This is a genomic window from Nostoc sp. (genome assembly GCF_036917415.1).
Classification (GTDB): domain Bacteria; phylum Cyanobacteriota; class Cyanobacteriia; order Cyanobacteriales; family Nostocaceae; genus Nostoc.
The window spans coordinates 57,672-115,342 of record NZ_JBALDJ010000079.1; the positions used below are offsets into that span (position 1 = coordinate 57,672).

The window sequence follows — 57,671 nt, forward strand, 5'->3', positions numbered from 1 at the left end:
ATCAAAAATGCGACAAAAGCAGCTGTTTCTAAACCGGCACAGAATTGTTCTATATTAACGGCAGCTAACATTAGATAGAAGTTTTTACCTACTACTGCTAACGCAAAGAAAGCCAAGTTACCGACGGCTTGCATGATGGCGAATATCCAGAGCGATCGATTAACACCAATTTTGGTCATTATTGCTCCTGCTGCCAAAGTACCAACAATAGTGGCGAAAATTCCCAATGCACCAGGAAATGCTATGTCAGTTAGAGTGAAATGTAAGCCTTTATCTAACAAAAATGGAGTGGATACATTCTTCAGTAAAGAATCCCCCAACTTGTAGATCACAATGAATATCAGGATTAAAAGTCCTTGTAGCCAGCCATAACGCTGGAAAAATTCAATGAAGGGTAATTTGACGGCGGCGGATAAAGTCTGAGGTGGGCGATCGCGTAGGACTGGTTCTGGTGCAAAAATAGAAGTTACCAGTCCTACGAGCATTAACAGGGACATCAATAAGTAAACAGCTTGCCAAGGCATCCTAGCTGCCAAAAATAAGGTAACGTAACCGGTTACTAGAATGGCAATGCGATAACCCAATAAATAAATAGATGCTCCAGCACCTCTTTCTTCTACTTCCACTACATCAGTGCGGTAAGCATCAACTAAAATGTCTTGGCTGGCGCTCAAAAAGGCAACGGTAACAGCAGCAATTATTAAAGGTTGTAACCCTTGGGATGGGTGTTGTAAAGCCATTGCAGCTATACTTAACAGTAATGCTACTTGTGTAATTACCAGCCAACCTCGACGCCGCCCCAAAAAAGGCGGTACAAATCTATCTAGTAAAGGCGACCAGAGAAATTTTAAAGAATAGGGCAGCTTGACTAAACTAAAAGCGGCGATCGCTGCCAAGCTGATTCCTTCTTTGGTCAACCATGCTTGTAATGTCTGACTGGTTAAATACAACGGCAATCCTGATGAAAAGCCAAGAAATAACAAAGCTTTCATCTTCGGGCTGCCAAAAATTCGTAGCAGCGAATTATTTACTTGCACAATCCTAAAGATTCCTTTTTATTTAGTTGAATTGCAGTTATCTTGCCATAACTACTGTCTAATTTCGTGTAAGCACACAAACTTGCTAAGATTTACTTTATTTAAGATACATATCAGCAATACTCTAACAGTGTGATTATTCCTTAATTTTCCTTAATTGAATAAACCTGATGTGCCCTGATTTCTACCCCGTGGGCAGCGAGGCATTTTTCCCAACCTTCACGAGTGCCGATGTCGCTTTTGTCCTTGAGCAGCCCTAATTCCTGTTCTTGTTGGGTGAGTTTAGCAAATTCTTCGTAGCGTGGGTAGTTGCTGGTAACAAATGTTTCTTTACGGTGTAAAATCGGCGGATTTGCCCTATTTTCGTAGTCTCGATGAGTTATGAAGAGGGTTTTTAAATCAATACCGATACTGGCTTTTAATGCGGGATGCGGATCAGTGTCGAATTCCGGGTAAGACAGATAGGATATTTGCGGCTTATCAGTGTGATATTTGATTAATGTGGCTTCATCGACACGCCCAATGGTACGGCTAGCGCAACCTTCACAAATTCGGAGTATGGGGTCAAGTGCAGCAAGTGCCGAAATATGTACGTACAGCGCACCGCGCGTATGTTTACCAATTTTGCTTTTTTCGCACGCAGCTTGAATCACCCCAGATTTACCTAAGCTGAAAAGTTTTTGGTCGGCTACTTGACAAGCTTCCTCGTAGCTACTAAAAAAGGCTTTGATATCGTGACGCATTTCTGGGGCTAGTTTCTGCCATGCAAGACGTTTATCAAAATGAGTCAGGGCGAGATAAACTTGGATATCCAGAGAACGACGGTAAGCGATCGCATCCCATTCTTCCTCGTCAGTGGCTTGCAAAACTACACCAAAGGCGCGGCGAAAGTTACCAAATTCGCTCAGTAATTCCTGTTCATTTTCTAATTCGCCTTTTACAGGTAGTCTACCGCGTTTGGTAAAAAAAGCCATTAATGGTTGCAGTTGTTCTTGATAGTCTTCAAACCGCTTAACGGGGATGCGGACTCGCGGTGTAGAAGTTGCAGAAAAGAAGCGGATAGCTTTGTAACTTTCTTTTTCAGCTTCATCTCGAAAAATAAAGTAGACACCTAAAGCGATCGGTACTGCATCGGCATTTAAGGCTTCATCAATATAAGTTTTGAGTTCTTCTTGTTCGTAATACTTCTGAAAAGTATTGCGGCGCGTCACAATGCCATCATTGTAAGCAAGTTGAGTTTTGCTGGGAGCGTTAATCAGGATTTGAGCAGCGACAATTAAAACTTTGCCGGTGAGTTCCCAAGCTTGGCGAAGGCTTTGACGGCGTTCTTCTGAGTCTTCAATGACGTTGAGGACATAGCCCAAGTTGACCACATCGGCGGGAGTGCGTAGGACATCAGGATGGTAGTAAGGGTCCCAGCCTGCACTGGTGTAGCCTAAGTTTTTTACTCGCTGGACATCACCACCATAACCGCAACCGTAGTCAAAAAAAGTGGTGTCTGAATTCAGGATTGCCCATTCTATTGCCAATCGCACGGGGCGAGATAAATCAGTACGAGCGATCGCAGCTCTATGACGCTCGATTTCTAGCGCTTCAGGCATAATATTAGTTGTCAGTTAACAGTGAACAGTTAACAGTCAACTAATATCCTTTCAATTTTTAACGGCCAGTTCAATTAAATCTTCAATTTTCTTGATATTTGGATCGCCTGCTAAGTAACCAATACCGCGATGTAAATGTAAGCGGAATTGGGTAGCGAGGGTTTCTTTATCGGTGGAATAACCGTCATTGTAACAGCGTTGCTTGAGGGCGAGGAGGAGAATATCGGACATTTCGCCGCCAAAGACGCGCCAAGTCATTTCGACGTTGCTATCTTGGGGAATAGGGACGGGGGAGGGTGCGGTTACTTCTGCGAGGGAACGACAAAACGCCCAACGGCATAGGATATTCCATTGGTCGATTTTAGTGCTGCGCTTAAGTTTGGTAAGTTGGTCTTTGGCTGTTTGGGAGAGACGAATACGTTCTATTGGTGATTCCATAATTTTGAAACTACGATCGCTCAATCTTTTTACAATATCTACTACCAAAAATATCCTGGTTGTATGGTTGTTTGGCGGGTGGAGGAGTCGTATTTGAGCAGGTATTCACGAGCGATCGCTTCGTTTTCTCGCAGTGTTTCGACTTCTTTCTTTCCAATCTCAGTGTCGGTAGATAGCAGAATTACTTGATGGCTAGCGGATGGAAAGTAACGTTCAACTAAGTTACTGCGGTGGGAAGAGTCTAGTCTACCTAGTGGCGTATCGATTGCTACTGGTAGGCGGTGTCCAGAGACTTTGGCTAAACCCCAGAGGAATGCGATCGCAAGTAATTGTTTTTCGCCAGCAGAGAGGCGATGTTTAGGGACTGGTTTACCATTTAAATCGTAAAGCAAAAGGCTGAAAGTTTTGGTATCAATGGTGATCCGATGCACTAAATCTGATTTATGCAGAAGATAAAGAAAGCAATTTTTAACTTCTTCCTCTAATTTATTGAGTTTTCGCAGAGTTAATTTCTCCCGAAAAATCTTCAGTGTTTCTTGAACTTTTCCTGCTGAGGTAATAATATGTTCGCTATTTTTATGTTTAATATTTTCTACAGTATAATCACTTAATTCTTTTTTAGACTTAGCAATAAGAGTTTCTAATTCAGCTAAACGGCGGCGGATTGTTTCGTAATTTGCTTTAGCTTCAACAACTTGATTTTGTGCGGTTTCTAGTGCTTGACGCAGCTTTGTATAATCTTCGGGTGCTGCTGCTGTTTGTACTTGTCTTTCTAGAGTATGAATTTCTTCTTCTTTATTTTTGAGAATAGCTAATTTCTCTTTTGCAGAAAGTTTAGAATTTTGTAAATGATATATGAGATTATCTAGCTGACTGAAAGTTTCATCATCAGCTAATAGCCAAGGTGCTTCTGTCTGGATAGCCTTTGCATATAAACTATCTACATCTTGGATTAAAAATAATTGGATTTTTTCAACTTCTATCGGAGAAATTTCTACTTGATTTAGCCAAGTCAATAAGCGCTGATCTCGCTCAAGTAACAAATCTTTGGAGATTTGTACCTGTTGATGGCGAAATTCTTTTTCTCCCTGTGCTTGCACCTGAGTAAGCAAATTGGAAATTAATGCTAGGGGTAAAACATCAGCCGCCAATTCACATATTAATTGACGTACTTGTTCTATTTCCGCAGTTTTTGTATACTGTTGTAGTTCTAGTTGATTGCGTTCTGCTGCAATCTTTCCACCTTCAGAAATAAATTTATCAAAGGCTTCTTGCTGCTTTTGTTCTAACTCTTCTACCTGATTTTTAAGAGTTTCTAATTTCTCTACTGTTGTTTGATAATCTTCTTGCTGTTGAGTTAACCTAGTTTCAATTTCCTCTAGATTTGCTAAATCTTTACTATTACCAACTTCTTTAAGTTTACGGTTAACTAAGATATCTAAATCAACTGCTAAACGGTCTGCTAACTCTAGCCCTAAAAGTCCGCGAATAGCTTCAATTACAATTAATGGTGGTGATTCCTGTTCTGCAAGGTTTCTTACTTGTTCACCATCAAAGAGAAATAAATTAGAAATTCCTAATGGCAGCAGATTTTCTATATAATCATCCCAGGTATTCACTAAAGAATCCACAGGCCAAGTATCATCATCGCCTAAAATTCCTAAAGAATCTTTACCATCTTTAGGATTTTTTTCCCAAGTTCTAACAATCCGATATTGTACTGGTTTATCATCTTCGATGTGTTCAAAAACTAATTCAATCCGGGTTTTCTCAGTAGGGTTAGCTTTACTATTAACACATTGGTTCAAAAAATCATTATAACTCAAATTACCACGGGTAGAACATTGAGCGCGATGACCATAAAGTGCAAGGCGTATAGCATCCATCAGCGTAGTTTTTCCCCCACCATTCATCCCACCTAACAAAATAATTGGACGCGGATTTTCATCTTTTCTTGGGTCAAGATTGATTACTTGTCTTCCAGAGTAAGGGCCAAAGTTTTGTAGTACAAGTTCAAGAAATATCATTGATATTTAAGAATAAATATATGGCGAATGGAATTCATCCGGTATTGTCCCGTTATTTTTGTAGGGTGTGCATTGCCCACCCTACCATATTTTTTACTAGTCGAATTACAGTCACATTGTCAGAATATGCCTAGTTAAAATACTCATCACTTCTCCAGGGTTGGGACTAGGTAATAAAGGACTCCATTCATTAACTTGAGCAAAACCCAGCTTGTAAAGGGTCAAAATTGTGTTGTTAACACCTGTTTTAGAACCATAAATTACTACTTTTACAGACTCTCTCGTTGGTGTTGTTTCTCGATATTCGTTGGCAAAAACAAGCGGCGAGATGGTTGGAAAGGTATTTACCAAAAAGCTTTTAGTCATTGGAACTCACATATTTTTCTAGAGATATTTATGTCCCGTATACGGGACATAAATATCTTACACCTTTTGTCGCTTATACGGGACATTTACTTGGTTAAAAGCCTTTGACACAATCAAAAGCATGGGAAAAGCAGGAAAAGCGTTGAAACAGGTATTAGAGACACATGGCATTAGCCAAAATAAGTTAGCAGTGACAATGGGAACTGGACGCTCAAATGTTAATCGCTGGGTAAATGAGATAATGGACCCTGTAGCGGAGGGGGTGCTAGAAATTCGGGATGCACTCAAGAAAATTAATCCAGCCGCAGCAGAAGAGTTTATCAGGCTGTACTTGGGAGATGCTGACAAAGATGAACAGCAAACTTAAAGCTTCGTCTCTCTATTTTTAAATTTTATATTTGCCCAAGTCTCAGCCTCATCAGCAAATTGTGTAGCATTGGTTACGTCAGCTTCTTGTGTCGTTACGTCAGCTTGTACATTCGTGACGACAAAATCTGCTAAAGTTAGCTGCTTAACCTTTTCAATATCACCTTGTTCAACTGCTGTTTTCAAATCCCGTTTCAAATGAGCATTTTTCACCGCTTCATCTTTAGAATGCGAACTAGTAGTAAAGCATTTTTCTAATCTGTCATAAATTCCCACGCGCCGCGACATTTTACGAAATTGGCGTTCTGTGTCCAAAAGGTTCGCCATCAGTTCTAGGTGCATCGCGTCACCTTCACAAATTTCTTCTAACACAGCCCATTCATCGCTACCTAATAAGCTAAGGTCAGCGCCAGGACGGGGATCTTGAAATTCTTCACCAGTCACTTCTTGATAAATTCGGGGTAAACTATCATCAAATTCGTGTCTTTCTTCTAGCCAAATGCGACGAATTTCGCTCATTTCTTCTAGAGTAATTAGGGTGATGTCGCGCATATTTTCTGGCGCTGTTTGACGAATTTGCTTTTCAACTGTAAGCAACTTTCTTAACCAATCCTCCCGAGCTTCTTTAATAAACGGGCCAGGAATAGGTTCAATAGATGTCCCATCTTCTAGGTTACGTTCATAAAGTTGGACACCACCATTTCTGCGTCGAAAATCTCTTTTATCACGGCTTTCTTCAGAATCCAATTCTTTACGTAAATCAAGTAAAGGTTGCATCCACTCTTTCTCTTCGTCATTTTGAATCATCGCCGCCAGCGATTTATCTTGACTAACCAGCGTGCAAACCCAGCAACCAAAACGAGAGCTACCACAACTAGGGGTAGATGTATCGACAACTAAAGGACATTCATTATCAGCAGAAGCACCTTGATACATGGTAAATAAATCTTTATTGCTGTATCCCCAAGGGTTTTCCCACTGCATGAGATAAATCCAGACTTCATCATTTTGCCAGTCTTCAATAGGGCTATAAACCAAAGAATTTGGCAAGTTCATATTAGGACTGAGGCGATCGCGGACTCGTTGAGCTTCCAATTTTTTCATTCGGCTAGCACGTTTTGTGCTTTCAGCTTTGCGAGTCCCCAAAACAACGATCGCTTCTCCACTCGCTCGAATCACATCACGAATAAAACGGTTAGAGGGATTAATTTTGAGGCGTTCTGTACACCAACGAAATTTTCCTCGCGGTGCTGGATAACCTTTACCAATCAAACCTACCCAAAATGTCTCTTTAAAATCTGGCTGTAGCAAATGGGGTGCAAATGGTAATCCTTGTGTTTGGGCTTGAGATTTCATCTGTTTTAGAGAATTGCGTACCCAAGCAGCAACGATAGGATTTTCTACCAGTGTGTCTGTGGTGATAACGTATATTGTTTTAGTTCGCTTTACGTCGGGGAGTGCTGCGATCGCATTCCAAATCAATTGTAGTACGCATGAACTATCTTTACCCCCTGAGTAACCCACAACCCAAGGTATCTCATCTAAACAATATAATTCCTGAATTTCAGTGCTGAGAGCTTGGATATCTTCCACTAAATCTGCTACAGTACGCGTTTCCTGACCTTTATTCTCTGGTTGTTGTGCTGTAGCCATTTCTCTTTTCCCTATCCGAACAAGCATTTTCTTTAATTCTTTTATATGGGCGACCAATAAATGCCCCTCCCACCAAAATTTACTGGCACACAAACAAAGTCCGCCTACGCGGACTTTTTTGAGATTTTACCTGTATTATATATAACCGCTATAACTGAAAGTTGCAGTTATTTGTTGTTTGACGATCAGCTTTTTAAAATAGCATTTTTTAATAATTTTTAAAAAGTAAACATTCGTATTTAATACTTTAGACAATGTAAACTGCTTTGTATTCTCTAGTTTTTAAAAATTAACATGAAAGACTCTGACCCAACTGCTGACATCGCTAAAGAATACTTGGAACGAGAAAACAAGGAAAAACAGGTACTAGCTTTACTCCTAGAGAAGTTTTTAGGGAGAAAAGATCAGATTCTCGTTCAAAAAACCGAGATGGGTGGTACTGAAGCTTATGTCAGCTCCGTTACATTGGAATGGTTCGCAGGTCGTGTTCACTTCGCCTCTGGCTTACCTCTGTTTCAGAAAAAGTATAATCCTGAAACTGATAATGTCGAGATTGACGCAGATAGTATTGATGAAATTCAGCAACGTCCCCTTGATTGGTCACGTCAAGCACCGCTAGTCCAGTATTTAGCGGCTCGACAAAATCACAAATTTCCGCCGGTGCTGGTGGTGATTAATCAACCGTGGGTGGATAATCCCAAAGCTGCTGAGTGGGATAGCGAAGGATACGCCACAAAGTCTACGACTGATTTTATACCCCTAGATAAAGACAATAAGGTAGGTCTGCTAAATATTTCTGAGGATAATGTGACTATTTATGCGTTAGATGGTCAACATCGACTCATGGGGGTGCAGGGATTGATGGAGTTAATTAAAACTCGCAAACTCCAGCGCTATAAAAAAGATAAAGGTGCTGATGACAGTTTTATTACAGTAAATGATTTGATTGACAAGTACCAAGTAGACCTTGCTTACTTGCAAAATTTACCCAAGGAAAAAATTGGTATTGAGTTCATCTGTGCGGTAGCGGCTGGGGAAACTCGCACCCAAGCGAGGCGGAGGGTGAGATCGATTTTTGTTCATGTGAACCTGATGGCTGCACCGTTGACTAAAGGTCAGTTAACACAGTTGAATGAGGATGATGGTTTTGCGATCGTCGCTAGAAAAATTGCAGTTACACATCCCCTATTAGAACAACGACAAGAGCGCAATCCCCGTGTTAATTGGAATAGTTCAACGGTGGCCTCCAATTCTACAGTTTTAACTACTTTGCAAGCTCTGCAAGATATGTCTGAGCGATATTTGGCTCAAAAGTTCCCCCACTGGAAACCCTTGGAGAAAGGTCTAATTCCCATGCGTCCAGAGGATGAAGAACTTGAGCAGGGAATTGAGGAATTCAGCAAGCTATTTGATTTTTTAGCTAGTCTTTCCAGTTATAAAATTTTAGAACACGAGGATACACCAGCTTTACGGCGGTTCAGCTTTGAGAAGGATGGAGGTGAAGGAAATATGCTTTTCCGTCCAGTTGCTCAAGTTGCATTAGCGCAAGCTATCGGAATTTTGGTTTTTAAAAAAGGTTTTTCTCTGGCAGATATTTTTAAGAAACTGCGGAAGTTTGACCAGCAAGGCGGATTTAGTGGTATGGAATATCCCCAATCTCTCTGGTATGGGGTTTTGTATGACCAAAATAAAAAGCGGGTGCAGGTTTCTGGACGGGATTTGGCGGCGAAGTTATTGGTTTATATCCTGGGTGGAATTCAGGAACAGATGGAACGTGCTGAACTGCGTAAGGCTTTAGCGGATGCTAGGACTGTGGAAGATAAAACTATAAGTTTTGATGGTCAGTTTGTTGAACCCAAGGAGGTAGGACTACCACATATTTTGAACTAGCAGAATTAGATAGGTATTTTGCACTGTGGTTTTTACCGATGCTACAGTCCATAAGGGTTGCATATCATGTTTGCTAACATCTACTAATTTATATTAGGTATTTATATGACTCAACCAATTGAGGATAGTAATAATAGTATTTCTCCTCAGATGAAAGCTCAGTTTAGCTCCTTTATTGAGCCATTCTTCTCACAATATCATCGCGATCGCTGCTATCCAGGACTTCTTTTTAGGCAGGGAAAGCGCACTATGCTGCAAATTAATGTACCAGCAAGTGACTTTTCTGGTCTTCTACAAGCTAAACCATCCACTGGAAATGATCCTGATTCTGGTAAAAATCGCCCAGTGGTTAAAGGTCATGCTGATGAAATTAAAAAATATATTATTGACCGTTCCCGAAAAGAAAAACCTTGGATTGTAGGAACTCTGACTGCTAATATAGCTCCAAAAGACATAACAATTCTTGAATTTGGTAGAGGTATTTGTCTAGTTGTGATTCGTCGTGGGGTCAAGTTAGATATAACTGATGGTCAACATCGTAAACTTGCAATTCACGAATTAATAGAAAGTACTGAAAGTCACTTAATTAGTGATGATGATTTTGCAATTACTCTAGTTTTAGAGGGTGATTTTCACCAGTGTCAGGCAGATTTCAGAGACATGGCTCAAACAAAACAACTAGATAAATCATTATTATTATCATTTGGTGAATTCTCTGGTCGAGTTGGTATTACTAAAGAATTAATAAAACGAGTACCAATGTTTCAGGGGAAGACAGAGAAGATTAAATCAAGTCCTGCAACTAAAGATAGGCTGATCTACACAACTAATTTTATAGCTAGGTTTGTCAGTTGTGTTTTTACTAACGATCCAAGTAATCAGCTTCGAGATTATGATGTTTATCAAGCATCTGATGCTTTGGTTATTTGTCTTAATCGATTTTTCTCAGAATGCAGTAACACTGAATATATAGCTGATACAACTGTTGAATAACTAACAATAGATGAAGTTGCTGCATTTAAAGAAGACTGTATTCTAGGTGTAAGTGTGGGGCTGGAAGTTTTAGGGCGTTTATTGCACTACATATACGATCCAGAAAACAATTCTTTTAATGAAGAAAAAATTTTACAACTAGCACAACTAGATTGGTCAAGGGAAAATCAACTTTGGAAGGATAATGTAGTTAGAATAGATCCCAAACCTAAAAACCCAGATAAGCCTTATAAGTTATCTACTGCTGCAAATGCTGTAATGGATGCAGTCAAGATAGTAAAAATACGGCTGGAATGGATATAAATCATTACTTATAAGCAGCACTTAAAAATCAAGATAGGAATTTGGTGAGATCGAATTCCTCATCTTGTTGCTCTGTATTAGTTCGCTCATAATTGAGAAATAATAAAATTCGCTCTGCATAATCTACTGATCCGCGCAATTCATTTTGCAATATTTCTAATCCACCATTAGCGTACTCTTCAAAAATACTATTACGTTGCCTTTCATATTCTTCTTCGTTAAGAGATAGTGTTTTTATATCTTGAGTTTCATTAATTGCTAATAATTTGATTAAAATATCATTTCCCATTGAGGCAAAATACTCTATCCTGATTGGCGATGGTTCTCTTTTAGAAATCTCTCCCAAAGCCACCCGCTTTTTATGCTTTGCACCTAAAGCTGCTGCAAACACAATCACATCAGCAAAAGTATTAAAAGGGCCTGTTCCACCATCTGAAGATGTTAAACCTTTCACCAACTCAGCCTTATCTTTAGCAACCCTGATTCTGCCAGTTTCAGCCATGATATTAATATCTACATTGTTGCCATCTTAACCGACAGGCAAAAGCGATGCTTACGTCTACGCACTTTTTAGGTATTATTTTATGATAGTATGCAGGCGATCGCTAAACAAACAAAATCTCGATAGTGAAATGGGCCTTTCTCAGATACACGTACCTTAGCATCTGCTATATTGACACCACACAACCCCCTGCGTAAGTAGCTTTTTAATGTCGAAGCCAAATTTAAGGCAATATCATTATGGAGAATAGTACCCCCAGTCATGGCGAAAACTTCACCATTGATATATTCGTATTTAATATCTTGGTGTTCTTCCCATTCCAAGTATTCCTGGGGAGTCATATACTTTCCGTCTGGACTCGCAACCATAACTTCATCCTTTAAACATTACATTCAACCGCGATAATTTCAGTATATTCATATTCGTTCGGACTTTGTTTCACCAAAGGGTATCTTTCTCCACCCAACTCAATATAATCTTGTTCGCAATCCGGCTTAGATGAATAATACGTAAGCACATATTCTCTACCGATTCTGTCTGCCATTTCGGCTTCTACTTCACCCCGCCACTGAGTTTTAGTAACTAAAACTATCAATTGATTCGCTAATTGAGGAATTGTCTTCGCAATATGTCGCCGCGAATTCTCATCCAAACTACCAAACGGTGAATCCATGACAATTGGGAAAGTACTACTATCGGGAATCATCATCATTTTTCGCTTCTCACTCCATTCCCGCACTTTGTCAATGATGCTGGCTATAAAGGATAAACTGAGAATTTGATTTTCACCAGTAGAAGCTGCAACAAGTGCTTCCACACCTGTAGTATTTTCTACTAATGTCAGTTCATACTTGTCGCTAATTTTAGGAATGTATGGAGTAACAGAAATTTCTGTGAATATCTCTTGTACTCGCTTTTCTAGTTGCAGACGAAATTGTTGTTCTTGACGATTTCTAACTTCCGTTAACCGTTCAATTGCATCTTGAGTGGCGTTAATCCGTCGCTGTACTAAAGTTTGCTTGTCTTCATTCAGCTTTTGTTTGGCGATTTGTTTGTTTAAACCTTCAATTTCAGTTGTGAGTTGAGCAATTTGCTGCTGATTTGCACCCTGTTCTCGATTTAATTCATCAATTTTACTTTCAATTTCATCTAAGCGTTTTTGTAAACTGCTAATTTCTTCATTAGCATCTTTTCGCAACCGTTCTTGAATATTGTCTAAATCGCCTTCAATTTGAGATATGCTTTGCCTTAACTGATTAATCCTAGTTTGTTCTCTATCAACTTCTTCCCAGAATCCTACAGCTTGCTTATCAATTTCATCTACTTGTGTGCTCATCCGAATTGCAGTTTCTTCTACCGCTGAAGAACCTGCTTTATTTAACCAGATACTCACATGAGTATGAAAGTGATTACCCTCGTGTAATTCTGTGCCACAAATACATCGTTGAGAATTGAGTAAATCATTGACAAATTCACGCGAAATTCCTGATGTTAACTCGCCGCGTTGCTTCAAATCATTGATAATTCCTCGAAACTGTGCTGTCGTTTCTGACAGTAAAACGGTATAACCACGTGCAGAAATAACTTTTTTCAGCGCTTCCTTTGTTTTTTTATATTCTTCTTGATTCGCTGTTTTCTGCGATTCTAAATTCTGCCATCTTTCTTGCAATTCTTTAGCAGCACTCAATTCTCGCAAACGGTTACTTGTCTCTTTTTTAAAAGTTTGCTGATATTCTAACTCTTCTTTAATTTCAGTTTGCCGTTTGCTAATGCGTTCACGTTCTCGCTCTATTTTTTCTTGCTGTCGCAATAGCTGTTTAGTTTCAGAATCACCAATAGCTTTTAACTCATTTTCTAGAGTTTTTTTAGCATCTCCCAAATGTCTGATGGAACGGTTGATTACTTCCACACCCAAGAAGATTTTTGTAGCTTCAGCAATTTCAGCTTTTTTATCAGAACGGACTATTTCTTCAATTCGTTCGCCGTCAAAGAAAAAATATTGATGTAATGTAGCGGGTAAAATTTGATTAATTATATCGTCTGGTTGTTGAATTGGTATATTCCATTTGCCATCATCCGCACCAACCCACATGGTTAGTTGAGTTTTGCCAGCGTCAAAATCACCTTCGTTTTTATAACCCCGACAGGCGCGTTTAACTCGATAGCGTTTACCTTCATGTTCCCAGCCAATTTCTACCCAACATTCTACAGCTTGACCTTTTTGAGTTTCTGCGATCGCACGCTTATTCACCAACTGCTCTATTGATGCAAATGCCGCACTAAATTTATCATACAATACCCATGTAAAGGCATTCAGTAAGCTAGTTTTACCAGAGCCATTATTCCCATGAATAATCGTCGTGTTGTGAACATCTCCCCCAGCCAGGATCATCTCTGGTGTCGTACCATAAAAGGAGCGAAAGTTGCAGAGCTTGATTGAAGTCAGCTTCATCGCACCTCTTCCTTAATGATGTCCAAAATATTATCATTTATATGGCTGTTAATCTTCTTATCTAGCCTGCCTTTTTCTAGCTTCCATACCCGCTCAATAATTCGCCGTACCTCCGGCGGAGCGCTGCTTATTGGCTCCTGCACATCATCGATATTCGCCTCTTGTGACATCTTGGTTTTTTCAATATAATTTATCTATATTTTAACTTTCTCTGGCGCTGGAATAGCCTCAGTAAAGCCACTGTTGACGTTATGCTTAAAATCCTAATTTTCTTTTAAAGAACACTTTATTTTTTACTCAGTTTCTGTTATATTTATGTTAATTAGCATTTACTTTATAATGGGATATAAGTAACTATAAAAATTTTACTTACATCCCATTATGATCGAGTTAATAATTTTATTATTTCATACTTAATGCTTCTTTTTTCAAAACTCAAAAAATTTTACAATTGCTCATCAAATATCTAATAAACCATAGCGCTTTTGTAAATCAAGTAACTTCATTCTTGCTTCCCCTGCGTTATCAGCTAAATCAGCAAACTCCACAAAGCGACGCAATTCCTTTTTCAATAGATTACGCTCAACTTCTATAGTTTCTCTATCTAAATCTGGTGGCAAAACAATCATGTCAAATATTGTCGCGCGTTCTTTAGCCGGATGAGGACGTAAAACTCGCCCCCGTCTCTGGATAAATTGGCGAGGATTACCAGAACTTGATAAAATCACCGCAGTTTGAATTGCTGGAATATCGACACCTTCATCTAAACAACGAATTGCGACTAAACCTTGCAACTCTCCATTTTCAAATTGATGACGCAAAATTTCTCGTTCTTGTAAAGTTGTTTGTGCTGTATAGGTACTTACCTTGTACCCCAAATCCACTCCGAGAATTTTAGCAACAGCTTTAAGTTGGCGTAACGATGAACGTTGTCCCGCATCTTGGGAACCATCACTGCAATAAAAAAGAGTGTGAGTAGTTTCGCGGCGAGTTAGCATTAATTCATGCAAGGCGGTTAATTTATTTTCCGCAGCACCAATTAATCTTGCTCTTTGCATCAATAACGGCTTTAAATCTTCATTGTCTTCAAAGTTTCCCACTTGTCCATTTTCTCGATCTCGATAAAGTAGCGATCGCCCAATTCTTTTAGTTAGCTTTAAATAAGCAATACTTTCGGCTTCAGTTAACTCCACCAACACCGGATAATAGAGATAATGTACCAAAGCACCTTGAGCGATCGCATCCCTCAAAGTAAACTCTGGCTGGAGAACTGGGCCGAAATAATCAAATAGAGATTGCGTACCAAAATCATCAAAATACCTCTCCGGTGTGGCAGATAAAGCCAGTCTCAACCCAACACTGCGCGGCAAACTTTCTTCTAACTTGGGTGCGCCTAAATTATGCGCCTCATCCCCAATAATTAAAGTTTTGGCAGGAAAATATTTGAGTTGAGACCCAAACCCATCTCCAATTAAAGTAGAGTTGGTAGTAATCACAGTAACAAACCGTTGAGAACCAGAACGCAGATTATAAATTTGCGTAGAAAGTTGACTTTGCCAAGTGCGTAAATTCTCAAAAGCTAAAATGGGTTGCAAATTAAATTTTTCACATTCTCGCGCCCATTGGGTAACGAGATGACGATAAGGACATACTACCAACAGAACTTGTAAATTAATCTGTTGGTAGAGTTCACAAGCGATCGCTAGTGCGGTAATCGTTTTACCACTACCAGTAGCCATTTTCAGCGTCCCTCTGCCATTGTTGGTAAACCAGCTAGCGATCGCTTGTTGCTGATATTGCCGTAATTGCAGAGACACAGGCATTCTTGGGCATCCTGGTAATGGTTGCGTGTAATAACTGCCCTTACTTTCCCTTACAAACGGTAATTTCAACCGGAAAGTGGGCAGTTGCTGCACTGGATTTTTCGTCAGGTACATATTTATTTAGTCATTGGTCATTGGTACTTATCTTTCCCATTCCCCATTCCCTACTCCCCACTCCCCATTACTCAGTTGTAACCACGCCATACACCAATGAGAGAACCCTGCACCTGTACTTGCACAGCCATGACTTCAATGGGATTGTACTTAGGATTTGCTGGTTTAAGGGTAACGCGATCGCCTTGGCGATAAAAACGTTTTAATGTGGTACCGAATCCATCTACTCTAGCGGCGACGATGGTGCCATTTTTCAAATGATTAGGTTCTGCTACTGGACGCAGAAATACCACATCGCCATCAGTAATTAAATCTTCAATCATGCTATCGCCAGCTACCCGCAAAGCGTAAGTTTGGGGAGGTAAATCGAAATTAGAAAAGTCTAAATGATCTACAGCATCAGTAAACGGTTCTATTAAACCACCAGCAGCGATCGTGCCCAAAATTGGTACACCTTGCTTCACAGGACGCAAAATCCGAATCGTTCGCGCTTGTCCTTCAGTCCATTCTATATATCCTTTAGTGCGTAAATGTTCTAAACGGCTTTGAATTGGTGCTGGTGACTTCAAGTTCATCGCTTGCATCATTTGCCGAATAGAAGGCGAATGCTGGTGCGATCGGATGTATTCTGCCAACCATTCGTAAAGTTCTTGTTGAGCTTCCGTTAGACGTTCCATAAATTTGCAGGAAGTAATTATAAATCTCTCTAGAACATTAGTACTACAAAAAACTCCCCATAACAAGAGAAAAGTAAAAATATGAAAGGCAAAAGCAAAATTATTTTCTTCTCTTTTGCCTTTTGACAAATAAGAATATTACAGCTTACAGGTTAGAGCTTACAGGTTATAAGGAAGAAAAGATACCCTATCCCCTGTGCCCTATTTTCTTACTCTGCCCCTAAAAGACTTGCAAGTAATGCCTTTTGCGCGTGGAGACGATTTTCTGCCTGTTCCCAAACTCGTGATTGGGAACCTTCAATAACTGCCTCAGTAATTTCTTGACCGCGATGGGCTGGTAAGCAGTGTAAAACAATTGCCTCTGGATCGGCAAGACTTAATAGCTGCTCTGAAATTTGATAAGGCTGGAAAATTGGCATTCGGTTGTCTGCTTCTGTCTCCTGCCCCATACTCGCCCAAACATCAGTGTAAAGTACAGCAGCTCCCTTAGCAGCTAATTCTGGATCGTGAGTCAGAAGGACTTCAGTTTTGTTATTAGCGATCGCTCTTGCTTCCTCTACAATTCTAGAATCTGGCTCATATCCACCAGGAGTAGCAATTCTGACATTTATCCCCACCAAAGCACAGCCCAACATCAGAGAATTAGCGACATTATTTCCATCACCCACGTAGGTTAAAGTTAACCCAGCAAGAGTACCAAAGCCTTCTTGAATCGTCAATAAATCCGCTAATATCTGACAGGGATGTTCTGCATCAGTCAGCGCATTAATCACCGGAATCTTGGCATAGTGAGCAAAGGTTTCTAAATCCTGCTGGGCAAAAGTGCGAATTGCCAAAATATCCAGATATCGATCTAACACCCGCGCTGTATCCTGCAAAGGTTCCCCACGACTAACTTGAGTGACATTAGGGTTGAGATCGATTACCTGTCCACCAAGTTGGTACATCGCCACAGTAAAACTTACCCGTGTACGAGTTGAAGCTTTGGAGAACAACAACCCCAAAACTTTATTACACTGCAACTTCAACTGTTGTGATTTAAGTTGAGTTGCCAATTGCAGGAGTTCTTGAAGTTCCGTAGAACTGATGTCCGCTAGACTTAATAAATCTCGTCCGAGCAATGCTGCCATGCTTGTAATCTGTAAAAAATAATTATATATTTCTGTTCCTTTATTCAGCCGTGCCAAGAAAATATAGTTTTAGAACTGACCAGATATTTTTGCGTTCAGCCCAGGATTTGAGTTAGCTTTTGCTATGAATATTAATTTATCAACTTTATCAACGATCGGAATCACTGATTTTTTCTGGTTGATCAGAATGGCAACGCCAGAAAAACTATCTAGGCGTTCACAAGCAGCGATATTGCTAAAATTTCCGGTCTTTTAGCCTTATTTCTGGAGAGATAGATATTTTTTGGAATTTACAGCTAGACAAATAGATGGATTATGGTACAATAATAAATCGTGGTTACTATTTAAAAGTCATCGTCAAACTTGCCAGCATAGCACAGTGGTAGTGCATCCGACTTGTAATCGGAAGGTCGCGAGTTCAAATCCCGCTGCTGGCTTTTGTTGAAAGAGAACAATTTTCCTCGCTAGGACTTGCTTGTGGTTTTTTGTCTTATTGCGACTACCACGATTGACGATATTAATCTTGTGGTAAATTAACCTAAATCATGGTTAATAACAGAACATAATTAGTTCAAATTTAGCTCGGATATTGTAAATTAAATGGACGATTGAAGTGAGTTAGCAAATGTGTTGATGATTTTGCAAATATGAAAATTTTTAAAGATGGAAGATTACACTTGGAAGAGACGATCCAACTGATCGTTAGGTACTTACACAAACCCTCTTGAAAAGTTTTTCAGGAGGGTTTTTTTAATTTATTTAGAGCGATGATCGCGCAAGCTCATTGCATTGGTTAATTCAAAGCATCAGCGATCTTAATACCAAGGTGCTGCAATGCTTTTTCTTTCACAAATTCAGCAGCACTACGAGCCGATTCTGCCAAAATAGTATCGGTGTTTGGAGTCAGCTTCAGCGCTCCTCCCAGGTATCCCAAAGTTTTGCAATAATTATCAGTCAGGTTGGTAGATGCTAGTCTCTTTACAGTTTGATAATCGCCACTCTGAAAAGCTGTTAGCGCTTTGTGGTGTAAATCGTTTTCTGGTTTTCCTAGTATTTCAAGAATTGCGTTCACAGCTTTCTCAACTTTTTCTTGTGTTAGTTCTGTAGATACAGTTGCTTGCATATTTATCTCCTTTTATTCATGAATTCGCAAGTTGTCGGTAGCGTTCTTGAACTTCCCGAATCGAAAACAAAGTTTCAAACTTCAACCCTGCTGACTGGTACAACTCACCTCCCCCTTGTTCTCTGTCTACCAGTGAAATTACTTGATTGACGGTATAACCTGCATCTTTAAGACGTTCAACTGCTTTGAGAGCAGATTGCCCAGTTGTTACTACATCTTCCAAAACTACTACTTTTGCGCCCTCTCGTAAACTGGGGCCTTCTATATAAGCTTTTGTTCCATAACCCTTGGCTTCCTTGCGAATAATCAGCGCTGGTATTGGGCGGTTTTCATAAACTGAAACTATACTTACTGCTGTCACAATTGGGTCAGCCCCCATTGTTAAACCACCTACAGCCTGTGTATCTACAGGTAATAAAGGAAATAATAACCGTCCAACTGCCAAAGCGCCTTGAGGATGAAGTGTTACCTGTGTTTTATTGACGTAATAAGAACTACGCAGCCCAGAAGAGAGGAGAAAATCACCCTCTTGATAAGCAAGTTGGCAAAATAAATCTAGTAGCTTATGGCGCAAAGTGGTCAAATCAGAAGTGGTTGCCCAAATATCTGAGTGGGTAAGAGTTTCAGTAGGATACGTCATTACAAAACATTAAAAGTTGTGCTACACCAAAGGTTGAACTCATCAGAGTTCTGAACTTCAGCATAAATTAAGATTCGCCCAAAGCAAAAGTTGAGGAGTCAGAAACGTGCGTATAAAATTTAAAACCTTTGGCGGTTTATTGGTACTACTTGCTGCTGGTATTGCTTTTCCCTCTATTGCATCTGCCCAAACGGCAACACCCAATACTGAAACTACAAATGATGTATTTGAACGAGCTTATTTTCGTCACGATCGCAATTTCTACGAAAATGGCAGCCTCAAGCGTCAGCTAGACTCATTTCTCGGATCTGGTTCTAGTTTCGGTGGTTCCTTCCCAGAAAATGAAATTGCCCGCGATGCCGAGTTGGTTAATACTTTATATCATGATGCCCTGACTCAGCAAGTTGGCAACGATCCTTATATTCGTACTCCTGATTTACCAAATCCTTATGACACATCGCTAATGATGTCTCCTCGCTATAGCAACAAACTTAAAGTCGGAACTGAATTCCGGTTTGAAACTTTACCATCTCGGTAAGATTGGGGAGTGGGGAGTCAACAAGGGAATAGGGTACAGATTATTCCCTATCACCTGTCACCTCTCCCCTAATCCCAATTCCCTTCTATTAGTAGTTTTTGATGATTCAGTGCGCCCTGCTGGAATCGAACCAGCCTGAAGACGAATTATGAGTTCGTTGCCTCCCCAATCGGCCAAAGGCGCTTGTTTTGTAAGGTTGTGGGTTGCTACAAGTTAATTACTTCAACTCTTAAGTCAACCTCATTTGCTAATTTTGGAGTGAGAAAAATACCTCACGCACTGAGTTTAGCCAATTCAATGAATATAGCACAAATTTACCACGTGTGAATACTGGACAATAGTTTACTAGATTTTTATACTACATAATTTGATCATAGATATAGTGCAAACTAATATTGATTGAGTTCCTTTAAGGATTGAGGTCAAAAGCTTCACTATTCTTAAATAGACTAGCATTCTATTGTGATAGCTTGTCAGCGATGAAAATAAATTCTACTGTACTTCTTACTTTGATTTTGTTAATTCTAATGATGGGAGCAGGTTCTGTGAGCGCTTTTTTGGGCTTTGAACTCGGGAGTTCAGCACTTAAAGGCGTGACTACACCAGATGGGCGTCCTACAACCAAATTTGCCAGCAATAAGGCAAATAGCTCTCAACAGGGAGGGCTGGTGCTATTAAAAGAGGAAGAAATTCTGAAAATTGTCAAGGCGCGAATTGAGGGTAAGACCAAAGCCGCTAAATCGGAAAAGCCAGAAGAAGATGATGAAGAAACCAATAGCAGCAAGCAGAAGCCAGAGGAAAAACCCCCAGAAGTAGTTGAAGAAAAGCCCCTATCAGGTTTTCCGGTTACAGCCCAAAGTCAGGGTGTAACAATGACTGTGCAATCTGCTCGCTACTCTGGCGGTGATTTACTACTGAAAGTGAAAATGCAGAACAAAGGTAAGGATTCTGTGCGCTTCTTGTATAGTTTTTTAGATGTTACCGATGACAAAGGACGAACCCTGAGTGCAAGTACAGAGGGTTTACCAACAGAATTGCCTGTAAATGGGCCAGCATTTTCAGGTACAGTGAGCATTCCTACAGCTTTACTTGATGATGTCAAGAAAATATCACTTGCTCTCACTGATTATCCCGCTCAACAATTGAAGCTAGAGGCATTGAATATTCCTGTAGAAAGGTAGGAGAGGACTGGGGACTGGGGACTGGGGACTGGGGACTGAATTTTTCCCAATACCCAATCCCCGATACCTATTCCCCAATCTCCCTAAATGGAGGACGTGAGTTTTACACGAGCTTTGGCGGTGAGTGGTTTTCCTAATTTAAGTTTGATAGAAGTAGCGCTGCGGTTGTTGTCAGTGTTACTACTGATTGCCATAAATGCCTTTTTTGTAACGGCGGAGTTTTCGATGGTGAGCGTGCGGCGATCGCGTATTCACCAACTAGTTAAGGCTGGGGATATTCCAGCGATCGCTGTAGAAATGTTACAACGCAGTATTGACCGACTGCTATCTACCACCCAATTAGGCATTACCCTCTCTAGTTTGGCACTGGGATGGATTGGTGAAAGTACGATAGTCGTGCTGGTGAATGCCTGGTTAAGATCCTGGCCTTTACCCAGTGGGATGGCTACCTTCCTCGCCCATTCCCTGTCAATTCCTATCGCCTTTTTCTTGATCGCCTATTTGCAAATTGTGGTCGGAGAACTATGTCCCAAATCCTTAGCCATGCTGTACTCAGAACAGCTAGCGAGGTTTTTGGGGCCTCCGGTAAAAGCGATCGTGCGTTTTTTTGGCCCCTTCATCTGGATTCTTAACCAATCAACTCGTTGCTTTTTACGGATTTTTGGTATCCAATACACAGGTCAAGGCTGGCGACCGCCTGTGACTCCCGAAGAATTGCAACTGATTATCTCTACAGAATGGGGATCTACTGGTTTACAGCGTGCAGAGCGAGAACTTCTCAATAATGTCTTTGAGTTTGGGGATGTCATGGCCCAAGATGTGATGATCCCCCGCACCAGTATTATCACACTACCAAAAGATGCTACCTTCCAGACATTACTCAGGGAAATGGCTTCTACTGGTTACTCTCGCTATCCCGTGATTGGTGAATCTTTGGACGATGTTCGCGGTATTGTTTATTTTAAAGATTTAGCACAACCTTTGGCTGTAGGAAAGCTCAGTTTAGAGACACAGATCCAACCTTGGATGCGTCCCACCCGGTTTGTTCCAGAACACACGCCCTTAAGTGAACTTTTGCCCATGATGCAGCAAGAGAAACCCGCTATGGTTATGGTAGTCAATGAATTTGGCTCTACTGTGGGACTAGTGACAATTAAAGATGTGATTGCCGAAATTATTGGCGATCCCAGCGAACCTGAAAGCAGTGAAGACTTACTGATTCAGATGTTAGATGAGCAAAAATTTTTGGTGCAAGCACAAATCAACCTTGAAGACCTCAACGAAGTTTTGCATCTCAATTTGCCCCTGACCAGAGAATACCAAACACTAGGGGGTTTTTTGCTGTATGAGTTACAGAAAATTCCGGCCATTGGCGAAACCTTTTGTTATCAAAATCTCGAATTCACTGTGGTATCGATTGTTGGCCCACGCCTACATCAAATTCAACTGCGACGGTTAGAGGAAGAGGGGAGAGCAGAGGAGCAGGGGAGTAGGGGAGATGAGGAGACAAGGGGGAATTATTGAACAAGTCTCTACCTTGTCTCTTCTCAATGCCCTGTTTGGCCAATGCCTCTACTATGCATACACCAGTGGATCGACAAGTCCTAATTCGGCAAAAGCTGCTAGCCGTAAGCGACAAGAATCACACACACCGCAGGCGACATCTCCACCAGTATAGCAAGACCAAGTTAGTTCCCAAGGAACTCCCAATTGGTTCCCCAATTGGATGATTTCAGTTTTTTTCAAGTTGATTAAGGGTGCAACAATATTAATTGGTCGTCCCTCACGCCCTTGTTTGGTTCCCAGGCGAAAAACTTCTTGCATTGCTTGGATATAGTCGGGGCGACAATCAGGATATCCTGAGTAATCCAGGGCATTAACGCCGATATAGACACGCTCTGCGGCGATCGCTTCGGCGTAACTAAGAGCAAAGCTTAAAAAGATGGTATTACGAGCTGGAACGTATGTTACAGGAATATTTTCAGACATTTCATCCAGCGATCGCTCCTGGGGTAAATCAATGGCATTATCGGTAAGGGCTGAACCGCCCCATTGTCGTAAGTCAAAGTTAACTACCTGATGTTTTGCGATCGCAGCTTTTTGAGCGACACTGAGCGCTGACTGTAACTCTCGTCGATGTCGCTGTTGGTAATCAAAGGAAATAGCATGACATTCACAGCCATCAGTTTGAGCTTTGTACAGAATTGTGGAAGAGTCCAATCCTCCAGATAACAGAATTACAGCTTTCATCTTGGTTGCAAATTTTGGATTTCAAATCAATGCATCAAACCTTAACAAGATGCCAGAAAGCAATGCCAAGGAGAATTTATACTTAGGTCTTATTGAAAGTTTTAAAGTTAATAAAAATACATATATTTTTCTAGAAAGTGTAAAATCCAAAGCAAACTCGAAATATCTATACAAAAGATATTTGGATTACGGGAACTGATCGCAAACTTTGAAATTCTTCATAAACATAGGCTCTATGTTACCATCTGGATGGTTTTAGACGGATCGTAACCGGCTTTCGAGTATAAACGCCAACGGCCGTAGCGTCTCTAAATTTGGTGGTTGAGGAGAGAATAATAGTGCAAAATAGCATGTCAGTGGCAGAACCGAATCCATATACACAGCGCAACCAGCCACGACCAATCCGCATAGGCGTGATTGGAGTGGGTAACATGGGACAACACCACGCTCGCGTGCTGAGTTCAATGAAAGATGTTGAACTAGTCGGAGTGGCAGATATTAACGTCGAGCGAGGATTAGAAACTGCCAGCAAGTACAAGGTGCGTTTTTTTGAAGATTACTGCGATCTGCTACCCCTTGTGGAAGCAGTTTGTGTAGCTGTTCCCACCCGTCTGCACTATGCCGTGGGCATCAACTGTCTGTTAGCGGGAATTCATGTTTTGATTGAAAAACCGATCGCAGCCAGTATTTCTGAGGCAGAGTCTTTAGTAAATGCCGCAGCTGAGTCTGGGTGTATCCTGCAAGTAGGTCATATTGAGCGTTTTAACCCAGCTTTTAAAGAACTGAGCCAAGTTCTAAAAACAGAGGAATTACTGGCGCTAGAAGCCCACAGAATGAGTCCTTACTCAGATCGAGCAAACGATGTTTCAGTTGTGCTGGATTTAATGATCCATGACATCGACCTACTTTTGGAATTAGCTGCTTCCCCAGTAACGAAATTGACTGCTAGCGGTACTCGCTCCCTAGACTCTGGTTATTTAGATTACGTAACTGCCACCTTGGGGTTTGCCAATGGTATTGTTGCTACTCTGACTGCCAGTAAAGTCACCCACCGCAAAATTCGCCGGATTGTCGCCCATTGCAAAAATTCATTTACTGAGGCAGATTTTCTCAAGAATGAAATTTTGATTCACCGACAAACGGCTGCCAATTCTCTCACCGATCACCGACAAGTACTTTATAGACAAGATGGTGTAATTGAAAAAGTTTACACTAGCAATATTCAACCACTGAGTGCAGAATTAGAACATTTTGTCAACTGTGTACACGGCGGCAATCAACCCTCAGTAGGTGGTGAACAAGCTCTCAAAGCCCTGAGACTCGCAAGTTTAATTGAGCAGATGGCGCTGGAAGATCGAGTTTGGAATCCCTTAGACTGGCAATCGGAACCAAGGGTACAATCTTTGACCCCCACAGTCTAGAAGAACAGGGGGATGAGGGAGACAAGGTGAAATTTTCTCCCTTCTCTCTCCGTGCTACCCCACAGCCCCAACTTCAGCAGAAAACCTACAGTATGTTTTTAAATTTGCCATCAAATCTTTAGATCCTTCCTAGTCCCTTTAAAAAGCAGGCTAAGGGGGATCTAAAAAATTAGAAAACAAAACCTACTGGTCTGTCCCATTAATTTTGGGAGTTTTGTAGTCAGCGATAAATCGTTCAATCTCAAGGGCTAGAGCTACTTACGAACTTTTATAACTCTCAACATTAATGAAACAGACCCATAGCTTCCACTTGTCTTGCTCTGTTTTTCAGTTCTAATGTCAATTTTTAGTATAGCCAAATTACCTTGACTCTAGCAAGCGAGGATAATTACCCTTTAAAAAAGCTAAAGCTGAATTTATTAACAAGACTAGTCCAGCAATTTCAGGAATTGACTCAATGCTTGAATGGATAACTAATACTATCAACTATTTTGGCTATTGGGGAATCGCCCTACTAATGTTTTTAGAGAACCTTTTCCCCCCCATTCCTTCAGAATTGATTATGCCACTGGCTGGATTTACAGCAAGTCCATATCAACCAGGAGGGGCAAAGCTGAATATTATTGGTGTGTTTTTCGCAGGACTTTTGGGTTCTGTATTGGGCGCACTTATTTGGTACTATCCGGGTAAGTTTTTGGGTGAAATCCGTTTGAAAGCTTGGGCTGACAAGTATGGCAAATGGCTGGCTATATCCAGTAAAGACATCACTAAAGCCAAAGAGTGGTTTGACCGACAAGGTAGAACAGCAGTATTAATTGGTCGTCTTGTGCCAGGAATCCGCACCTTGATTTCTGTTCCTGCAGGTATTAGCAATATGCCTTTGCTACCATTTTTGTTTTACACAACATTAGGTAGCGCTGCTTGGGTGGGTTTGTTAACATACTCAGGATACATATTGGGTAGTCAGTATGAACTTGTGGACAAGTACCTTGCTCCTGTATCCAAAATCGTACTTGGCGGTTTGGTTCTAGCATTTGTTTTCTGGATATTCAAGCGCCAGTTAAGACGCACTAGAAGATAAAACACGGACGCTTTTGGTTTGAAAACAGTGAAAGCAGGGGTTACATCTGGCTAAAATTCGCCTACACTATGCCAAATAATACTAGATGTACGTTGGCAAAGCCCACCAGAGGTATCGCCGGAATTAATTTTTGGCGTATTTCTAGCTACACTTGACGCAACCTAGAATTTCTGGTTGCTCGCATTTTTGTAAGATGAGCATGACAACTTTTTACAGTTAAGTTTGAACTAGGAGCTTTCATGACAGACCAACCTTCCGCCGCTACCCCCATCAATGCCGCTGCTATACCCATGAATAGGCAGCCGTTAGCATCGACTCCCATAAATGCTGTTAATAATAATCCTCCTATTAGCAAGACAGGTGGTGTTCCAGGGAAAACCATTCTCAGTGTTGATTTAGGCAGAACTTCCACAAAAACTTGTGTGAGTCGTGAACCAGGCAGTGTGGTGTTCGTACCTGCCAACGTCAAGCAGATGTCGATAGAACAAGTACGCGGTGGTGTTTTTGAAGCCAGAGCTACTGACCCCTTAATGGATTTGTGGCTGGAGTATCAAGGAAATGGATATGCTGTTGGTCAACTGGCAGCCGATTTTGGCGCGAATTTAGGAGTTGGACAATCTAAGGTAGAAGCTGCACTGGTAAAAGTATTAGCAAGTGCTGGCTACTTCAAACTCAGAGACGATATCTCAGTTGTACTGGGTCTGCCTTTTCTTTCCTTAGAGCAATTTGAAAAGGAAAAAGCACAGCTAATTAGCCAAGTCGGTGGCCCTCATGTGTTGAATTTCCGAGGCGAATCTGTGTCGCTGAACGTCAGTAAGGTATGGGTAATGCCAGAAGGTTACGGCAGCTTGCTGTGGTCTGAAGCTCAACCCAAGAAAAACCCTGGCAGTCCTGATTTTACAAAAATATCGGTGGCGATCGTCGATATTGGACATCAAACCGTCGATCTTTTGATGGTAGATAACTTCCGTTTTGCCAGAGGTGCTTCTAAGAGTGAAGACTTCGGGATGAATAAGTTTTATGAATTGGTGTCTGCCGAAATCGAGGGAGCAGATAGTCAATCTCTCGCGCTGATTTCTGCTGTTAACAAACCCAGAGGTGAACGCTATTACCGTCCTAAAGGCGCTAGCAAGCCCACCAACCTAGACGATTTTCTTCCCAACCTCACGGAGATGTTTTCTCGCGAAATCTGTAGCCGTGTGCTAGCCTGGTTGCCAGAACGCGTCACCGATGTGATTCTGACTGGCGGGGGTGGTGAGTTCTTCTGGGACGACGTTCAACGTCTGCTCAAGGAAGCAAAGATTAATGCTCATTTAGCAGCACCTTCCCGACAGGCGAATGCTTTGGGGCAGTATATTTATGGAGAGGCACAATTATCCTCCAATCGCGCTGCTAGGGCATAAAGCTGATGTTCCAATGGTCAAAAAAGGTAGTTAAATCCGTCACGTTCAACCCAGAGCTTGCTGATGAAAGCTTGTTAGCGCAAGTAGAAAGTTATTTGGAAAAACAACCAGACAAGACTTTCAGCGACCTCTGTAAAGAAGCCTTGTGGCAATCTTTATGTGTACCGGAATCTGTACAACCTGCTCCACAAACAGCAGCAACAACACCGGTTGAACAACAACTCGGTGAACTGCAACGTCAAGTGGCTGGACTTGAGGAACGTTTTTTTGCCAAGGGATCTAATCGTTTGGAGGCGATGGAACATCATCTACTGCAACTTTCTCAACAAGTTGCACAACTGGCGCTCATAGTCAATGATCGATCGTTCATTCCGTCTCCAAGTCAATTAGAAGTAGTAAATAATACTTCTTATACTGTTGCTACCCCTCCTCAAGAGGTTGACCCCGTAATCAGTCGCCTTAGTCAGTTTCTCGATGATTTTTAAGGAAAAATCAGGTTTGTGAGCAGTTTTTGCTCATGTTAACAATCCTTAATAGTTAATACTATTAAGGATTGTTAATGTTTATATATAGAAATATTGAGATTATTGAGATTTGTGTATCTATAAATATGAGCTTGACAAACAAAGTTTGGACGTGGTGAAGTTTTTGGAGTTAGGTAAGGCTTTGGGTATTACTCCTTGTGAATTGTTGGGAAAACTAGAACAAGTAACTTAAACAGCAAATTTTACCCAATAGTAACTGTGAGCAATAACCTAAAAATACCGGATTTTGATGCCAATCCGATCGTGTCAGAAGCTGAAAATATCGCAAAACTTCGTTCTGGGATGTTCTGGAATGATTCTGTAAAAACAGTTTTCTCCATCTGTTGTAATTCGCCTGAATTATTTCCATATTTAAAAGTATGCAATTCTCGCTTAGATTACATTACTAAGTGGTTAAATAAGTATTTTGGCGGTTATAATAATCGAGCCTCAAAGCGAACTAGTAAGAAAATAGGCACCGTTTCTGACAAAATTATTGACACGATTCTTTCGGCTCGTTTACCTACTCTCAGCACTGATGGTATTAATCACATAAAGTATGCTCATCGTCTTTCTATGTCGGCAGAAAACATATTAGGTCTTCTTTTAGAAGAATATCTTGCCGAAAAATTATCATTTTATGGTTGGTACTGTGCTTGGGGTGAAACTATAAATAAGGTTGATTTTTGCACCAAGAAAGGTGAGCTATTACAAGTTAAAAACCGTAGTAATTCTGAAAATAGTTCGAGTAGTAGTGTCCGCAAAGGAACTATCATTCGGAAATGGCATAAAGTCAATGCTCAAAATGGAGCTTACTATTGGAAAGAACTGAATCAATTAATAGGATGCTCTAATCTTTCTGAAGAAGACTTTGCTACCTTTGTTAGACAAACTATCGCTGAAAATCCCGCAGCATTGTATGTAGAAGATAGTAAATACTGGCAACAAGTTCAGTCATAAGAGTCCTCAAATAATTAACAAGCTAGGAATTTAGTGATTAAATAGCGAAAGCTGTTCAAAGACTGGTATCCCTTTAGGTTTCTCCTGTCTAATTAAACTATGTAAATAGTCACCAATAGCTTGAGCTAAAAGTACAGGTACAGCATTACCTATCTGTCGGTACTTAGAGGCTGTCGAACCATAGAAAATCCATGAGTCTGGAAAGGTTTGAATCCTGGCACACTCTCGAACACTTAGAGGACGCAGTTCCTCTGGATGACACATATCTGTAGCCTTTTGGTAAGGACTTGTAGTAACAGTAGGAGATGGTTTATCCCAACATAACCTTCTGTAAAACCCTACTTTGCCACCTCCAGATTTGTAAGCTCCTCCCATTGCTTCTTTTATCAAGTCGTTAGGTAAATCTCTCCAATTTTGACCACTTTTTAAAAGCTTTAAATATTGAAGACGGTTTTTTGAGTAGGAAGTATACTCTGGTTGTGGATCTTCTAAGTTTATGAGGGCATCTTTAAGAGTGCGCCATTGAGGTAATAAATAGCCATCTTTACTATGAGTAGGCAAAGGGAATGTCGCTGATTCACCATCTCTTGAGCCAATAAAGATTACTCGCGCTCTGTTTTGCGGAACACCGTAATCTGCTGCTTCCATTACTTTATAAATAACTTGATAACCAAGGCGCTTCATTTCTTCTAGAACAATCTCAAGAGCGCTCCCTTGCATTTCATTTAGTTCCAGAGGAGCATAACCCGTTCCTCGTTCCAGATGAGGTCTATGACGAATAGGAGCCGAGAGTAAACCTTTAACATTCTCCATGACAAAAAAGCGTGGCTGCACTTGTTCAACAATACGTATAAAGTCCATAAACAAGCTGCCACGCGGGTCCATAACTGAACCACGTTTTCCTGCTGTGCTGAAGGGTTGACAAGGAGGACCCCCAGTTACTAAATCTACTTCTCCAATGCGTAGGGGTCTACCAAGGTTAATAACATATCCCCCTTCTTCCAAAAGATTTTGAGGAGTGATGTTCTGTATATCTCTTGCTACGGCACTATTTAGGTGAGGTCGGTTGAAAGCTATAGTCTTGGCGACATCAGGATCTTTCTCAACAACACTTACCACCTGAAAACCTGCCTGTTCTATCCCAATATCCAGTCCACCTGCTCCTGTAAATAAACTAATTGATATTGCCCGATTGTCTATCACTGCTTTTGTCCTTACAGCCTTGATAAAATATACGACTTGCTGGAACCCTCAAGTCTGCTTAACGCTAACGATAGATACCTGCAATTCTAATAGTGTAAGCCTTTTGAAACAGTATGTTACAAAGGCGCTATCCTCTTTTAAATGTGGTAGGCGTAAACGTGCCGTTAGACATTACACCTCTACAATGCACAAATTTACTCCCTTTTGTGTTAAATATTATTAGTACATATTATTACTAGATTCTTTTTTTACTTTATACACTGTATAAATGCTAGAATCCTCAAGTAGACAGTTAGGATACTTAGATGCCAGTTGTAGCTAACTCAATCAAGTTTGGTACAGACGGCTGGCGGGGCGTTATTGGTGACGAGTTCACCTTTGAACGCCTAGCCCTGGTCGCGCCAGTCGCCGCAAAAGTATTATATGATACATATTTTTCTCAGGTGGGTAGCCGGACAATAATTGTCGGTTACGACCGCCGATTCATGGCCGAAGACTTTGCTCGTGCTGTTGCTGATACTGTCACCGCTGTCGGCTTTGATGTGCTATTGAGCGAGAGCTATGCCCCAACCCCAGCTTATAGTTGGGCAGCAAAACAACTCAACGCTTTAGGGGCGCTGGTAATTACAGCTAGTCATAATCCTGGGGCATATTTGGGCTTAAAAGTCAAGGGTTATTTTGGTGGGTCAGTGCCGCCAGAAGTCACAAAAGAGATAGAAGCGCAGTTGTCGGTGGGAGTACCACTAGCAGCTACCCCAGGCAAGCAAGAGAAATTCGATCCTTGGCCCAGTTATACCCAAGCGCTAGAAGGTAAAGTTGATATTGCCAAAATTCAGCAGGCGATCGCATCTGGCAAACTAACGTTATTTGCCGATGTCATGCATGGCGCTGCTGCTAGTGGATTGGCGAGACTACTAGGCGATCGGGTCAAAGAAATCAACAGCGATCGCGATCCCCTATTTGGTGGCGGTGCGCCGGAACCATTGCCTAAATACCTTTCAAAGCTATTTGAAGTCATCAAGACTCACCGAGAAACCGAGAAATCAGGTTTAACAGTGGGGTTGGTATTTGATGGAGACTGCGATCGCATTGCAGCAGTAGATGGAGAAGCAAACTTTCTAAGTTCCCAAGTATTAATCCCAATATTAATCAACCATTTAACCCTGCGACGCGGTTTTACTGGAGAAATAGTCAAAACTGTTAGTGGTTCCGATTTGATGCCCCTTGTAGCAGCATTACATAACCTGTCAGTCTTTGAGACAGCAGTTGGTTATAAATACATCGCTGACAGAATGTTAGTAGCAAAAGTATTGCTGGGCGGCGAAGAGTCGGGAGGAATTGGCTATGGCAGCCATATTCCCGAACGTGATGCCCTGCTGTCAGCCTTGTACGTTCTAGAGGCGATTGTAGAATCTGGTTTGGATTTAGGTGAATATTATCGCCACTTGCAGAAACAAACAGGGTTTACCTCAGCATACGATCGCATTGACTTGCCCTTAGCAAGTATGGAAGTGCGATCGCGTCTTTTGCAACAACTGCAAACCCAACCCTTAACGGAAATTGCAGGGTTAGCAGTAATTGATTGCCAAACAATTGACGGCTACAAGTACCGCCTTGCTGATAAAAGCTGGTTAATGATTCGCTTTAGCGGTACTGAGCCAGTTTTACGCCTGTACTGCGAAGCCCCGACAATTGAACAAGTGCATCAAACTCTTGCTTGGGCGAAACAGTGGGCAGAGTAAAATTCATAATTAGTCATTAGTCATTTGTCCTTTGTCCTTGGTAAATGACTAATGACCAATGACAAATGACTAATGACCAATGACAAATGACTAAATTACTTGTAGTAGCCACAGGAAATCCTGGTAAGTTACGGGAAATGCAAGCTTACCTGGAAAATTCTGGTTGGGAATTAACCCTCAAGCCTGAAGAGTTGGAAATTGAAGAGACGGGTGAAACTTTTGCCGCTAATGCTTGTCTGAAAGCATCACAAATTGCTAAAGCTACAGGAAACTGGGCAATTGCGGATGATTCTGGTTTACAAGTAGATGCCTTAAATGGCGCACCAGGGGTGTATTCTGCACGTTACGCCAAAACCGACTCAGAACGCATTGCTAGGGTATTGAGAGAATTAGGCAACGAGATAAATCGGCAAGCTCAATTTGTTTGTGCAGTAGCGATCGCTCGTCCTGATGGTGCGATCGTATTACAATCTGAAGGTATTTGTCGCGGCGAAATTCTCCACGCACCTCGTGGTAATAGTGGTTTCGGCTACGACCCAATTTTTTATGTGCAAGAGTTGCAATTGACTTTTGCGGAGATGACACGGGAACTGAAGAGGTCAATTAGCCATCGAGGCAAGGCTTTTACAGCTTTACTTCCGCAACTAGAGAGAGTTAAGAATTAGGAGAGACGCGATTAATCGCGTCTGTACAAGAGTTAGGAGAGACGCGATTAATCGCGTCTGTACAAGAGTTAGGATTTATGAATTCTGCTAAATCTTCATTCATTAGTCCTGACTCACGACTCATAACTTTTTTAAACTGCTTCTGTGTTCTTTTCGCCGGTGCGAATCCGAATCACTTGCTCAACAGGCGAGATGAAAATTTTACCATCGCCGATTTCACCAGTGCGGGCAGCAGCAATAATTTTGTCTACCACCATATCAACCTGATTGTCGTCAACTACGATTTCCACTTTGAGTTTTTGGAGAAACTCAACGGTGTACTCAGAACCACGATACCGTTCAGTTTGACCTTTCTGCCGTCCGAACCCCCGGACTTCAGAAACAGTCATGCCAACAATACCAGCGTTAACTAAGGCAATTTTCACCTCATCTAGCTTAAATGGGCGGATAATAGCTTCTACTTTTTTCATCTTCTTGACTCCTGACTTCTACTAGCTTCGTTTATATATCTAACCAGATCCGCTGTCTGAAGCTGTAACTAGCAGTGCTTTTCCTAAAAAATATGTAATAATTACAACTTTTTTAAAGTATAAGTGCTTTACTTGAGGTTTTATGACATGAGAAGCGGCAAGGATTTATTAATTGGATAATCTTTGAGGTTCTAACATAAAGAAGTTGTTGTCAATTTAGCATTTTATGTAGCTTTTATTACCTAAAAATAGATCGTTTCTGCGATTTAGCAGATTTGTTCGGATATTTAGAGAGCGATTGCAGACAAATTGCACGGTAGCCCGAAAGTCTGCTACTGCTGCTGAGTGTGGGAATGTCAACTAACGTTTCTGATGTTCAAACAAGGGACGCACAACGAAATACCCAGCACTAAAGGCAGTCAGCATGATTAACAAGATAGTAATAATTAACCACCAGCCATTGAGTTCTTTGACATCTGGCTCAGTAGTGGAATAATAACTTACTTGTTGCTCTTCTATAAAAACTGGTTCTGGTATCGGGAAATTCATTTCCATTACAGGTGTAGAAAAGTCTTGGCGGCGGCTTTTTTCACATGGTGTTTTGGGCACAACCGATGGACGCGAACGAGAAACCTGCTGAGGTGGACGTGCTTGTGTTACTGGCTGTTTGGCAGCATTTTTAACGTCACCAGAAGCTTGGTTAGCTTGGTGATAACTAGGTGTAGTATGGGAGTCCACAAAATTTTGCAAACGAGAAAAAGACTCAACGACTTTGGTAATTTCTTGACGTAATAGTTGATTTTCTTGTGCTAGTTGCTGATTTTGAATGGTGAGTGCATTTAGCCTCGCCTGTACTGCTTGTAACTCTGTTGACAATTCCCTGTATACAGATAGTGGTACAGAGGGAGGGTAGGCTTGAGTAGTCGGTGTTGGCGAATTCCTGTGAACAGAACCTATGGTTGTTCGCATTGGGGGCTTGGTATTAAAAATCAAAGTAATTAGATCGTACAGAGATGCTAACAGAGATAGTCATCCCTGAAACTATGCCCAAGAATAATAGAAAAATACCGAAAGGGCAAAGATTTTTTATTTGGGCATTGGGGATGAAGTACTGAGAAAACTTTTCTCTAGTCCCCATCCCCAATGCCCAGTCTCCAATCCCTAATCCCTAGTATCTAGTCCCTAGTCCCCACAATGGGAAGAAGTGTCCCACAGGGCCTTGCCCTTCGCCAATATCTAGGGCGTAAGTGAGTGCGGTAGTCACATATTCCTTTGCCTGTTGCACTGCCTGCCACAAATCTTTTCCTTTAGCTAGATTAGCAGCGATCGCAGCCGATAGTGTACAACCAGTACCGTGGGTATTTTTTGTCTCTACTTGCTGGCAAGTCAAAACTTCCAACTTGTCCCCATCAAACCAGATATCAACGCCACGCAAATCTCCCTGCATACCTCCGCCTTTAACTAAAACAACCTTCGTCTTTAAAGTCTTGTGAATAATTTCAGCAGCGGCTTGCATATCCTCTAAAGAATTAATTTGTAAACCGCTCAAAATTTGGGCTTCATAGCGATTGGGCGTAATCATAACCGCTTTGGGAATCAGGGCATGGCACAGAGTCTTTACAGCATCATCATCAATCAATTGTGCTCCCGTACGTGACACCATTACTGGATCGACTACTAAATTATTGATTTGTAAAGCTTCCACTTGCTGGGCAACAGCAAAGATAATTTCCTGATTGAGCAACATTCCTGTTTTGGCAGCTTGTACGCCAATATCCTCAACTACTGCCTGAATTTGCGCCACAACAGCCTCTGTTGGCATAGCATCAACCCTCTTCACTCCTAGAGTGTTTTGCGCCGTGACGCAGGTTATAGCACTAGTACCGTGGACACAGTGAAAAGCAAAGGTACGTAAATCAGCTTGAATTCCTGCACCGCCACCGCTATCTGAACCAGCAATGGTTAAAGCAACAGGTATTCTGGAGTTTATTTCAGTGTTCATATTATAGCCGTAGCCACATAGGTTAGGACAGTGTTGATTGCTCAAAGCTTTAAAGCAACTGGGTTTTTACTCAGCACGGGCTAAACGCCCCGCTTCCGCTAACAGCACTCAGCACTCAGCACTTTGCTATATAAAGATTAAGTAAGTTGGTGTCATCAAACCAAACTATCTCAAAGATTGATGAACTAGGCTAAAATCCTCTTCCCTCTTGCCCGATTTCAACGACTGACTCCACTAGACACTTCCATAGTTTTTTTGCTTTTGTTGTAAAAAAATTTACCATATTCCGGGCATTCACTGATATCAAGTGCTATTTGTAAAGGTTAGTTTTAATTAAGTTCACAACGCTCAGTTACACCGCTTAAAACAGGTTCAACTAAGTTGTTACATTAGTCCCCTTAAGTTAAAGGGTCAACCTAACTAAAGTTTCAACCAATTTAACTTCGATCGCTTTAACTTTAAATCCCAAATTATCAGCCAAGGGTGAATTTTACCATGCAGATTTGGCAACCTCCTGACCTAAAACAACGTATAAAGTCCAGAGGAATTACTATGCCAAATACGATCGTTTTATTGAAAAAAGCAGATGTTAAAGCTGGTTTGCAAAGAGCAGCGATGTCTACGATGGGCTACGCCCATGCAGCTGCTAAAGATGAAGACACGATTCAATTCAACTTTATCCAGTCTTCCTAAGAGGATATCTGATGACAAGTCTGGAGTAGAAGCATCTATGCGTTAATCGTCCAATTACTCTCAACAAAACTCTGATGATTGACGGTATTGATATTCCTAGTTTAACTGTCAACGGTTGACAGGAAAAAAATTTTTCAGGTTTACAACAGCGTTTCTACAATCGATGCAATTTTAAGTCGCGATCGGACAACTGTGACTGTTTTTAACAGTGTAGATAAATGACTCGTTCAAATAACTACTTAGCAACTGAAGAAAGTTGCTGAGATTGTACTACCAATTTCCCCTACATATATTCGGAGTAAACAAATGGCTGGCAATACATATTACGTTTCTGCAACAGGTAGTGATAAAAATAATGGCTTAGACGAAAAATCTGCATTTCTCAGCTTGGGTAGAGCCGTGTATGAGATGAAAGCAGGCGACACGCTCTATGTCATGAATGGAAATTATCAAATGAAAGGGGTTACGCTTTTAAACTTGAATGGCTCACCAGATAACTGGACAACAATAAAAGCTTATCCAGGGGCTACGCCGACGATAACAACAACGGGAAGTGGCATTAATATATTGAGTTCATCCTATGTACGGATTGAAGGACTTGATATAAAAGGCAATCGGGAAAACGTCACTCTCGAATATGCCTTGCAAGAGAAGAATAACCTTAATAATCCCTTGACCAATAGTAATGGAATTGCTGTTAATGCATCGAAAAACGACGCTGGTGTAATAACTGGTACTAATCCTCATCATATTGTCATTACTGGTAACACAATCCATGACTTTCCAGGTGGAGGCATAGCATTCAGTAATTCAGACTATATAACTGTTGAGAAAAACATTGTGTCTGGAAACGCTTGGTATTCACCTCACGGCAATCAGGGAATAACCTCCCTCAACAGTTTTAATTTTGATAACAATACCACTGACTACAGAATGATTTTTCGAGACAACATTGTCTACGATAACCAAAGTTTAATTCCGTGGAAAAATGGAGGCACTGACAAAATCACTGAGGGACATGGGATTATGCTTGATACCACCAATACCAGCAAAGATAATGTGGCTTATACAGGTAAGGCATTAATTGCAAATAACATTACTTACAACAATGGAGGTGCAGGCATTAATGTTTTCAAAGCCACCAATGTTGATGTTATCAATAACACGGCTTACAAGAATGCCCAGGTTCTTCCAGAATCTGGAGAGATTGGTGTTACTTACTCGGAAAATGTACGTGTCTACAACAATATTTTATATGCAAGCGACAATCAAAATGCTAATAGAGTTAAGTATGACACAAATGTAATTTTCGATCGCAATCTTGTTTATAACTCGAACCTATTCCAAGCTTCAGATGATTTAAACGCTACAGGGTTACAAAATCTTTTGGGTCAAGATCCTCAATTTGTTGATGCAGACAATGGGAATTTTGCACTCAAACCTGGAAGTGTTGCGATCGATGGTGGTTCCAATGCCTTCAATAGCATCACTAAGAGGACTCCTCAGGATGGTGATGGTAATGGCAGTACAGTCATTGATATTGGTGCATACGAAGCTCCCCGCAACTCTACCAAAACCCCAGAAATTCAAGTTCTCAATGGCAATATTGACATTATAGATGGCAACACCGCCATTAACTTTGGCGAGACTCTTGTTGGTGAACCCTTGACTAAAACCTTTACCATCAAGAACACCGGTATAGCTGTACTCAAGCTGAGTAATCTTAAACTTCCTGACGGATTTAGTTTGGTTGGAACTCTTCCAACGAGTGTGGCTGTTAATGCTTCCACCACCATATCCGTGGCACTCAATCCCACTGCACCCGGCCTCTATAGTGGCAGCCTCAGTTTAAACAACAACGACATTAATGAAAGCCGCTTTGACTTTGCCATTAGTGGCACAGTTTATACCCCGGAAATTCAAGTTCTCAATGACAATGTTGACATTACAGATGGCAACACCACCGCCATTAACTTTGGTCAAACGACAGTTGGTGACACCTTAACCAAAACCTTTACCATCAAGAACATCGGTACAGGCGCACTCAAGCTGAGTAATCTTAAACTTCCCGACGGATTTAGTTTGGTTGGAACTCTTCCAACGAGTGTGGCTGTTAATGCTTCTACTACCATATCGGTGGCACTCAACCCCACTACAGCTGGTACTTATAGTGGCAGCTTCAGTTTAAACAACAACGATATTGATGAAAGCCCCTTTAACTTTGCCATCAGTGGCACAGCTAGACCCGCTCCTGCCCCGGAAACCCAAGTTCTCAATGGTACTAACTCCAATGACACCTTTACTATCCAACGAGGCGATGGCAAGTACAGCATCACCGACTTTGGTGGTGTAGGTACTAACTCAAACCCTTCGGCTGCCGTAATTGCCAAAGTAGATACCTTGCAATTTATTGGGACTGAATTGACTGCAAGAAATCTGCAATTAACTCAAAATGGCAATAATTTAGAAGTTACCTTTGAAAATGTGGGTAATACCAAAGTCACTCTGCAAAACTTTAAGTTAGAAAACCTAGAGAACTTAGCCGCATCGACAACAAGACCTGCCATTGGCAATATCATCTTTGACGGAGAAGACAGTGTTACCAAAAGCTTTGATGTGATTAGTGCCAACTCCACTCAAACGTATATTTCCACCGCAAACTGCGTCACGTTCCTCAATGACTTGAACAATAACATTAGCGGTTTTTACAATTCCAACGATGTGATTAATGGTCAAGGGGGTAATGATACTATCAATGGCAGCGGTGGTGACGACTTGCTGCGGGGTGGTACTGGCAACGATCTTCTGATTGGTGGACAGGGCAACGATACTCTTGTGGGTGGTGTCGGTGCTGACTCTTTCCTCTACGACACCAATTCTATCTTTAATAGTGCTGTTGTGGGTATTGATACTATCGCTGACTTCAATCACTCTCAAGGTGATAAGATTGTCCTCGATCAGACTACCTTTAGTGCTATTACTTCTGATGTGGGAACGGGTTTTAGTAACGCCAGTGATTTTCAAATCACCAGTTTAGGGGCACTTAGCAATGCTGTAATTGTTTACGACCGTATGACTGGGCAGTTATTTTACAATCAAAATGGTAGCGCTGCTGGTTTCGGCAGTGGTGGTCAATTTGCACAACTTACTGGTGCGCCCTCTCTTACTGCCTCTGATTTCATCATTCAAGCATAGCTGGGTCGGGTCAACTGAATGCAAGTGTAATCCAAACATGAATCGAGTTTTAAGGCGGCTTTCAATTAGATAGACCACACCCATAGGGGCATAACATCTGGTGAAAAAGAATGTAGAGATGTAGCACGGCTATGTCTCCACAAGGGTTTTGGATAACGTATATTTAATTTATAGAGATGTTGAATAAATGGTAGTCAAGTAAAAGCCATTCCAAAAAACATCTTTCTAATAAAAACGTCGTTGCCCATGAATAATATTACTACTAGCAATCTAACTTTTTGACCAGAAATAGCCGTCTTATTTGGAACTTATAGTTTTAATATAACTACTGCTGTGGTTGCGATCGCAAGTTTTGTAATAGTCCCTGCAAAAACTTACCCCATTCTGCTGCCAAAGGGACTTCTGTAAACGGAACCCGCACTGAGTTAGTAGATTCATAAAATAGAAATTCTAATTCTATAGAACGACCTCTTTCAGGTGGATTGTTTACATCTACTGATTTTTCATCTACTAAAAGCTGGATTTGTTTGATATCAAGCAAGGAGAATGTTTCTAGTTTAATCGGCCCTTGAGGCGTGGGTTTTCCCCAAGTTATATTATTGCCTTTTTGACCCAATACAGCATAAATATCATACTTAGCCCGTTCAAATTGCTCTGCCCAGACGCGATAAGCTTCGACTTTTTGATACTCCTTCGAGCCTTGCCAAGCTAACCAGAAAAACATTCCTAACAGAGGCAACCACAAAAGACCACGTTCCATCGTTAAAAAAATCCTGATTCCTGAATAAAACTTGTAACTAAAAGTGCAAAATCTACCAACAAGTGATGCAAATAAGTTATGGTAGTGAGCAAACTGGCAAAAAGCGGTGATGAGTTAATATGAGAAAACTTATATTATTGTGCTTGTTTGTCATTGGGCTGGGATCTGCCATATTTGGTTTCCTGAATTTCCAGGGATTGGCAGCTAAAGGAGAGTTTGAGACGATTTTGCTTGATTTTCGGGAAGATATTCCATCACTTGTAGTGGAACAGGATTTGCAAGCGATCGCCAAACAATACAACGTTACACCCCAATTAGACAACAAGTTTTCCAAAAAAGATAATGTGTATATTATCAAGGGCGATCGCCAACGGCTCCAAGAACTGAAAAAATCTCAGTTTGCCCAAGCGACAGAATTCATTGAACCAAACTATATCTACAGCAAGATTCCACAACCAGGTAAAATCGCTTGGCTAGGAGAATTTTTGCGACCCCAAGAAGATGAAGAAGCAAGTCCTTCATTAACTGGCCCTAATGACCAATATTACAGCAAGCAGTGGAACTTGCACAAAATCGGTGTTGAAGGCGCATGGAGTCAAACCAAAGGCAGTGGCATTACAGTCGCAGTGATTGACACTGGAATTACCAAGGTTCGCGACTTGTATGAGACAAAATTCGTCAAGGGCTATGATTTTGTTAACGACCGAGAAGAAGCCACAGACGATAATGGTCACGGTACCCATGTTGCTGGAACTATTGCTCAAGCCACAAATAACAAATATGGCGTCGCTGGAATTGCCTACGAAGCCAGTCTGATGCCGTTGAAGGTACTCAGTTCTTATGGCGGTGGTACCGTTGCCGATATTGCCGAAGCGATTAAATTTGCTGCTGATAAAGGCGCAGATGTGATTAATATGAGCTTGGGTGGTGGCGGTGAAAGCAAGTTGATGAAAGATGCGATCGAGTATGCCCATAGAAAAGGTGTAGTTATTGTTGCCGCAGCCGGTAATGAAAACACCAATGGAGCAAGCTATCCAGCCCGCTATCCCTATGTCATCGGCGTTTCGGCAATTGGTCCAGATGGCGAAAAAGCGCCCTATTCTAACTTTGGTGCCGGGGTAGATATATCTGCTCCTGGTGGTAGTGAAGCTGGTAAGATTCTCCAAGAAACCATCGATGAAAAGGGCGAAGGCGTATTTCTGGGTTTTCAGGGTACAAGCATGGCTTCTCCCCACGTTGCTGGTGTTGCAGCATTAATCAAAGCTGCTGGCATCCAAGAACCAGATGAAGTTTTAAAAGTCCTCAAGCAGTCCGCACGAGTTATTCAGGATGATGGTTTGAACTATTATGGCGCTGGACAGCTCAATGCAGAAGCAGCGGTCAAACTAGCCTTTAGCGGGCAAATCAGTTTCCCAGATTTCTTTCGGTGGTTACGGGATAACGGCTATCTTAACCCCGGCTTTTGGATTGATGGTGGTGCGGTAGCACTGTTACCCAAGGTTTTAATGGTAGTTGGTTCCTATCTGCTGGCTTGGTTTTTACGCGTTTACTTCCCCTTCACTTGGAGTTGGTCTTTATCCAGTGGACTAATTGCCGGCAGTTCTGGGTTATTCTTCCTCAAGGGAATCTATATTTTTGATCTTCCCCAATGGCCTTTTCGGGTTTTGGGCAGTTCAATTCCCGAATTAGGAAATACCCTCCAGGGAACTGATGCATTAAATCCTCTATTTGCCAGTGTACTGATTCCCATTGTGTTGATGGCATTGCTGCTGGGACATCCTAGTTGGAAATGGTTCGCCATTGGTTCAACTTTAGGTGTAGCAGCAAGCCTAACTATAAGTGCGTTTTTCGAGCCGACAGTTTGGGGATTAGGAAGTGGTAACTTAGCACGCCTCTTTCTCATTGCTAATGCCCTAATCTGTTATGGATTGGCTCGTTTAGCATTGAAAAACGAAGAAAAGATAGCATAAATCGGAATTGGACTTTGGACAAAAGTATTAATACTGATGATCGTTAGTGTCTGGGCTATGGTTGTGGTTAGATAGCGTCGGCGCAGCCCAACCCAGGCATCGCTATCTTTGGCGCTCTTCGTATATTACAAAATGAAGTGCGGAAAGTGGGATAACAACTGAACAAAGAAAAGTGATATGACAACTGAAAATGGTAAATCAAATGATGAAGCCCAAATTCGCACGATAATCGAGGAGCGCATCAAAGCAGTCCACGACAAGGACATCAATGCGCTTTTGTCCAATCACGCACCTGATATTCTGTCGTTTGATATCATCAATCCACTGCAATATATCGGAGCAGATACGGTCAAAGAACGCGCCCAGAAGTGGGTTTCTTCGTTTCAAGGCTCAATCGGCTATCAGATTCGAGACCTGAACATCACGACGGGCGAAACGGTGGCTTTCTGCCATTACCTCTATTGTGTTAGTGGAACGCTGACAGATGGAGGGAAAGTCGAAATGTGGGTGCGGGCGACTGTTTGCTTGCGTGAGATTAACGGCAAGTGGATGATTGTGCATGAGCACCAATCAGTGCCTTTCGACCCGGAGACAGGCAAAGCCTCGCTTAATCTTAAGCCGTAGGACTTCGTAAATCATAAGACACGCCTAACAAGTCGTTGGAAGCAAGCGCGAATTTGTCCAAAGTCCAAATCGGGAATGGGACATAAATATAACTCCTCATTCCTAACTTTTTCATTCCTAACTCCCTCACTCCCTCAGCACTGTTTATGAGCATTACACTTACAGGTACAATCGAACGCCGTGATATTGGCACAGGCGCATGGGCGTTAGTCACAGAAGAGGGTGTTACTTACGAAATCCTCAGAGGGGCTGACAAAGACTTACTCAAAGCTGGACAAAAAGCAAAAGTTAAAGGACAGGTACGTGAAGATATCATGACTACTGCCATGATTGGCCCTGTGCTGGAGGTCAAGTCTTTTGAGGTAATTAGTTCTGATTAGCTGTAGAATTCAAAACTTCTTGCAGACGACTTCTAAACTCCCCTTTGGGATGACCTCCTTTTACCTCACCAACAATCTGAAATTCCCCCTCTGGAGAATTGCAGATGATGTAAGTAGGCCATCCCATTTCTGATTTATCGGGATATTGAGTCAATAAAATCTTGCGATACTTGCGATAAGCAGTCGTATCTTGCATTTTTACATCAATAAATTCTAAACCCAGTTCTTCAGCCACCTTTTTGTCATAAAAAGACATTTTGTGGCAAATGCCGCACTCTTCTGAAGAGAACTTAATTACAGCTAAACTCATGGGTTGGCTACTCTTTGATTCTAGGCAAAGTTTTTTAGGATAATGCTATGAAATATTACCATATAGCTGGTCATTAGTGTCAACTTTAGGCTGAAACCCTGATTCAGTATTTTTTCCTCCTTCTCTGCTTTTAGTAGGGAAGGCAATTTTTGGAGAGATTCTGCTTCAAGTACTATATTCCTAGTCTTTGAACATCTGTGACAACCCAGTGCGATCGCTAAAATCGCTAAAATATAAACTAGGATGTGTTTATCAGTCCAAATCTATTCACTGTCTGGATTTAGGCTTATATTTTACAATGCCTGAATCTCGATTTTTGGAAAAAATAAGGTGCGTTATGTCTTTGTAACGCACCATCTATTAGCAATTGCAGATTAATAAGTCCACATTCTTTATTCTTCTGGCTCTAAATCTACTTCTTCCTCTTCATCTTCGTCACTAGCTTTAGCTACGGAGTTAGCAGAAACAACAGCGCCTTTATCAAGCTTTTCACGCACCAGTTTCTTAATTTCTTCAGCAAATTCAGGCTTTTCTTCTAGATACTTAATGGCGTTATCTCGTCCTTGGGAGATATTATCGCCATTGTAACTATACCAAGCTCCTTTGCGGACAATAATGCCAGTTTCTTCTGCTAAGTCAACAACACAACCCAAGGTAGAAATACCTTTACCAAAAATAATGTCAAATTCCGCTATTCTAAAAGGCGGCGCTACTTTATTTTTGGCAACTTTGACTTTAACGCGATTACCAAATTCTTCTGTACCTTTTTTCAAGGTTTGAATCCGGCGAATATCCAAGCGCACCGAAGCGTAAAACTTTAATGCATTACCACCAGTTGTGGTTTCTGGGCTACCGTAAGTAACACCGATTTTTTGCCGCAACTGGTTGATGAAAATTACTGTACAACCAGATTTACCAATATTCCCAGTAATTTTACGTAGAGCTTGGCTCATTAACCGCGCTTGCAAACCAACGTGAGCATCACCCATATCGCCTTCAATTTCAGCACGGGGAACCAACGCTGCTACTGAGTCTATGACTACAATATCAACCGCAGCAGAACGAACGAGCTGATCGACAATTTCCAAAGCTGATTCGCCAGTGTCAGGTTGGGAAATCAGCAAATTATCAATATCTACACCCAAGGCCGCAGCATAAGTAGGGTCTAGGGCGTGTTCAGCATCAACAAAGGCAGCAATACCACCATTTCTTTGCACTTCGGCGAGCGCATGTAGCGCTACTGTAGTCTTACCGGAACTTTCCGGCCCATAAATTTCTATTACCCGCCCCTTGGGTAAACCACCACCCAATGCTAAATCTAGGGTGAGCGCCCCACTGGAAATCGTCTCCACCCGCATCCGGGTGGCATCGCCCAAGCGCATGATTGCTCCTTTACCAAAGCTGCGCTCAATCTGGTTAAGCACCATAGTCAGCGCTTTTTGCTTGCCTGAAGTATCTGTGTTGATAGCCATTCCTGCCTCTAATGCCTCTAAATATATGGTTTTAAGGAGTGTTGCTCTGGGAGTTTGAGTAGAACAGATATACTATTTTAACCAGAAAATTCTGGAATAGAACTTCTCAAATCAAAAAAGGGTGTGACAAGATCGTAACTCGATCGCTACCAAATTAGGGTAGCTCTGCACAATGATACCAACTTGCATTCAGAGATAGCTTTTTTTGGCTGGGTAAGCAAGGGTTTTCAAAGAAAAAATAAATTACCTAAACAACACTGTCAGTAGAACCGTACTCGTAAGCATTTGCGGAGGTTGCTAAATTGGGAGCGATCGCCATGCCAATCAGCATATCATCTACAGCAACTTCATCGAGTCGGGATTAGATGTAAAAAGCTTCTAGGGTAGTAGTGAAGGGATTATCAATGCTTTAGATGACTTTCAGCCGCAAGATGTTTGGCTTGCACTTCAGTGTGCTTGAGAGGAAAGGCGATTTGCTGTTGATAAGAGGTTTGAATGTATAAGCCGCAAGTTGGCGTTCTAGGGTCTGAGGCTATAACCTTACGCTTTTGTTTTCTGTCTTGAGCGTAGGTGTGTTAATTTGGCTTAAATCCTCAGTTTTGAATGCTCAGTTGTTAGTTCAGGGCGGAATACGGCTCTTGACTGGAAAAATACTTAAAATAATAGTTTTAACGCTTAATTACACCAATTTTCTAATTTATGCTTCGGCTATAATGCTCAGTCCTACTTGCTACTTCCTGATGAGCTGGAGTTATACTTACTAGTTAAAGACTATACAGTATTAATACAGGGGAAAACTTCATGGCGAAAGTTAATCTAGATGCTCTAATTCAACGAGAAGATTTTGAAGTACAAGAAAATATTAATCCAGGTAAGAAGAAAGAAACAATTTGTATTGAAGACATCAAAACAGACTCTTTTTTCTTCCCAAACATCCGAAAACCAGATTTTCAAAGAGAAACGAACGAATGGGATAAGCTAAAAATTTGTGAATTGATTAAAAGTTTTATGGAGGGCGATCTTATACCAGCAATTATTTTGTGGCGAAGCACAGGTGGCTACCTATTTGTAATTGATGGTAGCCATAGACTGAGTGCTTTATCTGCTTGGGTAAATGATGATTACGGTGATGGTAAAATTTCAAAGCTTTTCTATGATGGGGTAATTTCTGATGAACAAATAAAGGTTGCTCAAGAAACACGAAAATTGGTCAACAAGACAGTCGGCTCATACGAAGATTGTAAGCTGGCTATTACACACCCTGATAAAGTTAAACCGGAAGTTATTAAATACGCAAAAAATCTTGCAGCCGCAGCAATTCAGCTTCAATGGGTTGAAGGTGATGCAACTAAAGCAGAAAATTCATTCTTCAAGATTAATCAACAAGCAGCACCAATTGATAAAACTGAGTTAAAACTCCTTGAATCCAGAAAAAAACCTAATAGCATTGCAGCACGTGCAATTATTAGAAGTGGTAAAGGCCATAAATATTGGTCATCTTTTTCAGATGAAATACAGCATCAGATACAAGAAATAGCTAAGGAAATTAATGAGGTACTTTTTTCACCTAAGTTGCAGACCCCGATCAAAACTTTGGACATACCAGTTGGAGGAAAACTCTATTCATCTCAAACTTTACCGCTACTTTTAGATTTTGTGAATGTTGCTAACGATTTAGATTTTAATAATAAGGAAATTAATGATGATCTAATTGGTGAAACAACAATGCAGATTTTAAAAAATACCAAAAAGATTGTATATAGATTAAACAGTAATCATCCCTCATCTTTAGGCTTACACCCAGTTATATACTTTTACTCAAAAGATGGACGATATAGAACAGTGTCGTTCCTTGCTGTTGTTGATTTTGTAATGGAACTGGATAAAAGAAAAAGAATCAATGACTTCATTCAAGTAAGAGAACAGTTCGAGGAATGCATCCTTAAATATGATTATTTGATTCAGCAGATTTATTTAAAATATAAGTCTGTTCAAAAAAGCTATAAAGATGTATCAAAATTATTTCAGAATATTGTCATTAATTTAAAAGCTGGAAAAACAATTGACAATTTTATAAATGAGATTATATCTAGCAATGATTTTCAGTATTTGACTATTCGTACAATAGATCAAGAAAATAATTCATCTTCACCAGATTTTAATACAAATAAAAAGAGTGAAATTTATATAAAAGATGCATTAAGAAATGCACCTAAGTGTAAAATATGCAATGGTCTTATCCATAGAAACTCAATTTCGATTGATCATATCCAGCGTAAACAAGATGGCGGATTGGCGAGTGTAGATAACGGACAGATAACGCATCCATACTGTAATACAGGATATAAAAATTAAGTGATGAAAACATTTCTACTAAACCAAAATTCAAATGCTTTGCTCACATAACAGCTATATATCAAACTTGTTGAGGGCTTCGACAACAGGAGTAGCACTCATAAAGTGATCGTAACAAAATATAAGTTATGTTCATTGCTGAATTATTCTCTACATAACTATTCTATTTATATATAGCGGTTCCCGACCTGGTGAGGTACGTTTTGAAAGCGACTAATCTTGGTAAAAAAGATTTGGGTGTACCTCAGTTGCTTAGGAAACGCTATAAACGAGCAGCAAGTTCTGTTAAGCCAAAATTGAGATGAGAAGAGTTATCTGCTAAAATATAGTCAAAATGTCTAAAATAGTCACAATTACTATGCAGACCTACACTTTGACTGATGCTCGTAACAAACACGGTGAGGTTTTTGATAAGGCTGCTATTGAGCCAGTTTTACTAACTAAGCAATCACGGCCTAGCCATGTGATTATTTCAGCAGAGAGCTACCAAAAATTAATTAATCGGCTGGAAGAATTAGAGGATATGGTTTTCGGTCAAGCCGCTGAAGTTGCTCTGAGTCAGTCCAAAATGATTGGTACAGAGGCTTTTACATCTGCACTAGAGCATTTAGCTAATGGCGAAGCTTGATGGTCTAGCAACTGTCCTTGATTTTCTGAACGGTTTACAGCCTAAAATAGCAGCACAGATTGCAAAAAAGGTTTTGGCTTTAAATGTTGAGCCTTTACCTAGTGATAGCGAGCAGCTATCTGGTTATCAGGGTTTATATCGAGTTGATAGTGGTGAATATCGAATTATTTACAGGTATTTTCCCGATCAAGATTTAATAGAAGTGATTTTAGTTGGTAAGCGCAATGATGATGATGTCTACAAAAGATTGAAGCGTTTACTGGGTTAGCCTTTGGTTTTCATTAAAATGCTAGAATCGCTCCAGCACAAATGCTTTCAGGCATCTTTGATGACTTTCGACCTTTCCGACTCTCTGATTCTCGATACAGCGCTTTCAGTATCTGGATTAACTGACTATATCCGCTTGCTGTTAGAGCAAGATAAACAATTACGGCAAGTTTGGGTAACTGGCGAAGTTTCCAGTGCTAATAATCATCGCAGTGGGTTGTTTTTTACGCTGCAAGATCCCGATCGCACCGCCGGAATTAAGTGTGTAGTATGGAATAGCCAATTGCCAAAACTCGCCCAGATACCTGTTCCTGGTGAGCAGATAATCATTTTGGGCAGTATTCGCCTGTATCCACAACGGGGAGAGTATCAGTTATCAGTTTGGCAGACTTTACCTGCTGGTGTTGGTTTACAGGCACTGCGCTATCAACAACTCAAAAATCGCCTGCTGGCTGAGGGGTTGTTCGACGCGCAAAGAAAGCGATCGCTCCCCATTCATCCCCAAACGATCGCTGTCGTCACTTCACCAACGGCTGCTGCTTGGGGTGATATTCAAAAAACCCTGAAGCAAAGGTATCCAGGTTTACACGTTTTATTTTCTCCGGCTACAGTACAAGGTGAGCAAGCGCCTGAATCTATCGTTAAGGCAATTGAACGGGTAGAAAGAGATGGACGCGCCGAAGTGCTAATTTTATCGCGGGGTGGTGGCGCGGTAGAAGAGTTGGCTTGCTTTAATGACGAACGAGTGGTGCGATCGCTTGCTTGTTGTTCTATCCCTGTAATTACTGGTATCGGCCATCAACGAGATGAATCTTTGGCAGATTTAGTTGCAGATGTCTGTGTGCATACACCCACTGCGGCAGCAGAGATGGTTGTACCAGCACTTTCAGAGTTGTATACTGAACATCGGCAGCGAATTGTCGCTTTACATGAGGCGGTGCATAACTTTAGGGAAAATGCTGAGGATCAATTGCAAGTATTGCGAAATCGTTTGCGACGTTTGCGGTTAGATCGGCAAGTGCAACAGGAGGTGGAAAAGCTTGCTTGGAAGCGTCAGCATTTGGTACAAATTACGACGGGGCGATCGCAGCAAGCAACGCAGCATTTAGAATTATTGCGGCAAAAGTTGGCTAGTCTTGACCCGAAAGCGGTGTTACAGCGTGGTTATGCGGTGGTGAGGCAGGAAGATGGGGCGATCGCTCGTTCAGCAACGGAATTGGCTGTGGGGGAAGAGTTAATGATTCAATTGGGGCAGGGTGGGGTTAAAGTGAAGGTTATGGAAGTGAACGAACCGCCAAGACGCCAAGGACGCCAAGAGTTGAATGGTTAAACGTAAGGGTGCTTCTAGTTCTGAGGAGGGTTGGAATTATGAGGCGAAGGTTGCTGAGATAGAAGGAATTATTACTCGCATTGAGGCGGGTGAGTTGGAATTGGAAGCTGTGTTTGACCAATTTGCAACTGCTGTGGAGTATTTGCGTCAGTGCGAAGGTTTTTTGCAGCAGCGACAAAAGCAGGTAGATTTGTTGATTGAAACATTAAATCAAGAGTAGAAGCTAGAGCCTGCCATTAAGGCTGAAATAGTCAAATTTCAACCCGCAGATCCCCGAATTCTTGCAAAAGTCAGGGGCTTGTTGCTCACGAATTGATTTAGGATTGCTATAGTTAAAGCATCTATTTAAAATCTGTATATTTTAGAGAAGGTTCTATTAGTCAGTTCAATATAATTAAAAAGCTAAACAGCTAAAAAGAAATAATTTGACTTAGGAAATCTCCGTTTTGACTATATATTCAACATTTCTGATTTCTGCCAAAGTTCTAATGAGGAGTTTGAGAAACTGAGAATGACTGATGAGATCATTGATTTGACAAACTGCGCTCGCGAACCAATCCACATTCCCAATCTGATCCAGCCTCACGGGGTTTTACTGGTTTTGCAAGATCCCACTCTGGAAATCCTTCAGGTGAGCAGCAACACCCAAGAATTTGTTGGTCGTCAACCTGAAGAATTGTTAGGCAAGTCGTTGTCAGATTTACTCGACGCCAAGCAGATTAAGCTGATTCAACAATGTCTGGCAGAGGATTTTGAGAGCGTTAATCCCCTCAATTTATCTATCAAATATTTGAATAAATCAATTTACTTTGATGGCATTATACATCGTTTAAATAATCTCATTATTCTGGAATTAGAACCGAAAAAAGCAAAGGGGAAAACAAACTTTTTTGAGTTTTCTCAACAGGTAAGAGGAACCATTACCCGCATTCAGAAAGCACCCACACTGCTAGAAATGTGCCAGATTGTGGTTACAGAAGTCCGGCGAATCACTGGTTTTGAACGCGTCATGGTCTATCGATTCGATCGGGAAGGGGCAGGCAGGGTTATCGCTGAAGACACCAATCACGAAACACTCTATTTGGATTTATACTATCCGCCCTCTGATATTCCCAAGCAAGCCAGACACCTATACACCCTCAACTGGCTGCGGCTGATTCCAGATGCCAGCTACCATCCTGTTACCTTAATTCCAGCAAACAATCCCTTAACAAATCAACCGCTCGATTTGAGTTTATCGGTGTTACGGAGTGTTTCTCCGTTACATCTAGAATATCTGAAAAATATGAGCGTGACTGCCTCTATGTCTATTTCACTGATACAAGAACAAAAGCTTTGGGGATTGATTGCCTGTCATCATTCATTGCCCAAATATGTTTCTTACAATATCCGCACCATCTGTGAGTTCATTGGACAGGTGATGTCTGTGGAACTGGCAAATAAAGAAGCGAGTGAAGATATTGATTACAAAAGACAATTGAAGTCATTACAAACTCAATTTGTGGAAGGATTGTCTCAGGCTGAGTATTTCCTGGATGGCATGGTGCAACTGCAATCTCAATTACTCAATCTGGTCAGCGCCACGGGAGCGGTGATATGCAGTGGCAACCAGTGTATTCGAGTGGGTAAAACGCCATCAGAGGAAGAGGTTCACGCCTTACTTGATTGGATTAAACCTCAACTGCATCATAACTTGTTTGAGACGCGATCGCTCACGAAAGATTACCCTGCTGCCGAGTCATATAAAGCGATCGCCAGTGGCGTTTTAGCCCTAGAAATTTCTAGAGTTCATCACAATTACATTCTCTGGTTTCGTCCAGAGATAATTCAAACTGTGAATTGGGGCGGCAACCCCAACAAGCCTGTGGAAGTTTTGTCAGATGGCAGTTTAAGAATGTCTCCTCGCAAATCCTTTAAATTATGGCAAGAAACAGTGCAAGGATCTGCCCTACCCTGGAAACCCTGCGAAGTTGAAACGGTTATTGAACTGCAAAGCCTGGTTGTGGGCGTGGTGTTGCGACAAGCAGACAAACTGGCATCGATGAATTTTGAATTACAACGCAGTAACGAAGAACTTGATTCTTTCGCCTACGTTGCCTCCCATGACTTGAAAGAACCGCTCCGGGGCATTCACAACTACGCTAACTTCTTAATGGAGGACTATGCAGAGATACTGGATAACGATGGAATTGCCAAACTCCAAACCCTGGTGCGGCTGACCCAACGGATGGAAGACCTGATCAATTCCCTCCTGCATTTCTCTCGGTTGGGACGCGCCGAACTGATCCGGCAACCAGTGAATCTGAATGAGTTAGTCCCGCAGGCGATCGCCACATTGACCATTGCGCGACCGCAGAGCAAAGTTGAGTTTCGCATTCCTCAACCTTTTAAGAGCATTCAATGCGATCGCGCTCAGATTAATGAACTCTTCACCAACCTGATTAGCAACGCCATTAAATACAACAATAAACTTGAAAAATGGGTAGAAATTGGTTTTATCGAAGGAAATGGAGAAACCAAAGTTGCTTCTACTTCTCTAACTTTCTACGTTCGTGATAATGGCATTGGTATCCCCCAAGAGCATCTCGACAAAATCTTTCAAATCTTCCGCCGCTTACATGGACGGGATGACTTTGGCGGTGGAACTGGGGTAGGGTTAACCATTGCCCGCAAAATTGTGGAACGTCACGGTGGTAGAATTTGGGTGGAATCTACGCCCACTGAAGGCAGTACATTTTACTTCACCCTGTCGGCGGAGGCAAATACATGACTCAAATTTCAGCCTCCTACATCCAGGAAATGCCACTACTTTTAATTGTGGAGGATAGCAACGAAGACTTTGAAGTACTGCAACGATTTCTAGGACGCTCTACTATTGCGATCGCCATTCAGCGATGTGTGAATGGCGAACAAGCCTTGGCGTTTCTTTCTCGGACGGGCAGTTATGTGGAAGCCGAAAGTGCGCCCCGCCCCGGCTTGATTGTACTTGACTTGAACCTGCCCGGAACCGATGGACGAGAAGTGTTACGCCGGATTAAACAGGATGACAACTTGAAGATGATTCCGGTGGTGGTATTTACTACCTCTAACAATCCCAAAGATATTGAAGTATGTTATCAATATGGTGTCAACAGCTACATCGTTAAGCCAATTAACTTTGCTCAACTCAAACGAGATATTCAGATGCTCGTAGAATATTGGTTTGAAGTGACGACGCTACCTGATTATCCAAAGGATTAGTCATGAGTTAGAGATCGCGCAATTGCCTCATCGTTTTTCAGTTAGATATTGAAAACTGAGTTTTTGTCAGCAAATAAATTCGCTGAACTTAGTGGATTGACCGCTTTCGTAGATATGTAAAAAAAGCTAATATTTTTTAACCATATCTAACAACGTATTGAGTATTTATTTCTTTTTCAGAGTCTTCTGTATTGATACTAAAAATTATGTTATCTATCGTGCTTATTAATTCTATAGAACTCAATATTGCTCGGTTAATAATATTCATAAGTTGGGTTTCGTTCCTCAACAAAACCTACACATTTTTATTTTCTAGCCTTAACTAAGCACTATTGCTATAGGGCTAGTATTTTATTTTTTAAATCCACGTAGGGTGTGTTAGTAATAGCGTAACGCACTAAAAGCTTGGAATCTGCCATTGGTCTAATCTCAACTTTATCTAAATTAAAAACTCGGTTTTCTGTATCCAGCAAAAACCTTGACTTTTTGGCAAATACTTTTTCCACGTCAGAGATTATTAATAGAGTTCAAAAAGTAAAACTACCTGACCACAGTAATTTCAGCTTATATATTTGCCTAAAGTAAAAATGGATAAGGTGGAGCTAATATCATGTTCGGAAAAACTTATCATTCAGATTGCAAGGTTCAAGAAGTACAGAGAAAAAGGGTTTTAAGATGTTTACAAAAACTTATATACTAATAAATAATAAAGCAAATCCGCTCTTCATAAATAATTTGTATATAGTGAATGAATATTTATAAACTGTTCTCTGGCTAAAGTGATATAAATCTTATAAGTAGGTTAGAAGCAAAATATACATCAAAACGAGCAAACGAATTAATGCAAAGCTGATGGAAAGAGCAACCAAATAAAGTCTATCAAATATGTTAAAATCCTGGCATCAGAAGGGTTTTAGCATTTGTTAAAAAATACCAATTTTTCTTTGCCAACCTGCAAAATGTGGGTTAACTCATACTCGATTAATTAATTCACGATGTCTCAGCAACAGCGCACTCTCTTAATTGTCGATGATTCGCCAGAAGATCGAGAACTCTATCGGCGATATTTGCTGCGCGATCGCGAATATTCCTATACATTTTTAGAAGCAACGCTGGGGCAGCAAGGACTAGAACTTTGGCAGCAACACCAGCCCGATGCTGTGTTGGTTGATTATCGGCTACCTGATTTAGACGGACTGGACTTTATAGCACAATTGCAACCCTCAATGCAACAGCCTTGCCTACCTGTGATTGTTGTCACCGGGCAGGGCAACGAGGCGATCGCAGTTAAGGCGATCAAAGCGGGCGCACAAGATTATCTTGTCAAAGAGCAAATTACCCCGGAAAAGCTGCAAACAGCGGTCAATGGGGCGATTGAAACAGTGCGGCTACACACCCAATTACAACAGCGTATTGAACGAGAGCGCGTAGTTTCACATATTACCCAAAAAATTCATCAATCGCTAAATCTGGATGAAATTCTTCAGACAACTGTAACCGAAGTGCGAGAATTTCTGCACACCGATCGCGTCTTGGTTTTTCAGTTAAAACCTGACGGAGATGGGACAGTAGTAGCAGAATCGGTTGGGACAGAGTGGCGATCGCTCCTTTACTCCACTATGTACGATCCCTGCCTCGCTGAGAAATACCTGGCATCGAATCCACTGGAAATTGTCAGCAACGATCCCGCCTTTGTCGAAAATTATATCCAACGCTATTGTCAGGGTTATGTAACAGCAATATTTGATATTCAAGATAGCAGCATTGACCCATGCCACGTTGAATTGTTGGCTCAGTATCAAGTAAAAGCTAATCTGGTCGTGCCGATTATTTACGACGATCGCTTTTGGGGATTGCTAATTGCTCACAACTGTGCTCTGCCAAAAAGATGGCAACCCTTAGAGATTGACTTGCTTAAAGAGCTGGCGATTCAAGTTGGCATTGCAATTCGACAGGCGGAACTTTATCAGCAGGCACACAATGAAGTGACCGATCGCAGACGGGTAGAAGCAGAATTACGGCAGAGTGACGAACGGCTGCGATTAGCACTATCAGCTTCTCGGATGGGAACATGGAACTGGAATATCCAGACGGGAACAATTTCCTGGTCAAATAACCTGGAAGCCTTATTTGGACTGGAAGCAGGAGAGTTTGACGGCTCATTCGAGATGTTTGCCGCGCGGTTGCACCCTGACGATCGCGATCGCGTAGTGGCAGCCGTCAATCGTGCTGTCGCCAACGGAGAAGACTATGACATTGAATTTCGAGTGGTATATCCCAACGGCACGATTCGGTGGGCACTGAGCCAGGGCAAGGTATTTTACGACCAACACGGACAACCGATTCAAATGGCTGGTATCGATTTAGATATCACCGAACGCAAACGGTCAGCCGAAGCCCTGCGCCAGAGTGAAGAATTTAAAAACCGTATTTTAGATAGCAGTTCTGACTGCATCCAGGTATTAAGCCTCGACGGGCGGCTGCTGTACATGAATACAGGTGGACTGTGTTTGATGGAAATTGACGACTTAAATTCCTATCTCAATACTGAATGGCTCTGTTTCTGGGAAGGCAGCTATCGGCAACAGGCAGAGCAGGCACTCACTGCTGCTAAAGCAGGCGAAGTCAACATTTTTCGCGGATACTGCCCAACTGCAAAAGGTACTGCAAAATGGTGGGAAGTGGTCGTTAGCCCGATTCTGGATGGCTCTGGGCAGTTGGAACGAATCTTATTGATTTCGCGAGACATCACCGATCGCAAAAAGATAGAACTCCTCTTGCAGGAGAGCGAAGCCCGGTTGAAATTGGCGTACAAAGCTACGGGATTGGGACTATGGGACTGGGACATTACCCGCAACAGCGCTCATGTATCTGAAGAGTACGTCAATCTGTTTGGACTCGATCCAACCACAGAGGAAATCAGCTATGAACTGTGGTTAAGCCACCTGCACCTAGACGATCGCACCTCAGCCAATGAAATAGTCAGTCACACCATCCAGCAACAGCAAGAGTACTATGAAGATGATTACCGCATTCTACATCCTGATGGCATTCGCTGGTTAGCGTCTAGAGGTCAGGTTTTTTATAATGCTGCGGGCAATGCAGTACGGATGGTGGGCAACGTGCAGGATATCACCGTTCGCAAACAAGCTGAAATCGAACGCGATCGCTTGTTGAAATTGGAGCAAGCAGCAAGAGCTGAAGCCGAACGCGCCAATCGCATCAAAGATGAGTTTCTGACCATTCTCTCCCATGAATTGCGATCGCCTCTCAACCCCATTCTCGGCTGGACAAAACTGCTACAAACCCGCAAATTTAGTGAAACCAAAACAGTTGAAGCTTTAGCCACCATTGAACGCAACGCGAAACTGCAAACTCAACTGATTGATGACTTGCTCGATGTAGCCAAGATTCTACGCGGCAAACTCAGCATAGATGCTACTCCTGTGAATCTGACATTTGTGATTGAATCTGCGATCGACACAGTAAATACAGCAGTCCTTTCTAAATCAATTGTGTTGCATTCAGTACTGCCGAATATAGGGCAAGTCTCTGGAGATTCCAACCGCCTTCAACAGATCGTTTGGAATTTACTTTCCAATGCTATCAAGTTTACCCCCAAGGGAGGACGAGTAGAAACCAGGCTAGAGCGAGTTGGCGATCGGGCACAGATTATCGTTAGTGATACTGGCAAAGGTATTAACCCAGACTTTCTCCCGTATATTTTTGAATCATTCCGTCAGGAAGATGTCTCAATTACTCGCAAGTATGGGGGGTTAGGATTGGGGTTGGCGATCGTCCGGCAGTTAGTTGAGGCGCACGGCGGCACCATCAAGGCTGATAGTCCTGGTGAAGGCTTGGGAGCCACCTTTACAGTCCAGTTGCCACTGCTGAATGTAGAACCGGAAATCAACCAGCCAGATGAGTTGCCACAACAAGCACTCGAACTCACAGGGATTCGAGTTCTCACAGTCGATGACGATCCCGATGCTCGTGAGCTATTAACAGTATTGCTTGCGGAATACGGAGCAAAAGTGCTGACTGTTGCCTCTGCGACGGAAGTATTGGCAAACTTGGAGTCTTTTCAACCCGATGTTTTAGTCAGTGATATTGGGATGCCTGAAGTCGATGGCTATTCCCTGATCAAACAGATCCGCACTTTAACGCCCGAAAAAGGGGGAAAGATTCCCGCGATCGCTTTGACTGCTTATGCCAGAGTTGAGGATTCCCAGCGAGCGATAATCAGTGGCTATCAACGGCACGTTACCAAGCCCCTCGATCCAGAAGAGTTAGTTCAAGCTGTGGTGGCACTTACACACGGTAAACTAAACCATCCCATTCCTCAAAATGATTAGGTTTAACCTTCAATCAACACCTATGTTTGGATCGACCTTCAAAAGTACTTCTCGAATAATGGCGGAGGACTCCTTGGCAGAGTGTGCCTCCTCTTTGAATCTTTGTGCCGCCAAGGTTTGATTGCGAGCCTCCATCCTTGAAGCCATACGATGTGATAAAGAAGCTTTCTCTTCCAATGCCCTAAAAGCGATCCATAGTGCATCCTCCACCTTATCAGACTGCGTGGCTAGCAAAGTTTTTACTGAAAAAGCATGACCCGTGCGGCACCGGAAGCGCAACAAATTTCTCTCTTCGACTTCCCAGAGGATACCGCCGCAGTCAGGACAGCCAAAGGTTGATGGTTTACCAGGTCGATTGCCTTCGTTTTCTACTGCTTCCAAACTCAATTGCACTATTTTAGATTCAAACTCCATCTCGCTAGGTACCGGGTTTTCTGGTTGTACTTCCATTGGCGTATTAGCTAGAGCTACTAAAGTAGAAGGAATATCTGAAAGTGGCAGAATATGGTCAATATCCTCTACGTTCTCGATCGCATTACGTGGCATATCAGGATACAAAACATCGTCAGGATTTTGGACAATTGCCACACCACGCCGCATTTTTACAGCCATTAGTCCCGCCGTGCCGTCGTCAAGCATACCTGTTAGTAGCACAGCAATCACTTGCTGCCCATAGGTTCGCGCTGCACTGCGAAACAATGGATCGATAGCAGGACGACAATGGTTTTCTTTTGCTCCCCGCGTCAAACGCAAATATCCTTGTTCTACCAGTAAATGGTAGTCAGGGGGAGCGACATAAATCCAACCACGAACAATAGCTTCGCCGTCCTGAGCGTGAGACACTGGCAAGTTGCCAGCACGACTTAATATTTCTGGCAGAAAACTCGTGCCGTGACTTGATACATGAAGGACTATAATTACAGCAGCATTGAGATCGGGCGGCAAATGCTTGACTAGATAAGTCAGTGCCTCAACTCCACCTGCTGATGTTCCAACGACGATAATATTGTATTCAAGCATTAATGTAACGATTTCACTAGCATAGCAGCGTAAACAACAAAAGCACATTTACTGCCAGTACTGAGATTAACGCAGCCAAAAAATTTGTTTACCTAGCTTTAAGAGGATTATATTTTTCTTTGAGGAATAGAATTTTAGACGAATAGCACGAAATGCAATTTCGCGTCTCTAAAAGGGTTTTAAAATCACGCAAAATTATTTTCCGCGATTGAAAAAATATAAAATGCAGAAAACCATTTCCACATAAATATATTCTAAGGATCGTAGCAGTGCTACGTCTCTACATTGTTTTTCGCTGCTACGCTCTGTAGACATTGCTCAAATTTAAACATTAGTTGTCAAAATTTGAGCGTTTGCAGCTAATGTTTTTCCATATATAAGAAAGGTTTAAGTATTTGCTGCAAATGTATAATTATTTGTTGCAAATGCTTAATACTTTGCAGCTAATGTTCTTCCATATATAAGAAAGGTTTAAATATTTGCAGCACATATATAAT

The 57,671-nt window shown here is 41.6% G+C and carries 51 protein-coding genes, 2 tRNA genes and 1 pseudogene (1 of these 54 only partly in view); 27 read left to right on the forward strand and 27 right to left on the reverse strand.

Annotated features, from left to right (window positions below):
• The 5 genes from V7K41_RS16800 to V7K41_RS16820 all read right to left on the reverse strand — a co-directional run.
• On the reverse strand, window positions 1-1,037 hold the 5' portion of the coding sequence (locus V7K41_RS16800) for an AmpG family muropeptide MFS transporter (protein ID WP_334849878.1). Its footprint begins 265 nt before the window's first position; the window shows 1,037 of its 1,302 coding nt (coding positions 1-1,037); the start codon lies at window positions 1,035-1,037; its stop codon lies off the left edge, out of view.
• 143 nt (window positions 1,038-1,180) lie between these two features.
• Window positions 1,181-2,638, reverse strand: coding sequence for a DNA phosphorothioation-associated putative methyltransferase (locus tag V7K41_RS16805; RefSeq protein ID WP_334849880.1), 1,458 nt, complete (start codon window positions 2,636-2,638; stop codon window positions 1,181-1,183).
• A gap of 51 nt (window positions 2,639-2,689) precedes the next feature.
• The gene (dndE, locus tag V7K41_RS16810) at window positions 2,690-3,076 is read right to left on the reverse strand and encodes a DNA sulfur modification protein DndE (RefSeq protein ID WP_334849983.1); all 387 of its coding nucleotides are present in this window, start codon (window positions 3,074-3,076) and stop codon (window positions 2,690-2,692) included.
• Between the two features lie 41 nt (window positions 3,077-3,117).
• Window positions 3,118-5,103, reverse strand: a complete 1,986-nt coding sequence (gene dndD / locus V7K41_RS16815) for a DNA sulfur modification protein DndD (protein ID WP_334849882.1) — start codon at window positions 5,101-5,103, stop codon at window positions 3,118-3,120.
• Between the two features lie 111 nt (window positions 5,104-5,214).
• Window positions 5,215-5,469 carry a hypothetical protein gene (locus tag V7K41_RS16820; protein WP_334849884.1) on the reverse strand — a complete coding sequence of 85 codons (255 nt, stop codon included), beginning with the start codon at window positions 5,467-5,469 and terminating at the stop codon, window positions 5,215-5,217.
• 121 nt (window positions 5,470-5,590) lie between these two features.
• On the opposite strand from V7K41_RS16820, the gene V7K41_RS16825 reads away from it, so the two are divergent.
• Complete coding sequence (locus V7K41_RS16825; protein WP_334849886.1) at window positions 5,591-5,836, forward strand: helix-turn-helix domain-containing protein; 246 nt, start codon at window positions 5,591-5,593, stop codon at window positions 5,834-5,836.
• Here V7K41_RS16825 and dndC read toward each other — a convergent pair.
• Entirely contained in the window at window positions 5,833-7,488 is a 1,656-nt protein-coding gene (gene dndC, locus V7K41_RS16830) for a DNA phosphorothioation system sulfurtransferase DndC (RefSeq protein WP_334849888.1), read from the reverse strand. The genes V7K41_RS16825 and dndC overlap by 4 nt on opposite strands.
• Window positions 7,489-7,782: 294 nt before the next feature.
• Between dndC and V7K41_RS16835 the strand changes: the two genes are divergently transcribed.
• On the forward strand, window positions 7,783-9,378 hold the full coding sequence (locus V7K41_RS16835; RefSeq protein ID WP_334849890.1) for a DGQHR domain-containing protein: 1,596 nt from the start codon (window positions 7,783-7,785) through the stop codon (window positions 9,376-9,378).
• Window positions 9,379-9,528: 150 nt separating this feature from the next.
• A pseudogene (locus tag V7K41_RS16840) lies at window positions 9,529-10,674 on the forward strand (DNA sulfur modification protein DndB).
• Window positions 10,675-10,702: 28 nt separating this feature from the next.
• Here the strand turns inward: V7K41_RS16840 and V7K41_RS16845 are convergent.
• The 7 genes from V7K41_RS16845 to argF all read right to left on the reverse strand — a co-directional run bounded on the left by V7K41_RS16845 (window position 10,703) and on the right by argF (window position 17,372).
• Window positions 10,703-11,176 carry a DNA phosphorothioation-associated protein 4 gene (locus tag V7K41_RS16845; RefSeq protein ID WP_334849892.1) on the reverse strand — a complete coding sequence of 158 codons (474 nt, stop codon included), beginning with the start codon at window positions 11,174-11,176 and terminating at the stop codon, window positions 10,703-10,705.
• A gap of 80 nt (window positions 11,177-11,256) precedes the next feature.
• A complete protein-coding gene (locus V7K41_RS16850) occupies window positions 11,257-11,544 on the reverse strand; it encodes a Uma2 family endonuclease (RefSeq protein WP_334849894.1) in 288 nt (95 codons plus the stop codon).
• An 11-nt stretch (window positions 11,545-11,555) separates the two neighbouring features.
• A complete protein-coding gene (locus tag V7K41_RS16855) occupies window positions 11,556-13,628 on the reverse strand; it encodes an AAA family ATPase (protein WP_334849896.1) in 2,073 nt (690 codons plus the stop codon).
• Window positions 13,625-13,798 carry a hypothetical protein gene (locus tag V7K41_RS16860; RefSeq protein WP_334849898.1) on the reverse strand — a complete coding sequence of 58 codons (174 nt, stop codon included), beginning with the start codon at window positions 13,796-13,798 and terminating at the stop codon, window positions 13,625-13,627. The genes V7K41_RS16855 and V7K41_RS16860 overlap by 4 nt, the downstream gene beginning before the upstream one ends.
• 288 nt (window positions 13,799-14,086) lie before the next feature.
• Window positions 14,087-15,565, reverse strand: coding sequence for a DNA phosphorothioation system restriction enzyme (locus V7K41_RS16865; protein WP_334849900.1), 1,479 nt, complete (start codon window positions 15,563-15,565; stop codon window positions 14,087-14,089).
• 71 nt (window positions 15,566-15,636) lie between these two features.
• Window positions 15,637-16,242: a transcriptional repressor LexA gene (gene lexA / locus V7K41_RS16870; RefSeq protein ID WP_334849902.1), complete on the reverse strand. Its 606-nt coding sequence runs from the start codon at window positions 16,240-16,242 to the stop codon at window positions 15,637-15,639.
• Window positions 16,243-16,451: 209 nt separating this feature from the next.
• Window positions 16,452-17,372 carry an ornithine carbamoyltransferase gene (argF, locus tag V7K41_RS16875; protein ID WP_334849904.1) on the reverse strand — a complete coding sequence of 307 codons (921 nt, stop codon included), beginning with the start codon at window positions 17,370-17,372 and terminating at the stop codon, window positions 16,452-16,454.
• Window positions 17,373-17,737: 365 nt separating this feature from the next.
• On the opposite strand from argF, the gene V7K41_RS16880 reads away from it, so the two are divergent.
• Window positions 17,738-17,809 (forward strand) — tRNA-Thr (locus V7K41_RS16880).
• Between the two features lie 356 nt (window positions 17,810-18,165).
• Here the strand turns inward: V7K41_RS16880 and V7K41_RS16885 are convergent.
• Both V7K41_RS16885 and pyrE read right to left on the reverse strand, forming a co-directional pair.
• The gene (locus V7K41_RS16885; RefSeq protein ID WP_334849906.1) at window positions 18,166-18,495 is read right to left on the reverse strand and encodes a hypothetical protein; all 330 of its coding nucleotides are present in this window, start codon (window positions 18,493-18,495) and stop codon (window positions 18,166-18,168) included.
• Window positions 18,496-18,511: 16 nt separating this feature from the next.
• Window positions 18,512-19,135, reverse strand: coding sequence for an orotate phosphoribosyltransferase (pyrE, locus tag V7K41_RS16890; RefSeq protein WP_334849908.1), 624 nt, complete (start codon window positions 19,133-19,135; stop codon window positions 18,512-18,514).
• Window positions 19,136-19,241: 106 nt separating this feature from the next.
• Here pyrE and V7K41_RS16895 point away from each other — a divergent pair, with 106 nt between their 5' ends.
• Window positions 19,242-19,673, forward strand: a complete 432-nt coding sequence (locus V7K41_RS16895) for a hypothetical protein (protein WP_334849910.1) — start codon at window positions 19,242-19,244, stop codon at window positions 19,671-19,673.
• A gap of 110 nt (window positions 19,674-19,783) precedes the next feature.
• Here the strand turns inward: V7K41_RS16895 and V7K41_RS16900 are convergent.
• Window positions 19,784-19,856, reverse strand: a tRNA-Ile gene (locus V7K41_RS16900).
• Between the two features lie 296 nt (window positions 19,857-20,152).
• Here V7K41_RS16900 and V7K41_RS16905 point away from each other — a divergent pair.
• Both V7K41_RS16905 and V7K41_RS16910 read left to right on the forward strand, forming a co-directional pair.
• On the forward strand, window positions 20,153-20,854 hold the full coding sequence (locus tag V7K41_RS16905) for a hypothetical protein (protein ID WP_334849912.1): 702 nt from the start codon (window positions 20,153-20,155) through the stop codon (window positions 20,852-20,854).
• 87 nt (window positions 20,855-20,941) lie between these two features.
• Complete coding sequence (locus V7K41_RS16910; RefSeq protein ID WP_334849913.1) at window positions 20,942-22,378, forward strand: hemolysin family protein; 1,437 nt, start codon at window positions 20,942-20,944, stop codon at window positions 22,376-22,378.
• A gap of 51 nt (window positions 22,379-22,429) precedes the next feature.
• Here V7K41_RS16910 and queC read toward each other — a convergent pair whose 3' ends face one another.
• A complete protein-coding gene (queC, locus tag V7K41_RS16915; protein WP_334849915.1) occupies window positions 22,430-23,104 on the reverse strand; it encodes a 7-cyano-7-deazaguanine synthase QueC in 675 nt (224 codons plus the stop codon).
• 338 nt (window positions 23,105-23,442) lie between these two features.
• Between queC and V7K41_RS16920 the strand changes: the two genes are divergently transcribed.
• From V7K41_RS16920 to V7K41_RS16940, 5 genes are all read left to right on the forward strand, one after another.
• Window positions 23,443-24,525 (forward strand): Gfo/Idh/MocA family protein, encoded by a 1,083-nt coding sequence (locus V7K41_RS16920; RefSeq protein WP_099102323.1) that lies wholly within the window; start codon window positions 23,443-23,445, stop codon window positions 24,523-24,525.
• A gap of 457 nt (window positions 24,526-24,982) precedes the next feature.
• Entirely contained in the window at window positions 24,983-25,606 is a 624-nt protein-coding gene (locus V7K41_RS16925) for a DedA family protein (RefSeq protein WP_104906145.1), read from the forward strand.
• Between the two features lie 239 nt (window positions 25,607-25,845).
• Window positions 25,846-27,009, forward strand: coding sequence for a ParM/StbA family protein (locus tag V7K41_RS16930; protein ID WP_334849918.1), 1,164 nt, complete (start codon window positions 25,846-25,848; stop codon window positions 27,007-27,009).
• Between the two features lie 5 nt (window positions 27,010-27,014).
• Complete coding sequence (locus V7K41_RS16935; protein WP_334849920.1) at window positions 27,015-27,494, forward strand: plasmid segregation centromere-binding protein ParR; 480 nt, start codon at window positions 27,015-27,017, stop codon at window positions 27,492-27,494.
• A 303-nt stretch (window positions 27,495-27,797) separates the two neighbouring features.
• Window positions 27,798-28,493: a SinI family restriction endonuclease gene (locus tag V7K41_RS16940; protein ID WP_334849922.1), complete on the forward strand. Its 696-nt coding sequence runs from the start codon at window positions 27,798-27,800 to the stop codon at window positions 28,491-28,493.
• A 30-nt stretch (window positions 28,494-28,523) separates the two neighbouring features.
• On the opposite strand, the gene V7K41_RS16945 is transcribed toward V7K41_RS16940, so the two are convergent.
• A complete protein-coding gene (locus tag V7K41_RS16945) occupies window positions 28,524-29,696 on the reverse strand; it encodes a DNA cytosine methyltransferase (RefSeq protein ID WP_334849924.1) in 1,173 nt (390 codons plus the stop codon).
• Window positions 29,697-30,001: 305 nt separating this feature from the next.
• Here V7K41_RS16945 and V7K41_RS16950 point away from each other — a divergent pair, with 305 nt between their 5' ends.
• Both V7K41_RS16950 and rdgB read left to right on the forward strand, forming a co-directional pair.
• Complete coding sequence (locus tag V7K41_RS16950) at window positions 30,002-31,438, forward strand: phosphoglucomutase/phosphomannomutase family protein (RefSeq protein WP_334849926.1); 1,437 nt, start codon at window positions 30,002-30,004, stop codon at window positions 31,436-31,438.
• Between the two features lie 86 nt (window positions 31,439-31,524).
• The gene (gene rdgB, locus V7K41_RS16955) at window positions 31,525-32,103 is read left to right on the forward strand and encodes an RdgB/HAM1 family non-canonical purine NTP pyrophosphatase (RefSeq protein ID WP_334849928.1); all 579 of its coding nucleotides are present in this window, start codon (window positions 31,525-31,527) and stop codon (window positions 32,101-32,103) included.
• Here rdgB and V7K41_RS16960 read toward each other — a convergent pair.
• The 4 genes from V7K41_RS16960 to thiD form a co-directional block, all read right to left on the reverse strand.
• Window positions 32,093-32,227 (reverse strand): hypothetical protein, encoded by a 135-nt coding sequence (locus V7K41_RS16960; RefSeq protein WP_334849930.1) that lies wholly within the window; start codon window positions 32,225-32,227, stop codon window positions 32,093-32,095. The two genes, rdgB and V7K41_RS16960, sit on opposite strands and share 11 nt — an antisense overlap.
• Before the next feature lie 7 nt (window positions 32,228-32,234).
• Window positions 32,235-32,573: a P-II family nitrogen regulator gene (locus V7K41_RS16965; RefSeq protein ID WP_012410794.1), complete on the reverse strand. Its 339-nt coding sequence runs from the start codon at window positions 32,571-32,573 to the stop codon at window positions 32,235-32,237.
• A gap of 360 nt (window positions 32,574-32,933) precedes the next feature.
• Window positions 32,934-33,542 carry a hypothetical protein gene (locus tag V7K41_RS16970; protein ID WP_334849932.1) on the reverse strand — a complete coding sequence of 203 codons (609 nt, stop codon included), beginning with the start codon at window positions 33,540-33,542 and terminating at the stop codon, window positions 32,934-32,936.
• Window positions 33,543-33,741: 199 nt separating this feature from the next.
• On the reverse strand, window positions 33,742-34,575 hold the full coding sequence (gene thiD, locus V7K41_RS16975; RefSeq protein ID WP_334849934.1) for a bifunctional hydroxymethylpyrimidine kinase/phosphomethylpyrimidine kinase: 834 nt from the start codon (window positions 34,573-34,575) through the stop codon (window positions 33,742-33,744).
• Between the two features lie 495 nt (window positions 34,576-35,070).
• Here thiD and V7K41_RS16980 point away from each other — a divergent pair, with 495 nt between their 5' ends.
• Window positions 35,071-35,268: a hypothetical protein gene (locus V7K41_RS16980; RefSeq protein WP_334849936.1), complete on the forward strand. Its 198-nt coding sequence runs from the start codon at window positions 35,071-35,073 to the stop codon at window positions 35,266-35,268.
• Window positions 35,269-35,574: 306 nt separating this feature from the next.
• Window positions 35,575-38,463, forward strand: a complete 2,889-nt coding sequence (locus V7K41_RS16985) for a choice-of-anchor D domain-containing protein (RefSeq protein ID WP_334849938.1) — start codon at window positions 35,575-35,577, stop codon at window positions 38,461-38,463.
• A gap of 325 nt (window positions 38,464-38,788) precedes the next feature.
• Here V7K41_RS16985 and V7K41_RS16990 read toward each other — a convergent pair whose 3' ends face one another.
• Window positions 38,789-39,223 (reverse strand): hypothetical protein, encoded by a 435-nt coding sequence (locus V7K41_RS16990; RefSeq protein ID WP_334849940.1) that lies wholly within the window; start codon window positions 39,221-39,223, stop codon window positions 38,789-38,791.
• Window positions 39,224-39,342: 119 nt separating this feature from the next.
• Between V7K41_RS16990 and V7K41_RS16995 the strand changes: the two genes are divergently transcribed.
• The 3 genes from V7K41_RS16995 (at window position 39,343) to V7K41_RS17005 (ending at window position 42,197) form a co-directional block, all read left to right on the forward strand.
• Window positions 39,343-41,193 carry a S8 family peptidase gene (locus V7K41_RS16995; RefSeq protein ID WP_334849941.1) on the forward strand — a complete coding sequence of 617 codons (1,851 nt, stop codon included), beginning with the start codon at window positions 39,343-39,345 and terminating at the stop codon, window positions 41,191-41,193.
• A gap of 177 nt (window positions 41,194-41,370) precedes the next feature.
• Window positions 41,371-41,817, forward strand: coding sequence for a YybH family protein (locus V7K41_RS17000; RefSeq protein WP_334849943.1), 447 nt, complete (start codon window positions 41,371-41,373; stop codon window positions 41,815-41,817).
• A 146-nt stretch (window positions 41,818-41,963) separates the two neighbouring features.
• Entirely contained in the window at window positions 41,964-42,197 is a 234-nt protein-coding gene (locus V7K41_RS17005) for a hypothetical protein (RefSeq protein ID WP_334849945.1), read from the forward strand.
• Here the strand turns inward: V7K41_RS17005 and V7K41_RS17010 are convergent.
• Window positions 42,184-42,507: a thioredoxin family protein gene (locus tag V7K41_RS17010; RefSeq protein ID WP_094327275.1), complete on the reverse strand. Its 324-nt coding sequence runs from the start codon at window positions 42,505-42,507 to the stop codon at window positions 42,184-42,186. The genes V7K41_RS17005 and V7K41_RS17010 overlap by 14 nt on opposite strands.
• A 392-nt stretch (window positions 42,508-42,899) precedes the next feature.
• Window positions 42,900-43,979 carry a recombinase RecA gene (gene recA, locus V7K41_RS17015; protein ID WP_334849947.1) on the reverse strand — a complete coding sequence of 360 codons (1,080 nt, stop codon included), beginning with the start codon at window positions 43,977-43,979 and terminating at the stop codon, window positions 42,900-42,902.
• Between the two features lie 801 nt (window positions 43,980-44,780).
• On the opposite strand from recA, the gene V7K41_RS17020 reads away from it, so the two are divergent.
• The 7 genes from V7K41_RS17020 to V7K41_RS17050 all read left to right on the forward strand — a co-directional run bounded on the left by V7K41_RS17020 (window position 44,781) and on the right by V7K41_RS17050 (window position 51,799).
• Window positions 44,781-46,334 (forward strand): HNH endonuclease, encoded by a 1,554-nt coding sequence (locus tag V7K41_RS17020; RefSeq protein ID WP_334849949.1) that lies wholly within the window; start codon window positions 44,781-44,783, stop codon window positions 46,332-46,334.
• Between the two features lie 358 nt (window positions 46,335-46,692).
• On the forward strand, window positions 46,693-46,962 hold the full coding sequence (locus V7K41_RS17025; RefSeq protein ID WP_251958345.1) for a type II toxin-antitoxin system Phd/YefM family antitoxin: 270 nt from the start codon (window positions 46,693-46,695) through the stop codon (window positions 46,960-46,962).
• Complete coding sequence (locus V7K41_RS17030) at window positions 46,949-47,230, forward strand: type II toxin-antitoxin system RelE family toxin (protein ID WP_334849953.1); 282 nt, start codon at window positions 46,949-46,951, stop codon at window positions 47,228-47,230. The genes V7K41_RS17025 and V7K41_RS17030 overlap by 14 nt, the downstream gene beginning before the upstream one ends.
• A 60-nt stretch (window positions 47,231-47,290) precedes the next feature.
• Window positions 47,291-48,559, forward strand: coding sequence for an exodeoxyribonuclease VII large subunit (gene xseA / locus V7K41_RS17035; protein WP_334849985.1), 1,269 nt, complete (start codon window positions 47,291-47,293; stop codon window positions 48,557-48,559).
• Window positions 48,552-48,779, forward strand: a complete 228-nt coding sequence (gene xseB / locus V7K41_RS17040; RefSeq protein WP_334849955.1) for an exodeoxyribonuclease VII small subunit — start codon at window positions 48,552-48,554, stop codon at window positions 48,777-48,779. The genes xseA and xseB overlap by 8 nt, the downstream gene beginning before the upstream one ends.
• A 291-nt stretch (window positions 48,780-49,070) precedes the next feature.
• Window positions 49,071-51,329, forward strand: coding sequence for an ATP-binding protein (locus V7K41_RS17045; protein WP_334849957.1), 2,259 nt, complete (start codon window positions 49,071-49,073; stop codon window positions 51,327-51,329).
• On the forward strand, window positions 51,326-51,799 hold the full coding sequence (locus tag V7K41_RS17050) for a response regulator (protein ID WP_334849959.1): 474 nt from the start codon (window positions 51,326-51,328) through the stop codon (window positions 51,797-51,799). Before V7K41_RS17045 ends, V7K41_RS17050 begins: the two co-directional genes overlap by 4 nt.
• 335 nt (window positions 51,800-52,134) lie before the next feature.
• On the opposite strand, the gene V7K41_RS17055 is transcribed toward V7K41_RS17050, so the two are convergent.
• Window positions 52,135-52,305: a hypothetical protein gene (locus V7K41_RS17055; RefSeq protein ID WP_334849960.1), complete on the reverse strand. Its 171-nt coding sequence runs from the start codon at window positions 52,303-52,305 to the stop codon at window positions 52,135-52,137.
• Between the two features lie 489 nt (window positions 52,306-52,794).
• Here V7K41_RS17055 and V7K41_RS17060 point away from each other — a divergent pair, with 489 nt between their 5' ends.
• Complete coding sequence (locus tag V7K41_RS17060; RefSeq protein WP_334849962.1) at window positions 52,795-56,154, forward strand: response regulator; 3,360 nt, start codon at window positions 52,795-52,797, stop codon at window positions 56,152-56,154.
• Window positions 56,155-56,163: 9 nt separating this feature from the next.
• Here V7K41_RS17060 and V7K41_RS17065 read toward each other — a convergent pair whose 3' ends face one another.
• On the reverse strand, window positions 56,164-57,174 hold the full coding sequence (locus tag V7K41_RS17065; RefSeq protein ID WP_334849964.1) for a chemotaxis protein CheB: 1,011 nt from the start codon (window positions 57,172-57,174) through the stop codon (window positions 56,164-56,166).
• Window positions 57,175-57,671 lie beyond the last annotated feature (497 nt).

What these genes read in the sequence shown, in the direction of transcription:
- V7K41_RS16805 (WP_334849880.1), bottom strand. Translation starts at nt 2,638, where the DNA reads ATGCCTGAAGCGCTAGAAATCGAGCGTCATAGAGCTGCGATCGCTCGT.
- dndE (WP_334849983.1), bottom strand. Translation starts at nt 3,076, where the DNA reads ATGGAATCACCAATAGAACGTATTCGTCTCTCCCAAACAGCCAAAGAC.
- dndD (WP_334849882.1), bottom strand. Translation starts at nt 5,103, where the DNA reads ATGATATTTCTTGAACTTGTACTACAAAACTTTGGCCCTTACTCTGGA.
- V7K41_RS16820 (WP_334849884.1), bottom strand. Translation starts at nt 5,469, where the DNA reads ATGACTAAAAGCTTTTTGGTAAATACCTTTCCAACCATCTCGCCGCTT.
- V7K41_RS16825 (WP_334849886.1), top strand. Translation starts at nt 5,591, where the DNA reads ATGGGAAAAGCAGGAAAAGCGTTGAAACAGGTATTAGAGACACATGGC.
- dndC (WP_334849888.1), bottom strand. Translation starts at nt 7,488, where the DNA reads ATGGCTACAGCACAACAACCAGAGAATAAAGGTCAGGAAACGCGTACT.
- V7K41_RS16835 (WP_334849890.1), top strand. Translation starts at nt 7,783, where the DNA reads ATGAAAGACTCTGACCCAACTGCTGACATCGCTAAAGAATACTTGGAA.
- V7K41_RS16845 (WP_334849892.1), bottom strand. Translation starts at nt 11,176, where the DNA reads ATGGCTGAAACTGGCAGAATCAGGGTTGCTAAAGATAAGGCTGAGTTG.
- V7K41_RS16850 (WP_334849894.1), bottom strand. Translation starts at nt 11,544, where the DNA reads ATGGTTGCGAGTCCAGACGGAAAGTATATGACTCCCCAGGAATACTTG.
- V7K41_RS16855 (WP_334849896.1), bottom strand. Translation starts at nt 13,628, where the DNA reads ATGAAGCTGACTTCAATCAAGCTCTGCAACTTTCGCTCCTTTTATGGT.
- V7K41_RS16860 (WP_334849898.1), bottom strand. Translation starts at nt 13,798, where the DNA reads ATGTCACAAGAGGCGAATATCGATGATGTGCAGGAGCCAATAAGCAGC.
- V7K41_RS16865 (WP_334849900.1), bottom strand. Translation starts at nt 15,565, where the DNA reads ATGTACCTGACGAAAAATCCAGTGCAGCAACTGCCCACTTTCCGGTTG.
- lexA (WP_334849902.1), bottom strand. Translation starts at nt 16,242, where the DNA reads ATGGAACGTCTAACGGAAGCTCAACAAGAACTTTACGAATGGTTGGCA.
- argF (WP_334849904.1), bottom strand. Translation starts at nt 17,372, where the DNA reads ATGGCAGCATTGCTCGGACGAGATTTATTAAGTCTAGCGGACATCAGT.
- V7K41_RS16885 (WP_334849906.1), bottom strand. Translation starts at nt 18,495, where the DNA reads ATGCAAGCAACTGTATCTACAGAACTAACACAAGAAAAAGTTGAGAAA.
- pyrE (WP_334849908.1), bottom strand. Translation starts at nt 19,135, where the DNA reads ATGACGTATCCTACTGAAACTCTTACCCACTCAGATATTTGGGCAACC.
- V7K41_RS16905 (WP_334849912.1), top strand. Translation starts at nt 20,153, where the DNA reads ATGAAAATAAATTCTACTGTACTTCTTACTTTGATTTTGTTAATTCTA.
- V7K41_RS16910 (WP_334849913.1), top strand. Translation starts at nt 20,942, where the DNA reads ATGGAGGACGTGAGTTTTACACGAGCTTTGGCGGTGAGTGGTTTTCCT.
- queC (WP_334849915.1), bottom strand. Translation starts at nt 23,104, where the DNA reads ATGAAAGCTGTAATTCTGTTATCTGGAGGATTGGACTCTTCCACAATT.
- V7K41_RS16925 (WP_104906145.1), top strand. Translation starts at nt 24,983, where the DNA reads ATGCTTGAATGGATAACTAATACTATCAACTATTTTGGCTATTGGGGA.
- V7K41_RS16930 (WP_334849918.1), top strand. Translation starts at nt 25,846, where the DNA reads ATGACAGACCAACCTTCCGCCGCTACCCCCATCAATGCCGCTGCTATA.
- V7K41_RS16935 (WP_334849920.1), top strand. Translation starts at nt 27,015, where the DNA reads ATGTTCCAATGGTCAAAAAAGGTAGTTAAATCCGTCACGTTCAACCCA.
- V7K41_RS16950 (WP_334849926.1), top strand. Translation starts at nt 30,002, where the DNA reads ATGCCAGTTGTAGCTAACTCAATCAAGTTTGGTACAGACGGCTGGCGG.
- rdgB (WP_334849928.1), top strand. Translation starts at nt 31,525, where the DNA reads ATGACTAAATTACTTGTAGTAGCCACAGGAAATCCTGGTAAGTTACGG.
- V7K41_RS16960 (WP_334849930.1), bottom strand. Translation starts at nt 32,227, where the DNA reads ATGAGTCGTGAGTCAGGACTAATGAATGAAGATTTAGCAGAATTCATA.
- V7K41_RS16965 (WP_012410794.1), bottom strand. Translation starts at nt 32,573, where the DNA reads ATGAAAAAAGTAGAAGCTATTATCCGCCCATTTAAGCTAGATGAGGTG.
- V7K41_RS16970 (WP_334849932.1), bottom strand. Translation starts at nt 33,542, where the DNA reads ATGCGAACAACCATAGGTTCTGTTCACAGGAATTCGCCAACACCGACT.
- thiD (WP_334849934.1), bottom strand. Translation starts at nt 34,575, where the DNA reads ATGAACACTGAAATAAACTCCAGAATACCTGTTGCTTTAACCATTGCT.
- V7K41_RS16980 (WP_334849936.1), top strand. Translation starts at nt 35,071, where the DNA reads ATGCAGATTTGGCAACCTCCTGACCTAAAACAACGTATAAAGTCCAGA.
- V7K41_RS16985 (WP_334849938.1), top strand. Translation starts at nt 35,575, where the DNA reads ATGGCTGGCAATACATATTACGTTTCTGCAACAGGTAGTGATAAAAAT.
- V7K41_RS16990 (WP_334849940.1), bottom strand. Translation starts at nt 39,223, where the DNA reads ATGGAACGTGGTCTTTTGTGGTTGCCTCTGTTAGGAATGTTTTTCTGG.
- V7K41_RS16995 (WP_334849941.1), top strand. Translation starts at nt 39,343, where the DNA reads ATGAGAAAACTTATATTATTGTGCTTGTTTGTCATTGGGCTGGGATCT.
- V7K41_RS17000 (WP_334849943.1), top strand. Translation starts at nt 41,371, where the DNA reads ATGACAACTGAAAATGGTAAATCAAATGATGAAGCCCAAATTCGCACG.
- V7K41_RS17005 (WP_334849945.1), top strand. Translation starts at nt 41,964, where the DNA reads ATGAGCATTACACTTACAGGTACAATCGAACGCCGTGATATTGGCACA.
- V7K41_RS17010 (WP_094327275.1), bottom strand. Translation starts at nt 42,507, where the DNA reads ATGAGTTTAGCTGTAATTAAGTTCTCTTCAGAAGAGTGCGGCATTTGC.
- recA (WP_334849947.1), bottom strand. Translation starts at nt 43,979, where the DNA reads ATGGCTATCAACACAGATACTTCAGGCAAGCAAAAAGCGCTGACTATG.
- V7K41_RS17020 (WP_334849949.1), top strand. Translation starts at nt 44,781, where the DNA reads ATGGCGAAAGTTAATCTAGATGCTCTAATTCAACGAGAAGATTTTGAA.
- V7K41_RS17025 (WP_251958345.1), top strand. Translation starts at nt 46,693, where the DNA reads ATGCAGACCTACACTTTGACTGATGCTCGTAACAAACACGGTGAGGTT.
- V7K41_RS17030 (WP_334849953.1), top strand. Translation starts at nt 46,949, where the DNA reads ATGGCGAAGCTTGATGGTCTAGCAACTGTCCTTGATTTTCTGAACGGT.
- xseA (WP_334849985.1), top strand. Translation starts at nt 47,291, where the DNA reads ATGACTTTCGACCTTTCCGACTCTCTGATTCTCGATACAGCGCTTTCA.
- xseB (WP_334849955.1), top strand. Translation starts at nt 48,552, where the DNA reads ATGGTTAAACGTAAGGGTGCTTCTAGTTCTGAGGAGGGTTGGAATTAT.
- V7K41_RS17045 (WP_334849957.1), top strand. Translation starts at nt 49,071, where the DNA reads ATGACTGATGAGATCATTGATTTGACAAACTGCGCTCGCGAACCAATC.
- V7K41_RS17050 (WP_334849959.1), top strand. Translation starts at nt 51,326, where the DNA reads ATGACTCAAATTTCAGCCTCCTACATCCAGGAAATGCCACTACTTTTA.
- V7K41_RS17060 (WP_334849962.1), top strand. Translation starts at nt 52,795, where the DNA reads ATGTCTCAGCAACAGCGCACTCTCTTAATTGTCGATGATTCGCCAGAA.
- V7K41_RS17065 (WP_334849964.1), bottom strand. Translation starts at nt 57,174, where the DNA reads ATGCTTGAATACAATATTATCGTCGTTGGAACATCAGCAGGTGGAGTT.